The following is a 56232-nucleotide window of genomic DNA, read 5'->3' on the forward strand; positions in this document are numbered from 1 at the left end:
ACGTTGGTTGAGTGGCGGGCGTATGCCGCAGCTAAATCCTTGGAGATCCGCGCCTTCCCGAGTATTGACGCTTATCTGGTCGCAGAGGATGAGCGCCAGCGCTTAACCCAACGTGCAGCGGATGTTGAGGCAAGGCAGGGAACATTGGCTCAAATGCTGAGTGCCTATGTTGACGATATGGAGCGCAGGGGCAAGTCCAGTGCCAAGGCTGTGCGTGGTGCGCTTAAGCTAGATGTTCTCGATCCATTCCCTGAACTGTCGCAATGCAAGGCAAAGGAAGTCGAGCCCAGCGATATTGCGAACATCCTGCGTCGTTGTCTGACTCGCGCAGTCGCCAGCAAAGGGCGTGGCGTTCGCTTGACCAAGGCTTCAGCAACCAATGGTAAGAAACGGCAGGCTGATAAATTGCGCTCCTACCTCCAGGCGGCATTTTCGTTCGGGCTTGCGAGCGACCTAAACCCGCTCCGCGCTGGTGACGCTGTTCAATACGGTCTGAAATCAAACCCTGCGCGTGACGTTCCGACTATAGAAGGTGCTAATCAGGCGAATACCTGGGCGCTGACTAAGGAAGAACTGAAGGCGGTTGTCCTAGCCGTTGAGGATTTGCCTGAGCGCCGCCGTGCAATCGCAAAGGCAATGCTTTATCTAGCTGGGCAACGGGTAGAGATGCTTTGTCGTGTCGCTTGGGCCGACATCTATGACGATGGCGAGCATGGGGAGGTGATGCGGTTGATCGACCTCAAGGGCGGCAAAGGGAGTCCGCCGCGTGAGCATCTGTTGCCGATTACTCAGCGATTGCGTGAGATCCTATCGCCACTGTTAGCGCTTAGGGATGCAGGCAAGGCACCTGGGCCGTTCTCTCTGCGTGGAAAAGTCAGCATTACACCCGGCACCGCGCTAGATATTTTCTCAGCGCTTGGTGATCAGCTTTCGACAAAAGGGGAAACCCGCCGTTTCACTTGGCGTACGTTGCGCGCAACCATTGAAACGCACCTAGCCGCGCTGGGGGTGAATCAGGAACGCCGGGCGTGGTTACTGTCGCATGGTCGTTCGGGGGTGCAAGCAAAGCACTATGATCGATGGAACTATCTACCGGAAAAGCGCGGGGATTTGGATAAGTGGGCGCGTTATCTAGATGAGCTCGCGGGGAACCCGCAACGTGCGGAGGTTCTGGCGTTCACCAACAGGAGGTAAATCGCTAGGTGGCTCTAGAGCTCTGCCTTTTCTGACTTGTCTAAAAGCGACATGGAAAATGTCGCAAGCGGAACACTTCCAAGGAGTGGCGTTTAGGTTTTTCTATATGAATCAATGCTTTACACAGATTCAGTGACCGTCAAGTCATTGAGTGACTGACTAGTCAGAAAAAGCCTAATTTGGTGGTGTTACAATGAGCATGTTCCAGAAACACGAAAACCTGCGATTCAAGGCGCAGGTTCTTGTATGCAATATCTGGATAAACCCTTTAACCAAATACCGCCGAAACGTAAAAGCTATTAGCAAGACGAAGGTTAGGTAGGAACCGCACCCAAGTCAAACGCTTTTTACGAGCAGGCGACCAATGTCAGGTCGTAACCATGCAGGAAAATATTAACACTGTCGCTCCGGTTTATTGCGCCTCCCGTGCCGTGTGCATGCATTTTGATATCAGCCGCACCACCCTTTGGCGACTAGCTCAACTTGAGGGCTTTCCCGAGCCTCTGAAGCTGGGGCGCGCCGTTAGGTATCGTCTCGACGAAGTCGAGGCATTCCTGCGCGATCAGGAGGCTTAATGATGGGTAACTTCCAACTCCGCAAGATCGCGGGGCCGAGCTCTGCTGCCCCTGAAAAAGCTACCGCTTTGGTTGATGTTAGCGCCGAAGCTCAGCGCCAGCGTGTACTGACCCTGCTTATGGATCATTCGCGCTCCACGTTTGAGCTACGCGACGCCTACAACGTGTTAATGCCAGCCGCTCGTGTCAAGGAGCTGAAAGAATTGGGTCATGAAATCCATCGGACTCTTTCGACTTTGCCCGATAGTGAAGGGCGTTTGCATCCGCGTATAGCGACCTACGCATTGATTAAATTGGCCGAAGACGAGGGCGCGGTATGAATGCCCAACAAGTCACGCAAGTGAAAGCCCTCGCAGGTCTATATCAAATGATCGGAAACGCCTCTTTGATCAGCGCCAACGATAACGACGATGCGCTCGCGATTAGCGTATTCGTACACGCCTTTGATTCTCTTAAATCCGCGCCGCTTGATGTGGTTGAAGTCAATCGCCGCTACCTGGCGGCATTCAATTCAGGCAAAGCGCTTGCGGGTCTGATTGAGGCGGAACGTGTCCAAATCATCGCCAGCTACCGTGGGGGTGTGCAATGACCGTCCCTACTCAGAAGCCTTTGCCAGATGTTGATGAGGCTTTGCGATTCCTGGCGTTATTAGACCCTGATTCGCAGCCACAAGACTGGCACTATCGAGCAATCCATCCGATGCAAGGGGCACACAAGGCAAACTCTTTGTATGACTTGCAGGCGAAAAATATTGCTGGGTGGGGCGCATACGCTGTTGTGAATGCGGGAGGGCATGACGCCGCTAGCATTATCCGCGTCCGAGCCTTGTATGTGGACTTCGACATCATCGACAACCACCTCGATAGGTTGGCGGCTGTCCCATTTGCCCCGTCGATCATTGTTGAGTCGTCACCCGGTAAGCATCACGCCTATTGGTGCGTTGATGGCGTGCCACTGAATGAGTTTGAAGCTGCCCAGCGAAAGCTGATTGCGTTGGTAGACAGTGACAAGAGCATTCACGATTTGCCGCGTGTGATGCGTCTGCCTGGGTTCAACCACACAAAGGCGGAGCCTGTAAGGTCGTGCATTGTTCACGAAGGCGGTCAGCGTTACACATGGGCCGAGTTCTCGGAATGGCTGGGCACGCTTAAGGAGCCACACCGAAGCGCCGCTAACGATCCTGTGGAGCGTGGCAGCAGTGATCACACGGAACTGTTGGCGGAGTTGTTGCAGGGTGAGAGTGTTCACGAAAACGCTTTGCGTATTGTTGGCCGATTGGTTGCAAAGGGTGCCGACGATCAGTTGATCCATTTGGTTTTTTCCGCCGTAGCTCCTGAAGTGGCAAAGCAACGAGGTGCAGAGCGTGCCTCGGCGCTAATGGGTGTGGAACTGGCTGGAATGATTGAGGGGGCTCGACGCAAAGGGTATGCACCTGTTCCGGCGCGGCCATACTCAGAAATCAGTGCGGATGTGAAATTACTGAGTGATGAGAGCGAATCGTCCGATATTGAAAGCCTAGTAGCGGAGGCTTTGTCCCGGAGCCCTATCGAGCGTGACCGGCTGCTCAAAGCGATCAAGCAACAAACAGGTATCGGCTTGGGTACTTTGCGCGAGATGGCCCCGGCTGCGAATGATGATGATCATGAGGATCATCTTGAGCTTGCTCAGCGCGTTTTGGCTTGTATCGGTGCTGACAATATCCTGGCGTCCGGGCCACTGGTTTACGAGTGGTTGAGTCGCGGTGTCTGGAGAGTTGCTGAGGATCGAGCGGTTAAGCAGTTGGTTCAAACAGCGCTTGCGCCACACACGGCCATTACAGCGAACGTGGTCAATAACGTTGCAGATGTTTTCAAAACCGCGATTTACAGCAGGGATCATGACTTCAATTTGGGCGATCCTGAGTCTGTGAACTGCTTATCCGGGGCTCTGGTGCGGCATGATCTGACTGGTGAATGGGAGCTTGAGCCTCATGACAAGCTGGAGTTCCGAACCACTCAAGTTCCTATTGAGTACCAGTCTGAAGCCTCTGCACCTCGCTTCTCTCAGTTTCTAGGTGAGATTTTCGAGCCTGATAGCGATGGCAAGGAGAAGGCGCGGGCGCTGTTGGAAATGCTCGGATATACGCTGATGACGCATTGCAGGCATGAGCGATTCATTATGCTCATCGGTGGTGGCAGCAACGGTAAATCTGTTCTGCTGTCGGTGCTGGAGGCGCTGCTAGGGTCTGAGAATGTGTCCGGTGTGCAGCCTTCGCAATTCGACCGTGCTTTTTCTCGTGCGCATCTGCATATGAAGCTAGCCAACATCGTTACCGAAATCCGGGAGGGTGAGGTAATCGCTGATGCGGCATTGAAGGGCATTGTGTCGGGCGAGCCTGCGACGGTTGAGCATAAGTTCCAAGACCCGTTTGTGATGCGCCCATACGCCACTTGCTGGTTTGGGACGAACCACATGCCGCACACGCGGGACTTTTCTGATGCCTTGTTTCGGCGTGCGCTGGTCATTCGCTTTAACAGGAAGTTTGACGCCAGCTTGGGCCAGACGGACCCGATGCTTAAAGAGAAGCTGCTTGCTGAGCTCCCCGGCATTCTCAATCTGTCGTTGGCTGCGTATAGCAATGCGCTAGAGCATGGCTTTACTGATCCTGAGAGCAGTCGCCAAGCTAAAGAGGAATGGCGCTTAGAAGCTGATCAGGTGGCTCAGTTCGTTGATGATGTGTGTGAGCGAAGCGCATTAGGTAAAGTCGGTTCTCAAAAGCTGTATGACACGTTCACGAGTTGGGCGTCTGATCAGGGTATTGGTCAGAAGGTTAAGCAGAAATCTTTTGTAGATAGGCTGGAGCGGCTAGGCTTCGGGCGTACGCGTGATCGACATGGGAAGTATGTAAGTGGCTTGGAGATTCGTCCAGGTTGGAGCATGCAACAGCAATAACAAGAAGGGGCCATCGCGGCCCCTTTCTTTTGTGCAATGTGTGCCGCTTGTGCCGTGTTATCTGAGATACCCCAACCTCTCTAAAAATATAAATAGTGAAATCTCAATACATTATTTTTTCAGAAAGATAATGAATGTCGAAAAACCCGGCACACCCGGCACACATGACCAAGGTCTAATCGATTTACTCATACCCATGCTGGTGGCGATTTGCTATCGTGCTGCGTTCACATAGGAGAAACCATGAACACTCTAATCCTGATGGCGAAAGACGTTATTGCTCTTATGATTCCGGTTTTTGCTGCGTTCTTCGCATACTTTGGCTACATCTTCGGCGGGAACATTGGCGCTGGATTAGCAGGCGCATCTGGCTTTTTTATTGGTCTGGTGGGCTATGCGGTTTTTCAGGCAGCGGCTGCCAAGCAATAACGCTATTCCAGATAGCCTGCCGTCCCTGGCGGGCTTCTCTATGAATTAGCGGTCAAAGGCATTACGCCTGATAGAACCGCTCCCGGATTATTGTTATGGCTTTACTCGCACGCTCCTTGACCTGGAGCGGCGCGTTATAGCCGTGCATCCCGTGATCCAAAGCCAAAAAGAACAGTTGCGCAGCCTCCCGCTCGACCTGATCTTTTTTCAGGCTGTCAGCGTAATCCTCAAGATCCTGAGCAGATTTACGGCCTCCTGCAAAAGCCAGAACCCATCTATCGAAATTTGCTTCGTCGAAATTCTCAACCATTGAAAACACTCCCTTTGTTAATGGCTGAACGGTCATATCACCAAAACGGCTGCCATGACAAGGAAACGCGTCACAACGTACGGAAACGTCTGATAAACCGCTACAAAGCATCTGGGAAGCCTAAATTTCTTTAGTTGGTGATTGCGTCGATATAACGTTAAGCCTGAAGGCTAAGCAATAAATCCTAACCAATACTTCGCCTGATACTTAGCTTGCTATCTATTTGACAGTTTCTGAAACTTTGTGCCGCCTTAGGCTATATCGTATATCGCGTATAATTAACTGGTAAACCCAATTAACTTAAATGGAGTGCCGATATGAATGACGAACTTTTGAAGCTGATGATAGATGCTATTCAGAAATTCACCGATGAACTAAAAGCAGTGCAGACGACTAACAAACAGATTCAAAACTCATTGGCGACGATCCTCACGAACACTCTCAAAGTGAACGCGAAGCCAAAAGACGACGAGTTCACAGGCTATAGCTTGAACACTGCCGACCAGGACATCACTCATGGCTAAGCAAGTTTTCGAGGTTGGCACTGCGCAACCAATCCGCGACGGCAAGGGCCGTTTTCAACATGGACATCCGGCGCTCAATGGCTCAGGGCGTCCTTTGGGTGCCAAGACCCAGCCAAGCGCCTTGCGCGACCTTCTGAACCTATTGCGGAGCATCTGATATGACGACCACCATAGAACTGATTGCCAGCCATAAACAGCAACTGACCGAAGCCGAAGCACTGTCTGACTCGCTCGGTATCGAGTGGGAAAAGGGCGCTCGTAGTGGCGCGGACGTTTCCGAAATTGAGGATCGCATCGACGTAACCGCCAGACTTGTTAAGCGCTTGTCGCTGCGTCTGGAAACCCTGAACGATCAGCTCGTCAACGAAGCCGAGCAAGATCGCATTAGCCGTGCTGCTGCGCTGCGTGACCAAGTGATTGGCAAGTATCAAGCGCTTGCGGCGGACTACAGCAAGATCAAAGCAGCCGCAGACAAGCTCACCGGCCAGCTTGAACGTTTCAACCAGCAAGGTATCGAGGTCGCAGAAGTCGATGTTCGCCGCCTAAAAGAATTAGGTGGCTTGTCATTGCCGCATGAGGTCGCCAGCATTTTTGTCGGCCATACGTTTGACTCGCTCGCATTCGATGACGCCTGGAGAACTACGCACCACATGGCATCTCACGGACTTGAAAGCGCGGCATACATCGTTGGCTGATTACGACCGCCCGAGCCTAATCCGCTCGGGCAATACCAGGAGTGCGCACAATATGGTTCCTGATTTTGAAGAAGACGATCAACCCAGCGACGAACAGCTTCTGTTATGGGCAATTGAAGCTGCTGAATCAATGCCTCCGCGTAGGTGGCTTGCCAAACACGGAGGCTGGCTTACGTCACATATGGAGCATTGCAAGGGCAACTCTAAGAGTCGCTACAACGCATTGGTGAAAGGGATTGCGCAGGCAACTAAGCCGGTGCCAAACAAAGATGCTTCGCCATATCCTGGTGTGATGTGGGCTTAAACCATTCAATATGTCAGGTGGGCTAGCTCTGAAAGATCTAGCTAAGTAATTTAGATTTTTCTCTTTGGAACTCGTCTTCAGTTAATGCGCCCTTTTCCCTTAGTTCGGCTAATTTATACAGATCATGAGTTCTGCCGGATTGTAAAGCGGATAGCGCCGGGGTATTGGTAAGAGCCCAAATGAATGCGACGAGCCATCCTATAAATGTCCAACCAGCAAGAAAATTCAAGGCGGATATTGCTAGGGCTGAAGGGTGTTTTCTAAAGCAGGCTATGAATAGCGGCAGAAAATAAACTGCTATGCCTAGAGCAAGAAGAAAAAGGGTAGCGAAAAAATCCATAATGAATTTCCTTGATGACAATCGGTGCTTATTCGTTTGTGTTGCTTTGAGGGGAGGTGGCGCAAGCGCCAGGCTCGTCGCCAGTACTGCCAGTGCCGTTCTCATATCGATCCCTGGTGGCGTGATTTTTCACAGCATACGCTCGGATGAAATCAAAAGGCCACTGCTTAACGCACGTCAAATTGGTGGCGTGGAAGCACAGGCTGCATTCGTTGAGCAATTCGTTAGGAATTTTCGTCAAAAAACAAAAAAGGCCTACGCCGTTAAGCGTAAGCCTTTGATTTGTATGGTGGGCCCACACGGACTTGAACCGTGGACCAAAGGATTATGAGTCCCCTGCTCTAACCAACTGAGCTATAGGCCCTCAGTAGGTCGCGGATTATAGCGATGGTTTGTTCACTGTGCCATCCGAAAAATCCTTGTGCCATGTACGAAGGAAGCTGGCGGCAAAAAGCTCCGGCGGGAGGGGCAGGCTGACGATGTAGCCTTGCATCTGTTCACACCCCTCGCTTGCGAGGAATGCTTGTTGCGCCGGAGTCTCCACGCCTTCGGCGATGATGGTGAATTGCATGCTGTGGCCGAGGGCGATGATGGCGCGCACGATGGCTGCATCGTGAGGGTCGTCGGGCAAGCCGCGGACGAAGGATTGGTCGATCTTGAGGAAGTCCAGAGGCAGGCGTTTGAGGTAGCTGAGGGATGAATAACCGGTGCCGAAATCATCGATCGCCAATTGGACGCCCAGGCGCTTGAGTTGGTGCAACACCGCCAGTGCTTCTTCGGCTTGGCTCATGATGAAGTTTTCGGTGATTTCCAGTTGCAGGCAGCCGGGTTCGAGGCGGTAATCGCGCAGCAGTTGTTCGATACGTGACAGCAGGTTGGGGTGACGCAGTTGCGCGCCTGCGAGGTTGACCGACAGGGGGCCGAAGTCCTCGAAAGCCGTTTGCCAGGCGTGCAGCTGTCGGCAGGCCTGTTCCAGTACCCAGTCGCCGATTTGCAGGATCGTGCCGTTCTCTTCGGCCAGGGCAATAAAGTGCTCGGGCGGGACCTCGCCCAGAGTCGGGTGATGCCAGCGGATCAAGGCCTCTGCGCCGATCAGTTGTTGGGTGACCAGGCTGCGTTTGGGTTGGTAATACAGGCTCAACTCTTCACGTTCGATGGCGCGGCGCAGTTCGTGCTCCAGCGCTACGCGTTCATTGGCTTGGGCGGTCAGGTCGCGGGTGTAGCGCTCGACCCGGTTGCGCCCCTTGGCTTTGGAGCGATACATCGCGGCGTCGGCATTTTTGACCAGGGTGGCCACGTCGGTGCCGTCCTGTGGATACAGGCTGGTGCCGATACTGGCGCTGATAAAGAACTCATGCTCGCCGGCCTGGAAGGGCGGGGTAAAGCAGTCGAGCAGTTTGTTCGCCAAGTGCTGGGCGTCGCTGGCCTGTTGCAAGCCGGGCAGCAGGATAATGAATTCGTCGCCGCCCAGGCGAGCAACGGTGTCCACGTCCCGCAACTGCTCCTTGAGGCGTACCGCGATGTCTTTGAGCAGCAGGTCGCCGACCGGGTGGCCGAGGCTGTCGTTGATGTGTTTGAAGCGGTCGAGGTCGAGAAACAGCACCGCGCCCTGTTTGCCACTTTCCTGCTGGCCGTTGAGGGCAGCCTGCAGCCGGTTTTCAAACAGGGTGCGGTTGGGCAGGCCGGTCAATGGGTCGTGGTGGGCCTGATAGTCCAGGCGTGCCTGGGCCAGTTTGAGGCTGGAGATGTCGGCGAACACGGCAACGAAATGCGTGACCAATTGCTCGCGGTTACGCACAGCACTGATGGTCAACCAACTCGGATACACCTCGCCGTTCTTGCGGCGGTTGGAGATCTCGCCTTGCCAGTGGCCGTGGGTCGTCAACTGGTGCCACATCGCCGCATAGAACGCGCTGTCATGCAGGCCGGAGGCAAGCAGACGCGGGGTATGGCCAAGGGCTTCAACCTCGCTGTAGCCGGTGATCTCAGTGAAGGCGCGGTTGACGGCGCTGATGTTCTGCCGTGTGTCGGTGATCAAGACGCCTTCGGCGGTACTTTCGAACACCGTGGCGGCCTGCTGCAATTTTTCCTGCATCAACTGGCGTTCGGTGATGTCCCGGGCGATGGTCAGCATGCAATCTTCGTCGCCAATCGGCAGTGGGCGGCTGGACACTTCGCAGAGGCGAATCTGGCCGTCGGCACGACGGATATGACAAATGAAATCGCGGACAAAGCCGTCGCGCTGCATCAACTCCAGCATGTGTTTGCGTTCGTTGAGGTCGACCCAGATGCCCAGGTCCAGGGCTGATTGGTCGAGTGAAGAGGCGCTGGTGAAGCCGGTCAGGTGGCTGAAACCTTCGTTCACTTCAATCAGCAGGCCATCCCTTTGGCGACTCAGTAGTAAACCGTCAGGGGAAGCATGGAATGCCTTGGCGAATTTCTCTTCGGAGGTTTGCAGCTGCTGTTGGGTTTCCTTGAGCTCGGTGATATCGCGCACCACCACCACCAGGGCTTCAGTGGTATCGAGTTGGAACGGCTCAGCTGAGATCAGCCCGGTAAATGCCTGACCATTGCTGCGCAGAAAGGACATTTCCAGGTTACGGATACTGGTGGTCTGTACCCGCTGCAGCAAATCCGGACCGACGCCCTGAATGCCCCATATATTCAGATCTGAGGCGGTTTTGCCTACCACCTCGTCGGCGCGCAGCCCAATCTGGTCCTCGAATGCCTTGTTGACCTCCAGCAGGCAGCCATCAGACATCCGGGCAATCACCAGGATGTCCGGGCACTGCTGAAACACCGAGGCAAATTTCTGCTCGGACAATTGCAGGGCTTCTTCGGTGCGCTTGGCTTCGCTGATGTCGATCATCAGGCCGCGCAGCACTGGCTCGTGGCCGTGTTCGATCAGGCTGACAATGTCACGTACCCACAGGCAGCGGCCATCAGCGGTGATGACCCGGTAATCAATACTGTGATCACGGTTGGCACGAGTTTCCCGATAGCAATAGGCCTCGGCACGGGTCAGGTCGGCGGGGTGGATGATGTTGCGCCAGAAACCTGGAATCAGCCAATGGGCGCGGGGATAACCGAGCAGGTCTTCGGCATGGGGCGACACATAGCTGTAGGTGAAATCGCTGATGCTTGCTTCCCAGGCGATGGCGGACAAGCTCTCCACCAAGCCGCGATAGTGGTACTCGCTGCTTCGCAGTTCTTGCTCAAGGGCGACCCGGCGGGAAATTTCCGAGCTGAGCCGGCGATTGATCCGAATCACGATTGCCAGCACCGTACTCAATAGCAGCACCGCTGGCAGGCCGTACGTGAGCAGGTCAGCCCAGAAGGTGCGGTGATCGGTGAAACTACCGACCCAGTGTTGCTGGATCGCATCCGTTTCGGCTGAGCTGAGGTCGGCGAGGACTTTGTCCAGGATGCCCACCAGGATTTTCTCATCCCGCGGTACGCCCATCGCCAGTTGGTAGCGATAGGGTGTTTCGCCGCTGACGTACAGGCCGTCGAGCTTGAGTTGGCGCAGGCTCCAGACGCTGGAGGCGAGGTCGCCGACCACGGCATCCACTTCATCGGTGGCCAGGGCTTGCAGCGTCGAACTGACGTTGGGCAGGGCGACCAGATTCAGGTCCGGATGGTGGGTGCGGAGCAATTCATGGGGGGCGTAGTTCTCCACCACGGCAATTTTCAGCCCGTACAAATCCTTGAGGCTGCGTGGTTTCGCGCCGCCTTCATGGGCCAGGATGACGATGGGAAAGTCGAGATAGGGGCGTGTGAAGGCCAGGAAGTTTTGGCGTTCGGGGGTGGACATGATGCCAGGCAGCAGGTCGAGCTGATTATTGCGGGCTTGTTCAAGCACCGCGGTCCAGTTAACGGGTTCGATCAGTTTGATTCGAACGCCCAGACGGTCCTGGAGTAGGCGTACGTAATCGGCAGCCAGGCCCTGATATCGGCCATTTTCATCGCGATATTCAAACGGTGGCCAGGACGCGTCCACGCCGAGGCGCAGCTCCTGATGGTCCGCCAACCAGCTACGCTCATCATCCGTAAGAGTCAACGCGCCAGCCGTTGCGGTCCAGGTCAGCAGCGACAGCAGTATCACGGTCGGCAATCTGGGCATAACGGTCTCGTTATGGCACGGGGAATGTCTCGAGTGTAGACGGGCATTGCGAGGGCGGGGTGGTGCGGGGCAGTTAATCTGTGCAAAGCAATCGGTAGAAAGCAAAACCCCCGGCCTGGGCCGGGGGTTCTGGTATCACTCGTCGAGGAAGGAGCGCAGATGCTCGCTTCGCGTCGGGTGGCGCAACTTGCGCAGCGCCTTGGCTTCGATCTGACGGATCCGCTCACGGGTCACGTCAAACTGCTTACCGACTTCCTCAAGGGTGTGGTCGGTATTCATGTCGATGCCGAAACGCATGCGCAGTACCTTGGCTTCACGGGCAGTGAGGCCGGACAGTACGTCGCGAGTCGCTTCTTTCAAGCTCTCAACAGTGGCGACATCGATTGGCGACTGCATGGTCGAGTCTTCGATGAAGTCACCCAGATGGGAGTCTTCGTCATCACCAATCGGCGTTTCCATGGAGATCGGCTCTTTAGCGATCTTCAATACCTTGCGGATTTTATCCTCAGGCATTTCCATGCGTTCGCCCAGCTCTTCCGGGGTCGGTTCGCGACCCATTTCCTGCAACATCTGCCGGGAAATACGGTTGAGCTTGTTGATGGTCTCGATCATGTGCACCGGAATACGGATGGTGCGGGCCTGGTCGGCGATCGAGCGAGTGATCGCCTGACGGATCCACCAGGTGGCATAAGTCGAGAACTTGTAGCCGCGACGGTATTCGAACTTGTCCACCGCCTTCATCAAGCCGATGTTGCCTTCCTGGATCAGATCAAGGAATTGCAGGCCACGGTTGGTGTACTTCTTGGCGATGGAGATCACCAGACGCAAGTTCGCTTCAACCATCTCTTTCTTCGCGCGGCGGGCCTTGGCCTCGCCGATCGACATGCGACGGTTGATGTCTTTGATTTCTGCAATCGTCAGGCCGGTTTCGGTTTCAAGCGCGGTCAGCTTCTGCTGGCAACGGATGATATCGGGCTGCAGGCGGCCGATGGCTTCGGCGTATTTCGCCTTGCCCTTGGCCAGTGCGTCGCTCCAGCTTTCGTCAACTTCGTTGCCGGGGAACTGGCGCAGGAAATCGGTACGCGGCATGCGCGCATCACGCACACAGAGCTGCATGATCGCACGCTCTTGTGCACGCAGACGCTCAAGGGCGCTGCGAACACGCTCAACCAGGCCTTCGAACTGCTTGGGCACCAGCTTGATTGGCATGAACAGCTCAGCCAGGGCCACCAGCTCGGCAATCGCCTGCTTGTTGCCACGACCGTGCTTTTTCAGGGCCTTGCGGGTGATTTCCATTTGATCGGAAACCGCACCGAAGCGCTGGGCAGCGATAACCGGGTCTGGACCGCTTTCGGCTTCTTCTTCGTCGTCGCTGCTTTCAGCTTCGTCGTCGTCGGTGTCGTCGTCCGCTTTTGCGGCTTTCGCATCAACAGGCGGCGGTACTTCGGCGGCAGGCGGCGCAATGCCGTCGTCCGGGTCGATATAACCGCTCAGGACGTCGGACAGGCGGCCACCTTCGGTGGTGACGCGGGTGTACTCGGAGAGAATGTGGTCAACCGTGCCAGGGAAGTGCGCAATAGCGCCCATCACTTCGCGGATGCCCTCTTCGATACGCTTGGCGATTTCGATTTCGCCTTCGCGTGTCAGCAGCTCGACGGTACCCATTTCGCGCATATACATGCGCACCGGGTCTGTCGTGCGGCCGATATCGGTCTCTACTGCAGCCAGCGCGGCAGCAGCTTCCTCAGCGGCGGCCTCGTCGGTATCAGCGTCGGCCAGCATAAGGGAATCCTTATCTGGCGCGACTTCGAATACGTTGATCCCCATGTCGTTAATCATGCGGATGATGTCTTCCACCTGCTCAGGATCTGAAATATCCTCAGGCAGGTGGTCGTTGACCTCCGCGTAAGTCAGGTAACCCTGCTCACGACCAAGAAGTATCAACTCTTTGATACGAGACTGCTGTTGCGCTTTTCCGGACATAACACCCTATCCACTGAAGGTCTTGGCGGGCAAAAAACAAGCCGAGGATTATACCCGAGCTATGACCTCACACGCCAGCTGAGGTCGGGTTTGATGCGTAAACATTCTGTTTTAAGAGGTCGCGCATCTGTTTTGCTATCTGAATTTGCTCTTCAGCCGATAATCCCGGCTGCCTCGCTCTCTTGATAAGTTCGTCGAGGGTCTGAGTGTGTTGACCCGCGGATAACCTATTAATGGTGTCTAAAAACTGTTGTTCAAGGTTGTCGCCGTCAATTAGCCACTCCTTTTCCGCCAGTGCCCGCAATAAACGGCCCTGTTCCGTGCCATGCCAGCGAGCCATCAACTGAATTGAGTTTAGCTTAGGGTTTTTCTGCACGGCTTCGATCAGTGCGATAAGCACCTGAGCGTAGGTGTTGCTCTCGTTGGCAAAGTGGTCGGCACTTTCAACCTTGCCGGCCAATTGCGGGTGATGAATCAGCGTGCGCAGTGCAATCAGTGTGGGGGCTTCCACCGCTACGGGTGTGCGTGGCGCGTAGGCTTCATCGCGATCACCGCGTTTGCCGTTTTTGCTCCAGGGCTTTTTGTCCCACTTCTTGCCGCCGGCGCCGGGCTTCTTCGGCGTCCATTCCTGCTGGGGCGCGAAGGCCTCCTGAGGTTGGTGAAAGTCAGCGTAGTCCGGCATGGCGTCGTAATCCATGCCGGGGTCGTAGGCGGGCGGTGCATCCTGCGGGGCGCTGTGCACCAGCTGGCTTACGGCTTCGCCGCTCAAACCGGTGATCTCCAGTAGGCGCTGGCGCATCAAGGTGCGCAAGTTGGCGCCCGGGACTTTGTCGATCAGCGGCGCCGCGAGGGTGGCCATATGGGCTTTGCCTTCGAGGGAGCGCGGGTCGGCCTCTTCGGTCAGTTGCTGAAAAAAATAATCCGCCAGCGGCTGCGCATGTTGATTGATGCGTGCGCGGAACGCGTCGGTACCTTCCGAACGCACCAGGGTGTCCGGGTCTTCGCCTTCGGGCAGGAACAGGAAGCGAGCGCGGCGCCCATCCTGCAGGCTCGACAGCGTGGCTTCGAGCGCGCGCCAGGCGGCGTTGCGGCCAGCTTGGTCGCCATCGAAGCAAAACAGCACGCTGGGCACGACACGGAACAGGCGTTTGAGATGTTCTTCGCTGGTGGCGGTGCCGAGGGTGGCGACCGCGTTGCGCAGGCCTTGTTGGGCGAGGGCGATCACGTCCATATAGCCTTCAACCACGATGATCTCGTCGAGGTTGCGGTTGTTCTTGCGCGCTTCGAACAGGCCGTAGAGTTCCTGGCCCTTGTGGAACACCGGGGTCTCCGGAGAGTTCAGGTACTTGGGCTTGTCGTCCCCGAGTACGCGGCCGCCAAAGGCGATGATACGGCCACGGCTGTCGCGGATCGGGAACATCACGCGGTCGCGGAAGCGGTCATAGCGCTTGCCGGTCTCGGCGTTTTCCACCAGCAGGCCGGCATCGATCATGGCCTTTTGCTGGAGGGTGTCGCTGCTCAGGTGCTTATACAGGTTGTCCCAGCCCGGCGGGGCGAAGCCGAGACCGAAGTCCCGAGCGATTTCGCCGGTGAGGCCGCGCCCTTTGAGATAGTCGACAGCGGCCTTGCGCTGCGGATGGCTCTTGAGTGCCTGGCGGTAAAAGTCGGCAGCGGCGGTCAGTAGCGGATACAGCGGCGAATCGGTGGGTTGCCGGGGTTTGTGCGGGCGACCACTTTCTTCGCGGGGCACTTCCATGCCGGCGGCTTTCGCCAGGTCCTCGACAGCTTGGGGGAAATCCAGGTTGTCGTGGTCCATCAGGAAGCCCAGGGCATTCCCGCCCGCGCCGCAACCGAAGCAGTAATAAAACTGTTTGTCGGGGCTGACGCTGAACGATGGGGTTTTTTCTTTATGGAACGGGCAGCAGGCGGTGTAGTTTTTGCCGGCTTTTTTCAGCTGTACGCGTGAGCTGACAACATCGACGATGTCGGTGCGGTTCAGAAGGTCGTCAATAAAGCTCTGGGGAATCAGCCCGGCCATGGCGTTCTCGTCATCACTGCGTGTAAATGAGGGCCCGTGACGTGTTCAAGCGCACGTATGGAGTGCTCGATCATCATCGTCTGCATGGGTCATCAGGAAGTGTATCTGCCGAATATTCACTGAGGGTAGTTTCTGATCAGTCTTCGGCATGGAAATGTTGCCCGGGCGTCCGGTCTTGGCCAATGGCGGCCTCGGAAACGCATCGATGGGCACAGCCGACACGGTTGATCGTCTGTTTGAAGAATAGGTGTGCTCGTCAGTAGCCTTGTTAGGCTCGTCAGAAGAGACGTGCACCGCTGGCAAAAGAGCCAGCCCTGACGTGTGAAGCAGTGTCTCGGTCGCATGTGCGGCGTCGACGGTGAAGCATCAAGCGATATCCGCAAATGCCAGCAGCCCGGCTGAGGGCCGGGCTTGGCAGAAGCTTGCTACGAACGTCTGTGTATTAGTACAGACGAACGGCGCGGCGCTGTTCGCGCTGAACTTTCTTAGCGTGACGCTTAACAGCGGCTGCTGCTTTGCGCTTACGCTCAGAAGTTGGCTTCTCATAAAATTCGCGGCTACGAACTTCAGCCAGAACACCGGCTTTTTCGCAGGAGCGCTTGAAACGACGCAGAGCTACGTCGAAGGGTTCGTTCTCTTTTACTTTGACGGCTGGCATCCAGAGCTACCTTCTTTCATTACCGGGAATCAACGTTCTCGTCGCAAAAAATTCGCGGCTGAGGTCGTCGGTTTTTAAGGGTTGCGGATGTTAACCCCTCATTGCCCGGAATGCAAAGCCTCTGATCGAAAACCGCTAGTCGGGAGGGGGAGTGGCGACTATTATGCGCGCCTTCGAATTCAGCCTCTACAAGGCGCAAACCCATGCTAGTACTGGGACTTGAAACCTCCTGCGACGAAACCGGAGTCGCACTATACGACAGTGAACGCGGGCTTTTGGCCGATGCACTGTTCAGTCAGATCGACCTGCATCGCGCCTATGGCGGCGTGGTGCCGGAGCTTGCCAGCCGCGATCACGTCAAGCGCATGCTGCCGCTGATCCGCCAGGTGCTGGATGAGGCCGGCTGTGTGGCAACCGAGATCGATGCCATCGCCTACACGGCAGGGCCCGGATTGGTCGGAGCCCTGCTGGTTGGGGCCTCTTGCGCCCAGGCGCTGGCCTTTGCCTGGGGTATTCCTGCCCTTGGCGTGCACCATATGGAAGGCCATTTATTGGCACCCATGCTGGAAAAAACACCGCCAGAGTTCCCGTTCGTCGCTTTGTTGGTTTCGGGGGGGCATACGCAGCTGGTTCAGGTGGATGGGATCGGCCAATACACGCTGTTGGGCGAGTCGCTGGACGATGCTGCCGGCGAAGCGTTCGACAAAACCGCGAAGATGATGGGGCTTAATTATCCTGGCGGTCCGGAAATCGCCCGCCTGGCTGAGAACGGCGTTGCCGGTCGCTATACCTTCCCGCGGCCGATGTGTGATCGTCCTGGCTTGATGTTCAGTTTCAGCGGCTTGAAAACCTCTGCCTTGAACACCTGGCAGCACAGCGTCAGCGCCGGGGACGACGGCCAACAAGCCCGCTGCGACATCGCGCTGGCGTTCCAGCAGGCTGTGGTGGAGACTTTGACCATCAAGTGCAAGCGCGCCCTGAAACAGGCGGGCATGAAGCGGCTGGTGATCGCAGGCGGCGTCAGCGCCAACAAGGCGTTGCGCAGTTCTCTGGAAAAAATGCTCGGCGACATGAATGGCAATGTGTTCTACGCACGCCCTGAGTTCTGCACTGACAACGGCGCGATGATCGCCTACGCCGGTTGCCAGCGCCTGCAGGCCGGACAGCACGAAAGCCTGGCGATCAGCGTGCAGGCGCGCTGGCCGATGGAGCAATTGCCGCCGTTGTAAGGTTCAAGGGCGCGGGGTCCAGGCGGGGTATTTAAAAATGCCGTTCGCGCCCGGCAAACAGGTCGCGTAGATTGCCGCGGTGGCGCCAGACGATCAGCAGTGTCAGCACGCTCATCGGTAGCAGCGCTTCTGGTTCCTGCCAGGCCAGCAGCGGCAGGGTCAGCGGCGTGGCAATCAGCGCGGCCAGCGAGCTGGTGCGGGTGAGGTAGAACGTCAGCAGCCAGGCGAGCATGGCCAGTAACGCCGCAGGGGGGTAAATGCCCAGCAGCATGCCGGCAGCCGTGGCGACGCCCTTGCCGCCGCGAAAGCGGAAGTACAACGGGAACAGGTGACCCAGGACGGCACACAGGCCCACCCAGGCTTGCTGTTGCAAGCTAAGGCCGACGAGGCTGGCGATCAGCACGGGCAGCAGGCCCTTGCAGACGTCGCCCAGCAAGGTCAGGACGGCAAGTTTCTTGCCGGCCAGGCGCAACATATTGGTGGCCCCGGCATTGCCTGAGCCACTCATTCGCGGATCGGGATTTCCCGTCAAGCGGCTGAGCAAAATGGCGAAGGACAGCGAGCCGAGCAGGTAGGCGAGAATCGCCAGTGACCAAAACATGCTAACTATTCCGGGCGAGGACGCCCTGATTCTAACGGGGCATCGCGCCCTTGTCGTGCTGCGGAGAAAAGTGCTTGGACAGAGTGTTTATCGAAGGCCTGGAAGTCGACACCGTAATCGGGGCTTACGACTGGGAGCGCGGCATCCGGCAATGCCTGCGCCTGGACCTGAGCTTCGCCTGGGATAATCGCCCAGCCGCGGCCGGTGACGACCTGACCCTGGCACTGGATTACGCCAGGGTGTCTGCGCGTATCCAGGCTTTTGCCGAGCAGTCCCAGTACCAATTGGTGGAAACCTTCGCCGAACGTCTGGCCGAAATGCTGATGAGTGAATTCCAGATTCCCTGGTTGCACCTCAAGTTGACCAAGCCCGGCGCGGTACCGGCTGCCAAGGGCGTGGGCGTGGAGATCGAGCGCGGATGTCGTTGACTCAGGTTTACCTCGGGCTTGGCAGCAATATCGACCGCGAGGCTCGTCTATGTGCCGGCTTGGATGCGTTGGCGGGTTTCTTGACGGATATGCGCTGTTCGGCGGTGTTCGAAAGCCAGCCGGTGGGGATCAAAAGTGGGCCGTTTTTCAATCTGGTGGTTTCGGCTTATACCGACCTGCCGTTGATGGAGTTGGATCGTCGTTTGAAATCCATCGAGGCTGACAATGGCCGCTACGCGCCAGACCGCAAAGGCCTGCCGCTGGATATCGATGTGTTGTTGTATGGCGATCTGGTGGGCGATTTTGATGGCTTGGTCCTACCGCGAGCCGAAATTCTGAAAAACGCCTTTGTGTTGTGGCCGCTGTCGATGATGGCGCCGCAGCGTATGCACCCTGAGGCCGGCAAGACGATGGCCCAGTTGTGGCGAGACGCGCAGATTGATCAGGTACTGGCACCTGTGGCGTTCGAGTGGCAGGGGCGGCCACTCACGCCACAAGCTCTTTTGTAGGCGCCGAGCTTGCTCGCGAAGAACCTGAGGGCGCTGCGTCATCGTTGAGGTTCTTCGCGAGCAAGCTCGCTCCTACAGGGGCTTTTGCTGTTCCTTGTAGGCTTTAAGCGCTTTGAGTCGTTCGCGCTTGAGCGCCTCGCCCAGTTCGGGGCCCTTGAAACCTTTTTCCAGCAGTGGCGCGACCGGCACTTCGCGTGCAGCCTTTGCCGCTGCGCGCAAGTAATCGGCCTGTGGATAACTGCGTTGCTCAAAACCCTTGCGGCCCCGAGCGTCCATTTCGCAGGCCACCACGAACTCTTCAAAGCGTTGCGGCCGACGGTACACGTCGAATCTTTGCAGCAACTCCAGCAATGTCGAGGGCTTGAGCTCCCGCGCACGATGCCCATGGGTATGATATTGCCCCACGAGTAAGGCCAATTCCTGGCAATCCCTCGGTACCTTGAAACGCTCATTCACCGCTTTGATCAGCTTCAGGCCGCGTTGCTCGTGGGCAATATGCTGCGGCAACTTATCCACAGGCGTCAGGCCTTTGCCCAAATCATGCAGCAGGCAGGCCCAGCGCACGCTCAGCGGTTGCTTGTGCTGGGCGGCCTGCTCCAGCACGCTCAAGGTGTGCACGCCGGTGTCTATTTCCGGGTGGTGAGCTGCGGGCTGCGGCACGCCGAACAGCGCATTCACTTCCGGCATCAAGGTTTTCAGCGCGTCGCAGTCACGCAGCACTTGGATGAATACTTGGGGTTGAGCTTCCATCAGCGCCCGTGAGATTTCCTTCCAGCTGCGCTCGGGGGTAAGGGCCTCCAGCTCGCCGGACTCACTGAGTTGGCGCATTAACGCCAGCGTCTCGGGGGCGACTGTGAAGCCAAGAGGCGCATAGCGCGCGGCGAAGCGTGCAACACGCAGCACTCGGAGTGGATCTTCGGCGAACGCAGGAGAAACATGCCGCAAAATACGCGCTTCAAGGTCGCGTTGGCCATGGTAAGGGTCAGTCAGATTACCTTCGTCGTCCTCTGCCATGGCATTGATGGTCAGGTCACGCCGTATAAGGTCTTCTTCCAGTGTAACGTCGGGGCTCGCATGGAATATGAAGCCACCGTAACCCCGGCCATTCTTGCGTTCGGTGCGAGCGAGGGCGTATTCGTCACCGTTCTTCGGGTCGAGAAATACCGGGAAATCGGCGCCCACCGGTTTATAACCCTTGGCGAGCATCTCTTCGGCCGTCGCGCCAACGACGACACGGTCTATATCAGTGACCTCGATGCCCAGAAGGCGATCACGCACGGCGCCGCCGACTTTGTAGATTTTCATGAAAAAGCCTCCATTAGCGGCACAGGATAACGCCTGAGCCTGGCCAATGGAGGCTTTGCTGTTTCAGAGATGAACGACGGCCATGTCCAGGCGGCCGTAGTCGTTGTCGTTATGATCGCTGCGCGGTGGCACATGGTGGGTTTTCATCACCTGGTCGCCCTGCAGGGTTTCCAGATGAATATCAAAACCCCAGAGCCGATGCAGGTGCTTGAGCACTTCCTCAGTGGATTCGCCCAAGGGTTTGCGGTCGTGCTGCTGGTGACGCAAGGTCAGCGAACGGTCTCCACGCACGTCGATGCTGTAGATCTGCACGTTAGGCTCGCGGTTACCCAGGTTGTATTGCGCGGCCAGGGTTTCGCGAATGATGCGGTAGCCGGGTTCGTCGTGGATGGCAGGCACCACCAGGTCATCCTTGAGGTCGTCGTCCAGGATGCTGAACAGCTTGAGGTCGCGAATCACCTGGGGCGACAGGTACTGCAGGATAAAACTCTCATCCTTGAAGCTGCTCATGGCGAACTTGATGGTCGATAGCCAGTCGCTGCCGGCGATTTCCGGGAACCAGCGGCGGTCTTCCTCTGTGGGGTGCTCGCACATACGGCGAATATCGCGGTACATGGCAAAACCCAGCGCATAGGGGTTGATGCCGTTGTAATACGGGCTGTCGAAGCCTGGTTGGAAGACCACGCTGGTGTGGGACGTGAGGAACTCCATCATAAAGCCGTCCGTGACCAGGCCTTCGTCGTACAGGTCGTTCATCAGGGTGTAATGCCAGAAGGTAGCCCAGCCTTCGTTCATCACCTGGGTTTGGCGCTGTGGATAAAAGTATTGCGCGATCTTGCGTACGATGCGCACGATTTCGCGCTGCCAGGGTTCCAGCAGCGGGGCATGCTTTTCCAGGAAATACAGGATGTTTTCCTGCGGTTCGGCGGGGAAGCGTGCATTGTCTTTGTCGCTGTTCTTGTCGGCGCGCTTGGGGATGGTGCGCCACAGGTCGTTGATCTGTTTCTGCAAGTGCTCCTCGCGTTCCTTCTGGCGCAGGCGCTCCTCTTCGGCGGAAATAGGATAGGGGCGCTTATAGCGATCGACCCCGTAATTCATCAGCGCATGGCAGGAGTCCAACAGGTCTTCCACCGCATCGATACCGTGGCGCTCCTCGCACTGCATGATGTATTGCTTGGCGAACACCAGGTAATCAATGATCGAACTGGCATCGGTCCAGGTGCGAAACAAGTAGTTGCCCTTGAAGAAACTGTTATGCCCATAGCAGGCATGGGCCACTACCAGCGCCTGCATGCAGATGGTGTTTTCTTCCATCAGGTACGCGATGCACGGGTCGGAGTTGATCACGATCTCGTAGGCCAGGCCCATCTGGCCGCGTGTGTAGGACTTCTCGGTACTGAGGAAGTGTTTCCCGTAGGACCAATGGTGATAGCCCAGCGGCATGCCCACCGAGGCATAGGCATCCATCATCTGTTCAGCGGTGATGACTTCTATCTGGTTGGGGTAGGTGTCCAGGGCATAACCCGCCGCGATGCGGCTGATTTCCCGGTCATAGGCCTGGATCAGTTCGAAGGTCCACTCGGAGCCAGTGGAAATGGGTTGGCGCTTGTTCTCTTTTTTGGCGGTCATGTCACTAACCTGCGCTGGAAGAGTTCACGGAAGACCGGGTAGATATCGCCGGCCGAGACCAGTTGCTGCTGGGCGAACGTGTCGGCAAAGGCTTCGCCGATGCGCTCGTATTCGAACCACAGGGCCTGGTGCTCACGGGGGGTGATTTCGACGTAAGTGTAGTACTGCACGAACGGCATGATCTGGTTGATCAAAATGTCCCGGCAGATCGGCGAGTCGTCGTTCCAGTTATCGCCGTCGGAAGCTTGGGCGGCGTAGATGTTCCACTCGTTGGCGGGGTAGCGCTCAGCCATGATCTCCTGCATCAGCTTCAGTGCACTGGAAACGATGGTGCCGCCGGTTTCCCGCGAGTAGAAAAACTCCTCTTCGTCCACTTCTCGGGCGCTGGTGTGATGGCGGATGAATACTACGTCGATCTTGTCGTAGTTCCGTTTCAGGAACAGGTACAGCAGGATAAAGAAACGCTTGGCGATGTCCTTGGTGGCCTGGGTCATGGAGCCGGAAACGTCCATCAGGCAGAACATCACCGCCTTGGAGCTGGGGTTGGGTTGCTTGACCAGCAGGTTGTACTTCAAGTCAAAGGTATCGAGGAACGGCACGCGGTGAATGCGCGCGCTGAGTTTTTCGATTTCTGCCTCGATTTCCTGGATATCGCCGAAGTTGTCCGGTTCTTCACGCTTCAAACGTGCCAACTCTTCCTTGGCCTGCTTGAGTTTGGCGCGGCTGCTGCCCGACAGGGCGATGCGCCGTGCATGGGCTGAGCGCAGGGTACGGATGATGTTGATGCGCGAAGGGTTGCCCTCGTTGCTGATCCCTGCGCGTACGGTCTTGAAGGTGTCGGTGCCGGTGAGGTTGCGCTTGACCAGGTTGGGCAGTTCCAGGTCTTCGAACATGAATTCGAGGAATTCTTCCTGGGTGATCTGGAAGACGAATTCGTCCATGCCTTCGCCAGAGTTGCCGGCTTTGCCCGGGCCTTTGCCACCGCCACCGCCTTGTGGGCGCTGGATATGTTCGCCGGTGGTAAATTCCTTGTTTCCGGGGTGCACGACGGTCTGTTTGCCGCCGCGACCATGGTGAAGCACCGGTTCGTCGATGTCCCGGCCGGGAATACTGATTTGTTCGCCATGCTCCATGTCGGTGATGGAACGGCGGCTGACGGCCTCTTCTACCGCCTTTTTGATGTGGTCACGGTAACGCCGCAGGAAACGCTGGCGGTTTACCGTGCTTTTGTTCTTGCCATTGAGGCGTCGGTCGATCACATAGCTCATGGGGAGCCCTCCGGGCAGCTTCACGTTACAAGCTTCAAGCCGCGAGCTGGAAGCTTAGAGACAAGCGGTCAACTGCCAGGCCGGATGCCTGGCAGTGTGCGCTTGCCGCTGCCTTACTGTGATTTGCGAACCCGCAGGTACCACTCGGAGAGCAGCCGTACCTGTTTGTCGGTGTAGCCTCGCTCGACCATGCGTGTGACGAAGTCGTTGTGTTTTTGTTGATCCTCCTTGCTGGCCTTGGCGTTGAAGCTGATGACGGGCAGCAGGTCCTCGGTGTTGGAGAACATTTTCTTCTCGATGACCACCCGCAGCTTCTCGTAGCTGAGCCAGGTGGGGTTCTTGCCGTTGTTGTTGGCACGGGCCCGCAGTACGAAGTTGACAATTTCGTTGCGGAAATCCTTCGGATTGCTGATGCCAGCGGGTTTCTCGATCTTTTCCAATTCTTCGTTGAGGGCAACTCGGTTGAGGATTTCGCCGGTTTCCGGGTCGCGGTATTCCTGGTCCTGAATCCAGAAATCGGCGTACAGCACGTAGCGGTCGAAGATGTTCTGGCCGTACTCGCTGTAAGACTCCAGGTAAGCGGTCTGGATTTCCTTGCCGATAAACTCGATGTAGCGCGGCGCCAGGTATTCCTTGAGGAAGCGCAGGTAGCGCTCACGGGTTTCGGCCTGGAACTGCTCCTGTTCAATCTGCTGCTCCAGCACATAGAGCAAGTGCACCGGGTTGGCGGCAATTTCGTGGGGGTCGAAGTTGAAGACCTTGGACAGGATCTTGAACGCAAAGCGGGTCGACAGGCCGTTCATGCCCTCGTCCACACCGGCTGTGTCACGGTACTCCTGGATCGACTTGGCCTTGGGGTCGGTGTCCTTGAGGTTTTCGCCGTCGTAGACGCGCATCTTCGAATAGATGTTCGAGTTTTCCGGCTCCTTGAGGCGCGACAGCACGGTGAACTGGGCAAGCATCTTCAGGGTGTCGGGCGCGCAATGGGCCTTGGCCAGGGAGCTGTTGAACAGCAGTTTGTCGTAAATCTTGATTTCGTCGCTGACCCGCAAGCAGTACGGCACCTTGACGATATAGATACGGTCGATGAAGGCTTCGTTGTTCTTGTTGTTACGGAAGGTATGCCATTCCGATTCGTTGGAGTGGGCCAGCAGGATCCCGGTAAACGGAATCGCTCCCAGGCCTTCGGTACTGTTGTAGTTGCCTTCCTGGGTGGCGGTAAGCAGTGGGTGCAGCACCTTGATCGGCGCCTTGAACATCTCCACGAACTCCATCAAGCCCTGGTTGGCCCGGCACAGTGCGCCCGAGTAACTGTAGGCATCGGCATCGTTTTGTGGGAATTCTTCCAGTTTGCGGATATCGACCTTGCCCACCAGCGCTGAAATGTCCTGGTTGTTTTCATCGCCCGGTTCGGTCTTGGCCACGCCGATCTGGTTGAGGATCGACGGGTAGAGTTTCACCACGCGGAACTGGCTGATATCACCACCGAACTCGGCCAGGCGCTTGGTGGCCCAGGGCGACATGATGGTGTTGAGGTAGCGCCGCGGTATGCCAAAGTCTTCCTCCAGGATCGCGCCATCTTCCGTGGCGTTGAACAGGCCCAGGGGCGACTCGAAGACGGGCGAGCCCTTGATCGCATAGAAGGGCACCTTTTCGATCAATTGCTTGAGTTTTTCCGCCAGGGACGACTTGCCGCCGCCGACCGGGCCCAGCAGATAGAGGATCTGCTTCTTCTCTTCCAGGCCTTGGGCGGCATGGCGGAAGTAGGACACGATCTGGTCGATGCATTCTTCCATCCCATGGAAGTCTTCAAAGGCCGGATAGCGGCGGATCACCTTGTTGGAAAATATCCGCGACAGGCGCGAATTATTGGCGGTTTCCACCAGTTCTGGCTCGCCAATCGCCAGTAGCAGGCGTTCGGCGGCAGAAGCGTAGGTGCTGCGGTCCTGTTTGCACAGCTCGAGATACTCCTGAAGCGTGAGTTCTTCCTGCTGTGTGGACGCGAAGCGTTGTTGGAAGTGGCTAAAAATACTCATGACGTCGTCACCTCGCTCGATACGTGGAGCCGACGCCGGATCAATCAGTCGATGCTGGCAGCCATTGACGCACGCCAATGGCTGTTTTCCCCCCAGAACACCCTGAAACGCTACCGATGACCCGTACGCCGGTGTACCGGCTCTCCCCTGATTCGGATGGCCTGCGCTTAAGGATAGTTCGGAATCCGGGAGGTCAAGGCGCGATGCGTAATTAGTTTGGCTGCGCCGTTCGTCAGAAACGGCGCAAGCCCAAGCGTCACGCGGGGTAGCGGGGTGTGAAAAAAATTATTGCGAATCGCCTGAAGAAATTTCCGCGGGATAGGTCGTACGCCACAGCTCAAACCCGCCGTCCAGGCTGTAGACGTCGCAGAAACCCTGGCTGACCAGATACGCGGCTGCGCTCTGGCTGGAATTACCGTGGTAGCAGGCCACGATCAGCGGGGCATCGAGGTCGGCTGCGCGGATGAAGTCGGCGATGTTGACGTTGTCCAAGTGCTGGGCGCCGGTGATGTGAGCGGCGGCATAAGTAGGCTGGTCGCGGATGTCGACGACTACAGCACCTTGCTCGCGCAGGGCCTGGGCTTGTTCGGGGGGGATACGTTTGAATTCGGTCATGGCGGGCTCCTATGGCTTGGTGGCGGCCGGCTGGGTAATGGAAAGGGGGGATTGGCACTGGCAGTCGAGGCGCTCGCCCGTGTCGATGTTCATCAGGGTCATGGCGCCACCCCACACGCAACCGGTGTCGAGGGCGAACACGCCGGGTTCATCGCACTTGCCTTCCAGCGCGGCCCAGTGGCCAAAGATGATCTTTGTGTCACGGGTCTTGCGTTCCTTGTGGGCGAACCAGGGCTTGTAGCCGGGGAGGGCGGTGTCGGCGCCTTCCTTGCTCTTGAGGTCCAGTTTGCCTTCGGCCGTACAGAAGCGCATCCGCGTGAAGTAGTTGGTGATGACTCGCAGGCGGGCCACGCCCGTGAGGTCGTTGTCCCACTTCACCGGATCGTTGCCGTACATGCCGTCGAGGTAAGCGGTGTACAGGTTGTCATCGGCCAACGCACTTTCAACTTCGGCGGCGCACTTGAGGGCTTTTTTCAGCGTCCACTGCGGCGGGATACCGGCATGCACCAAGGCCATGTTGCGGTCCTCGTCATAGTGCATGAGTTTTTGCCGGCGCAGCCAGTCGAGCAGTTGAGCGCGGTCCGGGGCGTCGAGGATTTCCCGCAGGGTGTCGCCTTTTTTGAGGCGCTCGATGTTGTTGCCGGCCGCAAGCAAGTGCAGGTCATGGTTGCCCAGCACGCATACCAAAGAATCACGCAGGCTATAGAGGTAGCGCAGGGTTTCCAGGGACTGTGGGCCGCGGTTGACCAGGTCGCCCACCAACCACAAGCGATCATTTGCCGGGTCGAAGGCTGCGCGCTCCAGCAGGCGCTTGAGAGGGTCCAGGCAGCCTTGCAGATCGCCGACCGCGTACGTCGCCATCAGTGCAGGGCTCCGGGTACGGCCAGGCGGAAGGGCTTGATGATTGCATCGAACAGTTGGCCGTCGGTGGCCTTCATCTGATACGAGCCTTGCATGGTGCCGACCTTGGAGGTCATCACCGTGCCGCTGCTATAAGTGTGGCTGGCGCCGCTGTCGATCAACGGCTGCTGGCCGACAACGCCTGCCCCGCGCACTTCCTCGACCTGGCCGTCGCCATCGGTGATGACCCAGTGGCGCGACAGCAGCTTGGCCGGCACCAGCCCGTTGTTCTTCACTGTAATGGTGTAGGCAAAGGCGAAGCGGTTATGTTCGGGTTGCGATTGGTCCGCCAGGAAGCGGGTGACGACGCTGACGTCGATCTGATAACGAGGATCGGACATGCAAGAGGCCTTAAAAGCGAAGGACAGCAGATGCGGGTCAGTCTAGGCCAAGAGGAGGGCACTAGGCCAGACATGCTGTCTGGGCTCTTGAAACGCGGTTAAACCTGTGGGATCGGGCTTGCTCGCGAATGCGGTGTATCAGTTGACGAAAATGTTGACTGACACACCGCATTCGCGAGCAAGCCCGCTCCCACATTGGAGGGTGTTGAACCTTATTCCGCTGTTGGCGCTGGCTGGATGGCAAGCTGGTCAGCCAGGCGCACGAACGCGGCCAGGTCCAGTTGCTCGGGGCGCAGGCCGCCGTCGACGCCGGCGGCTTCGATCTCGGCATTGCTCAGCAGGGCCTTGAGGGTGTTACGCAAGGTCTTGCGGCGCTGGTTGAAGGCTTCACGCACAACGCGCTCCAGCAGTTTGTGATCCTTGGCGGGGTGCGGCAGCACGGCATGCGGCACCAGGCGCACGATGGCCGAATCAACCTTCGGCGGCGGGTTGAACGCGCCCGGGCCGACGTTGAACAGGTGCTCTACGCGGCAGTGATACTGGACCATGATCGACAAGCGGCCCCAGTCACCACCGCCAGGGCCCGCGGCCAGGCGCTCCACCACTTCCTTTTGCAGCATGAAGTGCATGTCGCGAATGATCCCTGCGTTATTCAGCAGATGGAAAATCAGCGGCGTGGAAATGTTGTAGGGCAGGTTGCCGACTACCCGCAGGCTGTTAGGCGCGGCGTTAAGGCTATTGAAGTCGAACTTCAGCGCGTCGCCCTGGTGCAGGTTGAAGTTGGCTTTGCCAGCGAACTGCTGGTTGAGGATCGGGATCAAGTCCTTGTCCAGTTCCACCACGTCCAGTTGCCCACCGCTGGCCAGCAAGCCTTGGGTCAGCGCGCCCTGGCCCGGACCGATTTCCAGCAGGCGGTCTTCAGGCTTGGCATGAATGGAGCGCAGGATGCGATCGATCACGCCAGCGTCGTGCAGGAAGTTTTGCCCGAAGCGCTTGCGCGCCCGGTGTTGGTAATGCTCAGTCATATACGGGTCTCGGCCATCTGATAGGCGGTTTCCAGGGCCACGTGCAGGCTGCCGGTATCGATCTTGCCGCTGCCTGCGAGGTCCAGGGCGGTGCCATGGTCGACGGAGGTGCGGATGATCGGCAGGCCCAGTGTCACGTTGACTGCGGCGCCGAAGCCTTTGTATTTCAGCACGGGCAGCCCCTGGTCGTGGTACATCGCCAGCACTGCGTCGCAGTGCTCCAGATATTTGGGGGTAAACAGAGTGTCTGCAGGCAATGGGCCACGTAGGTCCATGCCTTCTTGGCGCAGGCGCTCTAATGTCGGTTCAATGATGTCGATTTCTTCATGGCCCAAGTGGCCGCCTTCACCGGCGTGGGGGTTGAGCCCACAGACCAGGATACGCGGTTGGGCAATGCCGAATTTGTGTTGCAGGTCGCTGTGCAGGATGCGCGTGACACGCTCCACACGTTCGGCAGTGATGGCGTCGGCAATTTCACGCAGCGGCAAGTGGGTGGTCACCAGGGCCACGCGCAGGCCACGGGTGGCGAGCATCATCACCACTTGAGCGGTATGGGTCAGTTCGGCGAGGAATTCGGTATGGCCGGAAAAGGCGATGCCGGATTCGTTGATCACGCCCTTGTGCACCGGTGCGGTGATCATGCCGGCAAAGTCGCCGTCGATGCAGCCTTGGCCCGCACGGGTCAGCGTCTCCAGCACAAATGCCGCGTTGGCCGTGTTCAACTGCCCGGCCACTACCTTGGCCTGCAGCGGGGTGTCCCATACATACAGGCTACCGGCGGGGGCCGGCAGGTCGGGCCAGTTGCCCGGCGCCACGTCCAGCAGGTTGACGGCCACACCCAGCTGCGCGGCCCGCTCAAGGAGCAGGTCGCGGCTGGTAATCGCAATCAGGGGGTGTGGCTGGGGTTGCGAGGCCAGCAGCAGGCACAGGTCTGGACCAATGCCGGCTGGCTCGCCGGGTGTCACCGCGAAACGCTGGGGTTTCACTGGGGTGCCTGGTCGGTGCCTGTTTGCTCGGCGCCTGGCAGCTTGTTCTCTACATACGCTTCGTCACGGATCTGACGCAGCCAGGTTTGCAGCTCTTCGTCGTATTTGCGGTTACGCAACACGGTCAGGGCTTGTTGCTCGCGGGCCTGGGTGGTGTTGTCCGTGGCGCGACGGCCAAGCACTTCCAGCACATGCCAGCCGTACTGAGTCTTGAAGGGCTTGGACAATACGCCTTGTGGCGTCTCGGCCATAACCTGCTGGAACTCAGGCACCAGGGCTTTCGGGTCGATCCAGTTCAGGTCGCCGCCGTTAAGGGCAGAACCTGGGTCTTCCGAGAAGCTTTTGGCCAGGGTGGCGAAGTCTTCACCGCTTTCAATGCGGTCATAAATCTTCTGTGCCAGTTCCTTGGTTTGGGCCTCGGTGCGGATTTCGCTCGGTTTGACCAGGATGTGACGAACATGGACTTCGTCTTTCAACGAGGTTTCGCCGCCGCGGCGTTCCAGCAACTTCAGGATGATGAAACCACCCGGAGTGCGTGCTGGCTGGGTAATGCCGCCGACTTCCATGGCGCTCAATTCGCGATCAAACGGAGGTGGCAATTGAGCGGCTTTACGCCAGCCCATGTCACCGCCTTCAAGGGCGTTGTCGCTGCCGGACTGAGCAATAGCCATCTGGGCAAAGTCTGCACCCGCTTTCAGACGCTCGTAGATCGCCTGGGTTTTAGCGGCGGCGGCATTGAGCTGCTCAGAGTTTGCTCCGTCCGGGGTTGGGATCAGGATATTGGCCAAGTGCAACTCTTCGGAGAGCTGCATCTTGCCCAAGTCCGAAGCCAGGAAGTTCTTCACTTCCTGCTCGGACACCTGAACCCGTTCGGCCACACGGCGCTGGCGCACACGGCTGATGATCATTTCACGCTTGATCTGGTCACGGGCGTCCTCATAGGACAAACCATCGCGAGCCAGGGCGGCGCGGAACTGATCAATGCTCATGTTGTTACGCTGAGCAATGGTGCCAACGGCCTGGTTCAGTTCTTCGTCCGAAATACGGATACCGGAACGGTCGCCAATCTGCAATTGCAGGTTTTCGACGATCAGACGCTCCAGTACCTGGGGTTCCAGAACGCTGCTCGGTGGTACACCACCGCCACGCTTGGCGATGGTTTGCTGAACTTCCTTGACCCGTTGGTCCAGCTGGCTCTGCATGATTACGTCGTTGTCGACGATGGCCGCTACTTTATCCAGCTGTTGAACTGCGGCGTGTGCCGACACAGTACCCAGGAACAGCGCGCCCAGCACTAGCGGGCGCAAACACTCAGAAAGCTTTGTCTTCACGTTCACGATAACCTTCAATGCCTTTGTCGAGGAAGCTCTCTACCTTGGCGCCGGTCAGGCCGCCGAGTCCTTTAAGGACGATCTGGAAGAAGAGCCCGTGGTCACCCTTTTCGTTCTGAGGGGCGAGCTGCGTGTATTCGTCGTTGGAAACCCAGTAACGGTTGATGACGCGCAGTTTCCAGCAGCAGTTGTCGTACTCGAAACCACCGAAGGCTTCCAGGGTACGGTTGCGGGCATAGTCGTACTGCCAGCGGGTGATCAGGTTCCACTGGGGAACAATCGGCCACATCATCGAGAAATCGTGTTGTTGGATTTTGTAGTAATCCTTCACGAAATCCTTGTCACCTTCCTGGCCAAAGTCACCGCCGAACTGCCATTTGCCGGTCAGTTGGTTGTAGACAACCTGGTCGTTGCGATAGCGGTAGCCCAGGTTGACGACCTTGTTCGGGTTGTCTTCCGGCTGGTAGTGGAACATTGCGCTGCCGGAGCGAGGACTATGGGTCTCGGTATCCCAGTTGTAGTCGGCTGTGGCGCGCCAGTCGCGGTTGAAGCGGAATTCGTACTCCAGTGCAACAGGAGATACGTTCGAGTGCGCATCATCACGTGTCTTGGCATCTACACCTGGCAATTGAACTTCGCGATCCTTGAAGTACATCGCTTGACCAATCGATGCACGCTGACGTTCGAAGCCGTTTTCTTCGATCCAACGGCTGGTAAGCCCAAAGGACAGCTTGTTCTCGTCACCGATACGGTCAGAACCACTGAAGCGGTTATCCCGGAACAGCGAGGAGTAGCTGAAAGAGTTTTCGCTAGTGTCGAAGACCGGGATGTCACTTTGGTCTTTGTTCGGCACGTAGAGGTAGAACGCACGAGGTTCGAGGGTCTGGTTGTAGTCTTTGCCGAACCAATTGGTTTTACGGTCGAAGTACAGGCCGCTATCGATGCTGGCGATAGGCACGGAGCGATCTTGCGAGCTGTTAAACGTCTGGCCGGCCAAGGCCATTTGATCCTTGCCTTTACCATCGAGATCCAAGTCGTATTTGGTATAGACGTACTTCAACTTCGGCGTGATAAAGCCGTAACTCCAGTTCATCGGGTACGAGACTGCGGGCGCAACGTTCAGACGGGTACCGTTTGCACGGGTCAGGCCTGTTACGTTTTCATCCAGGCGACGCTCTCCGATGGTGCCATCAGCATTAAACGGGCCACCGTCCTGGTTGCGAACTCTACCGCTGCGCAGGTCACGATCAAACCTTACTGCTTCTGTCTCATAGGAGAAGTTCAGCCCTGCCGGTTGAAACGGGAGGGTACCGTTAAATGTAATTTGCGGTAGTCGATCATACGGAGTGATCTGGGAAATCGTTGCCAGTTGGTATGACTGCAAGTTCACGGCAGCCTGGTAGCTGTCGCCACGGTAGCTCACGGTACCCTGCTGGTTCAGGAAGTCCTGGCTCTGAACGCCTTCCTGATAGGACTTCAAGTCCTGGAAGTAGAACGGATCACTGATCTTGGTGTAATCGACCAAGGTCGTCAGGCGCGAATCCAACCCGCCCTTATGCTGCCAGTTGAGCATATAACGGGTTTTTTCGGAGTCGGTCTGCTTGCTTCGCTCGTCATTGTCATCGTTGAGATACGCCCCACCAAACTGCCCTTCACTCGACTTAGTCAGATAGCGGAACTCGCCCTCCATCAACATGCCGCGCTTGGTCATGTACTGCGGGTACAACGTGGCATCGTAGTTCGGTGCCAGGTTGAAGTAGTACGGCGTTACCAGCGTAAAGCCAGTTTCCCCACCGGTGCTGAAGCTCGGCGGCAGGAAGCCGGATTGGCGACGGTCGTCGATCGGGAAGTAGATATACGGGGTGTACAGGATCGGGATGTTCTTGACCCGCAACGTCGCGTTGGTCGCCGTACCGAAACCAGTGGCCGGGTTCAACGTGATGTTGTTGCCCTTGAGCTGCCAGGCGTTGCTGTCCGGCTCGCAGGTGGTGTACGTACCGTCCTTGAGACGGATGATCGCGTTCTCTGCACGCTTGGCGTACAGCGCGTTACCGCGGATGCGTGACTTGTGCATCACGTATTCGGCGTTGTCGATCTGGGCGGCGCCGGTGTCGAGCTGGACCTGGGCATGGTCGCCCACGATCAGGGCGCCGTTGTCGCGCAGGCGCACCTTGCCATTTAGTTCGCCACGGTTCTCAGCCTGGTACAGGCTGGCTTCGTCTGCTTCCAGTTGCATGCTGCCCTGGCGCATGACCACGTCACCGGCCAGGGTAGCGACCTGCTGCTCCTGCTCGTAACGCGAGGCCTTGGCGCCGATGAAGGTCGGTGCATCGCTCTTGTTCGTCTTGTCGTTCATGCCAGGACGAGTCGGCTCGATGTAGGCGCCGCCGCAGTAAGGGCCGGTTTCGGCCAACTGTGCTGCGGTCAGCTTGTCGCGAGGTACCCAGTCCAGGTGGCTGTAGTCGGCACTGCGCGAACGCAGGCCACGGCCCTTGGACTCGGTGACCAGCATGGTCTTGGGCTCGGCGTCGACGCTGCCGCCAGCTTTGCCTTGCGGCGTGCTGTTGGCCGAGCTGACGGCAGCGCCGTCATGCACCGGGCGCGGTGGCAATGGGGCGGCGGCCGTCTTCGGCGCGCAATCCCAGGCACCCGAAGCAGAGACTGAGCAGTCATACTGTTCCGCGGCGACCACGAATGAGGTGGCGAAAGGTTGCAAGGCCAGCAGACTGCCGGTTACCAGCAACGGAAATTTTCTACGAAACGCGGGGGATTTCAATGCCATCTTATTAGTCCGGGCTTCCTGCGTGCCATCTGCCCGCGGTTTGGGCCGCACGCCTCTCGATGGTCTGAAAAAGATGCGTGATAATAAAGCATGCCCCGCTTGACGGCTAGCGCCGTCGGAGACCCTTGTAATGCCCGAGCACGATCTACGTTTACAACAGCTGGAAGTCTGGCTGGATGAGCAGTTGCCGATCCTCTTCAACGCTCAGGACTGGGGCCCCGTGCCCCCGGCCACATTGACCGCGGCCAGCAGCGACGCGAGTTTCAGGCGTTACTTCCGATGGGAGGGCGGTGCCCATACGTTCGTCGTCATGGACGCGCCACCCCCCCAGGAAAACTGCAAACCTTTCGTCGATATCGCGCATTTGTTCGCGAAATCGGGAATAAATGTGCCAAAAATTTATGCAGAAGATTTGCCCCGAGGCTTTCTTTTGCTCAATGACCTGGGCACAAAAACCTATCTGGACGTGATTGACGGTGAAAACGCCGACCAATTATTTGCCGATGCCATCGACGCGTTGTTGGCTTTTCAGCAATTGCCGATGGATGCCCCATTGCCCAGCTACGACGTGGCGTTATTGCGTCGCGAGCTGGAATTGTTCCCGGAATGGTACGTGCGCCGTCACCTGGGCATCGACCTCGATGCTGAGCAACAGGCCCTCTGGCAACGCGCCAGCCAGCAGTTGATCGACAGCGCCCTGGCCCAGCCCAAGGTGCTGGTGCACCGCGACTACATGCCGCGCAACCTGATGATCAGTGAGCCGAGCCCTGGCGTGCTGGATTTCCAGGACGCGGTCTACGGCCCGGTGACCTACGACATTACCTGCCTGTTCAAGGACGCCTTCCTCAGCTGGCCCCAGGCCCGCGTGCGCGAATGGCAGCGTGGCTATTGGCAGCGTGCCGGGCAGTTGGGGATTCCCGTGCAGGACGACTTTGAAGAGTTCCTGCGTGCCAGCGACCTGATGGGCGTGCAGCGTCACCTCAAAGTCATCGGCATCTTTTCGCGTATCTGCCACCGCGACGGCAAGCCACGCTACCTGGCCGACGTGCCGCGTTTCTTTGCTTATATAGAAGCGGTGCTGGCCGACCGACCTGAGTTGAGTGACCTGGGCGAGTTACTCGCCAGTCTGCGCGAACCTGCCGAGGCCAGCGTATGAAGGCGATGATCCTGGCGGCGGGGAAGGGCGAACGCATGCGTCCGCTCACCCTGCATACGCCCAAGCCGCTGGTGCAAGCCGGCGGCAAGCGGCTGATCGAGTATCACCTTGAAGCCTTGGCTAAGGCCGGCTTTACCGAGATCGTGATCAACCATGCATGGCTAGGCCAGCAGATTGAAAACTACTTGGGCGACGGCGCCCAGTTTGGTCTGCGCATCCGCTACTCCCCAGAGGGTGAACCGCTGGAAACGGGGGGCGGGATATTCCAGGCGTTGCCGCTGCTGGGTGACGAACCGTTTCTGGTGGTCAATGGCGATATCTGGACGGACTACGATTTCACCCAGCTCAAGCAGCCGATCCGGGGCCTGGCGCACTTGGTGATGGTCGACAACCCTGCGCACCACCCGTCGGGCGGGGATTTCTACCTGGATCACGGTGTGCTTCATGATGCCGCGCCCGGTGCCGATAACCTGACCTTCAGTGGCATTTCAGTGCTCGACCCTAAATTGTTCGCGGGTTGCAGCGCCGGTGCCTTCAAGTTGGCCCCGCTGTTGCGCGCGGCCATGGCCAAAGGTTTGGTAACGGGGGAGCACATGGCAGGACGCTGGGTGGATGTGGGGACGCTGGAGCGACTGGCGCAGGTCGAAACCTTGCTGACAGCGGGGCAGTAGGATGTTGTGGCCAGGGACGCTGATCGGCGCCGGGGTTGGCTTTGCCATTGCCAGTATTCCGGGGGCTTTGTTGGGGGCATTGCTGGGGCAGGCGCTGGATCGGCGCCTGCAACTGCACAGTTGGGCGCAGTTGCGTGAGCGCCTGGGTGGGCGCCCGGCCTTGCGCAACGATGAACTGTTGTTTGTGCTGCTGGGGCGCTTGGCCAAGAGTAACGGCCGGGTAGTCGATGGGCATATCCAGCAAGCGCGCCAGGAAATGCGTGCACTGGACATGACTGAGCCGGCCCAGCGCCGGGCGATCAGCGCCTTCAACCGTGGCAAGTCCGGCAGCGACCGGGTACGCAGTTACCTGCGGGTGCTCAAGGCGCAGCCCCATGCGGCGGAAGGCGTGCTGCGCGCCTGTTGGCGCATGGCGTGGGCGGACGGTCGAGCGGATGCTGCCGAGCGCGACCTGATCGACCAGTGGGGCAAGTGGTTGGGCTGGACGCCGCAACAGCTACAGGCATTGGCGAGCGATTACGCGCCGGAGCGCAAGCCGGTGGCCAATCGTGGCGGTGCCTATCAGGAGGCGTTGCGTATCCTGGGGGTGACGGCAACCACTGAACCTTCGGTGATCAAGCGCGCCTACCGTCGACTGCTCAGCCGCCACCATCCGGACAAGATCGCCGGCACGGGTGCCAGCCCCGCGCAAGTGCGGGAGGCGACCGAACGAACCCGTGAATTGCATAACGCCTATGCGTTGATTCGCGAGCGGCGGGATTTTCGCTGAGGCCATCGCCATTCAACTCCCTGTGGAAGGTGCAAGCCCTAATACCCTGTAGGAGCGAGCTTGCTCGCGAAAAACTCCCAGACACCGCGTTTATTCAGGACGCACGCATTATCGTTGACGTTTTTCGCGAGCGAGCTCGCTCCTACAGAAAGCGATGTTGCCCTGTCAGTCTGCGCCGCCCTGCGGGCTCAACCACCCGCGAACCCTGCGGTACAACTGCTCTTGCTGCGCGGCGCTATTACCGGGCAACGCTGTGAGCGACACCTGCTTATAGCCGTCATTCTTCGAGCGCTTGGCCGTCTGAAGTCGTTCCTGAGCGTTTTTGCGATCCTGAGCGCCCTCTTGATAGAACACATCCGCTGTGGGCACCTTCAAGGCCGGCGCCAGTTGTTGCAGGTCCGGTTGGCGAGCCGCAGGCGTCTTGCCGGCTACCATCACCAACCTCTGCACTTGAGAAGGTTGTTTCTCGCTCAGGTAGCGGGCTGCCCACCAGGCGCCGGTGCCATGGCCGAGCAACACCACGCTGCGGGCGCTTTGGGTCTGGGCGAAGGCGACGGCGGCGTCGATACGGTCGAAGATGCGCTTGGCGTCGGTCTTGTCCTGCTCATCCGCCCCCGGCACCACCGCCGGGTCAGTGCCTTCGGCCTCGGCGCTGGCGGCCTGTTCGACCGGCTTGGCAGCGGTGCTGCCTTCCTTGCTGCTGGTATCGACCGCCGCTGTCGGCGGTTCGATGACCCGTGGCGGCAGGGTGTCTACATTGACGTCAGGCAATGACAGGCTGAGGGTGCCCCAGGCGGCGTCAGGCAACTTGCGCCGCAGAGGCGCGATGGCCTGCGGCCAGTCCGCGTTCTCCCCAGCACCTGGTATGAGGATCACCACACCCTCGGCTTCGGCGCTGTTGGCAGGTTTCCACAGCGCCAGGAACGAATCGCTACCCGCCTGCAATTGCTGTTGCTCCTGCTGCGGCACCTGCCGTTCGAGCGCACTGGCTTCTTGCTGGCTACGCTCGGGCAAGGGCTGGCGTTCAGCCGGTTTTTCGACGGCAGGCGAGGGTGCATCCTCGGCCTGAACAGGCAAGACGCTGGTAAACAGGAGTGACAGGCACAGTGCTGGCAGTGCCGAACGGTGAATAAAAAGCATCGTTGATTCCCGGCCAGAAGTGATTCCAGCAGCCTAATGGGTTGGTCGGTATTTGTCAGGGGGATGAGGGGCGGTTCTCGTTACCAACAGGCTATCGGCGGTTTGTTAGCTGCCTTGATGGGCGCGGCGCGACCATTCAACCAATGAATGGCAGACAACACGCCAGGGGCAGCTATTCTTGTGCCAGCCCACCCTTCATAAGAGGCCGCGCACATGAGTACATCCTCATTTAAGATCGCCCACAAACTGCTGACCGGCGCAGGTGCCATCGAACAACTGGCTGCCGAGCTCACGCGCCTGGATGTGGATAACCCGCTGATCGTCACCGACGCCGCGCTGGTCCAGTCCGGCACCGTAGCGCTGGCCTTGGAGCATCTGGGTGATCGAGCCTACGAAATTTTCGACCGCGTGCTGCCCGATCCGGAAATTGCCATCGTCGAAGACTGCATGCGTGCGTACCGCGAAGGCGGGCATGACGGCCTGATCGGTGTGGGCGGCGGCAGTGCTATCGACATCGCCAAGAGCGTGGCGGCCTATGCCGGTTATCACGGCGCGCTGGCGGACCTGTTCGGCGTTGATCAGGTGCCGCGCAAAGGCCCGCCGTTGATCGCCATCCCCACCACGGCGGGCACCGGCTCGGAGGTGACCAATGTGGCGATACTGTCCGACAAGGCGGCACAGCTGAAAAAAGGCATTGTCAGCGATTACCTGCTGCCGGATGTCGCGCTGATCAGCCCGCAAATGACCTTGACCTGCCCACGCGGTGTCACGGCCGCCAGTGGCGTGGACGCCTTGGTGCACGCCATCGAATCCTACCTGTCGCTGAATGCTTCGCCGATTACCGACGCCTTGGCTATCGGTGCGATCAAATTGATTGCCAGCGCGTTGCCCAAGGCCTACGCCAACCCGGCCAACCTGCAAGCCCGTGACGACATGGCCACCGCCAGCTTGATGGCCGGCATGGCCTTTGGCAACGCGGGCGTCGGTGCCGTGCATGCGCTGGCGTACCCGTTGGGTGGGCGCTTCAATATTGCCCATGGCGTCAGTAATGCGCTGTTGCTGCCGTATGTCATGCATTGGAACAAATTGGCCTGCGTGGAGCGCATGCAGGACATTGCCCAGGCCATGGGCGTCAATATCGCCGGTCTGAGTGTGAATGACGCTGCCGACCAGGCTGTAGCGGCGATGACGCGGCTGTGTGCGGCGGTGGAGATCCCGTCCGGCCTGCGCAGTTTCGGCGTGCCCGAGGACGCCATCCCGGCTATGGCCAGTGAAGCCGCAGGTATTGAGCGCTTGATGCGCAACAACCCGCGCAAGCTCAGTGCCGCCGATATCGAAAAAATCTACCGGGCAGCTTACTAACCGTTGAGATAGGTCACGGTGCGCGCAGCAAAGCATGAGGTATACAATGCGCGCCATCGTGATTTAGCTCAAAAAAGGTGCGTCATGCAGCCCTTCGTCATTGCTCCATCGATTCTCTCTGCCGACTTCGCCCGCCTGGGTGAGGAAGTGGACAAGGTGTTGGCCGCTGGTGCCGACTTCGTGCACTTCGATGTCATGGACAACCACTACGTACCCAACCTGACCATCGGCCCGATGGTGTGCGCCGCATTGCGCAAGTACGGCATCACCGCGCCGATTGATGCGCACCTGATGGTCAGCCCCGTGGACCGTATCGTCGGTGACTTCATCGAGGCGGGTGCGACTTACATCACCTTCCACCCGGAAGCCACGTTGCACGTTGACCGCACCTTGCAACTGATCCGCGAAGGCGGCTGCAAGGCAGGCCTGGTATTCAACCCGGCCACGCCGCTTAGCGTGCTTGAGTACGTGATGGACAAGGTCGACATGGTCTTGCTGATGAGCGTCAACCCAGGTTTCGGCGGGCAGAAGTTCATCCCTGGCACCTTGAACAAGCTGCGTGAGGCACGTGCGCTGATCGACGCGTCGGGGCGTGACATCCGCCTGGAGATCGACGGCGGGGTCAACGTCAACAATATCCGTGAGATCGCCGCAGCGGGTGCCGATACTTTCGTGGCCGGCTCGGCGATCTTCAACGCCCCGGACTACCAGGCCGTCATCGACAAGATGCGTGCCGAACTGGCGCTGGCGCGTCCATGAGCGGTTTTGAGCAGTTGTTCCCCGGCAAATTGCCACGGCTGGTGATGTTCGATCTGGACGGTACCTTGATCGACTCGGTGCCCGACCTGGCAGCCGCGGTGGACCAGATGCTGCTCAAGCTGGGGCGCAAGCCGGCGGGGATCGAGTCGGTGCGCGAATGGGTTGGCAATGGCGCCCCGATGTTGGTGCGCCGGGCCTTGGCCAACAACATCGATGCCACGGGTGTGGATGAGGTCGAGGCAGAACATGCCTTGGAACTGTTCAATGCCGCTTATGAAAGCAGCCACGAGCTGACCGTGGTTTACCCCGGCGTGCGCGACACCCTCAAGTGGTTGAGCAAGCAGGGCGTGGAAATGGCCCTGATCACCAACAAGCCGGAGCGCTTCGTTGCGCCGTTGTTGGACCAGATGAAAATCGGTCGCTACTTCCGCTGGATCATCGGCGGCGATACCTTGCCGCAGAAAAAGCCCGACCCGGCGGCCCTGTTTTTCGTGATGAAAATGGCCAATATCCCGGCGTCTCAATCGCTGTTTGTCGGCGATTCGCGCAGTGATGTGCTGGCGGCGAAAGCGGCGGGCGTGCAGTGCGTGGCCTTGAGTTATGGTTACAACCATGGCCGGCCGATTGCGGAGGAGTCCCCTGCGCTGGTGATTGATGACCTGCGACTGCTAATCCCCGGTTGCTTGGGCGCTGGCGCTGAGATAACGTTGCCCGATATTGATTCGTCCCCTTCTGGAAATTCCATCGTGGTGGTCACTCGCAAACTCTGGATGAAAGTCATCAAGGCCCTGGCCCGCTGGCGTTGGCGCGCCTGACTGATCCTGGCCGCGTGTGCGGCACGTTTGCCTACCTGACTGTTTGACCCTCACACCACGAGGCACCTCATGACCCGCGAAGAATTCCTGCGTTTAGCCGCTGCCGGCTATAACCGTATCCCCATGGCTTGCGAAACCCTGGCCGACTTCGATACGCCGCTGTCGATCTACCTGAAGCTGGCCGACGAGCCCAACTCTTACCTGCTCGAGTCGGTACAGGGCGGGGAGAAGTGGGGCCGTTACTCGATCATTGGCCTGCCATGCCGCACGGTGCTGCGGGTACACGACCATCATGTGAGCATCACTCATGACGGCGTAGAGATCGAAAGCCATGACGTAGAAGACCCGCTGGCGTTTGTCGAAGCCTTCAAGGCGCGCTACAACGTGCCGACCATTGCTGGCCTGCCGCGTTTCAATGGCGGGCTGGTGGGATACTTCGGCTATGACTGCGTGCGCTATGTAGAGAAGCGCCTGGGCAAATGCCCGAACCCGGACCCGCTGGGCGTGCCGGATATTTTGCTGATGGTGTCCGACGCGGTAGTGGTGTTCGACAACCTCGCCGGCAAGATGCATGCGATTGTCCTCGCCGATCCTGCCCAGGCTGATGCCTTCGAACAAGGCCAGGCCAACCTGGAAGCGCTGCTGGAAAAACTCCGCCAGCCGATCACCCCGCGTCGCGGCCTGGACCTCAGCCGCCCCCCGGCGGCCGACCCGGTGTTCCGCTCAAGCTTTACCCAGGATGACTACGAGCGCGGCGTCGATACCATCAAGGAATACATCCTCGCCGGTGACTGCATGCAAGTGGTGCCGTCGCAACGCATGTCCATCGACTTCAAGGCGGCGCCGATTGACCTGTACCGCGCACTGCGTTGCTTCAACCCGACGCCGTATATGTACTTCTTCAATTTTGGCGACTTCCACGTCGTGGGCAGTTCGCCGGAAGTGCTGGTGCGGGTTGAAGACAACCTGATCACCGTGCGCCCGATTGCCGGCACGCGCCCCCGTGGCGCGACTGAAGAGGCCGACGTGGCGCTGGAAGAAGACCTGCTCAGCGACGAAAAGGAAATCGCCGAACACCTGATGTTGATCGACCTGGGGCGCAACGACACCGGGCGTGTCTCGGAAATCGGCTCGGTGAAACTGACTGAGAAGATGGTCATCGAGCGGTATTCCAATGTGATGCATATCGTGTCCAACGTCACCGGCGAACTGAAAGCCGGGCTGACGGCGATGGACGCCCTGCGGGCGATTTTGCCGGCGGGCACCTTGTCGGGGGCGCCGAAGATCCGTGCGATGGAAATCATCGACGAGCTGGAGCCGGTCAAGCGTGGTGTCTATGGTGGCGCCGTCGGGTATTTCGCCTGGAACGGCAATATGGACACCGCCATTGCGATCCGCACGGCGGTGATCAAGGATGGCGAACTGCATGTGCAGGCCGGTGGCGGGATTGTGGCGGACTCGGTGCCGGCCCTTGAATGGGAAGAAACCCTGAACAAGCGCCGGGCGATGTTCCGTGCCGTGGCGTTGGCAGAGCAAACCCCACAAGACTAAAGCTGGAATAAAAAATGTGGGAGCGGGCTTGCCCGCGATGGCGGTGTGTCACTTGAGCTATTCAGTGACTGATCCACCGCTATCGCAGGCAAGCCAGCTCCCACATTTATTTTGCGCAGTATTTAGAAATCCAGACTGACTCCGACATTGATGCCTTGCTGGGTCAAGTTGTCATCCCTCCTCACGTTATACGCCGCCCGCAACGCCAGGTCCTGAGTCAGCTTGTGGCTGACACCCAGGCTCAAGCGGTCAGAGTTACTGCGAGGCGTATACCCGTCCAGTTTGAAGTCGATCCCCTGCACGCTGTTGAGCGAAATGTTCACCTTCTGGGTGTCATTTTCAAACTCATGCTCGTGGGCCACTTCGCCAAAGACCTGGGTTTGCGGCGTGATGCGGTAACTGCCTTGCAGGCCGACGCCCAGGCGCTTGGAGTCGCGTTGTTGATCATCAAAGGTCAGGGCGGTGGAGCGGCTGCTTTTTTCCGAGTAGCCATTGACTTCAACCCGCGCGTAATCGGCGCTGATGAATGGCGACAGGTGCCAGTCGCTGCCTGGCGCAGCGATGTCATACCCCACGCGGCCGCTCAGGGCCCAGAGCCAGCCATCGGTGTCACCTTTCTCCGAGCCTTCGCTGATGCCCAGGGCGAACTTGCGCTTGAGGCTGTCGAAGTCCAGCTTGCCGCCGGTCAATGCGGCATCGGCCCACCAGTGGTTCTGCTGATACTGAGCGAATGCCGTGCCCATATAGCTGTTGAGCTTGTAGTCCGAATCATTGGTGCCGGCTTCGAGTGTCTGCCGATACAGGCCGGCGGCAACACCCACGCGCCAGTTCTCATCGAGCCGGTAGCTGCCACCGATATTCAGGTTGTAGCCGCTGCCGTCGCCACTGGCCGAGCTGCTCTGATCATCGAAATCCAGGCGTTGGCCGCCGCCGGCCACTATGGCGCGCCATTGGCCGACGGCTTGCCAACTGCCGTTGTCTGCTTGCCATTGGTTGCGCAACTCGTCCTGGTGGGCGCGCAATGTGCCTTGGGCCATTTCCGGCAGCAAGGTCAGTTCCCACGGCGCGGCGAGTAGCGAATAGGCGTAGTCGGCAATCAAGCGTTGCCCGGCCACGGTAGGGTGGACCGAGTCGTTGTAAATCAGCTTGGTCGGGTCCGGGTTGGTACCACCGATGCCGTAGGTTGGGTTGGCGGTGCAACTGTTACCGCTGAAGCAGGTGCCGGTCAGGTTCTGCCCGGTGGCGAGGCCGAAGCGGGCCGGATCGGCGAAAGCCTCGTTCAACAACAGCGGGATGTTCAGCGGGATAACCTGCGCATCCACTTGTGACAGGCGCTGTACCAGGGACTGGTTGAAAATAGTGCTCAGGGCCGAGGTCGCTGCTTGCTGTGGGGTGCCGTTGATGGCCGGCGTCAGCCCCAGGTCGGGTAGCATCCATACCATGATGTAACGAGCGCCGGCTTGTTGCAGAGCCTGGGCGCTGTCCGCCAGCCTGCCACCGGCGGCGACCGCTTGAGCGGGGCTGAGGACCCGGCCTTGCAGGAAGTCGTTGCCACCACCGGAAAGGAAGTAGAGCGCGTTCGGGTCGGCTCTCCCACCATTGGCCGGCAGATAGCCCTGCCGGCTGCGCAACACAGTGCCGGCCCCGGGGTTGCCTGGGGGAATCGCAGCATCAGAGACTGAGGTAATAGAGTCGAGGATGTTGTCGGTACGGTAGCCACCCACTGCCCAGTTGTTTCCGTCTGGCAAACCCTGGGCTGCGCGGACCGGTGAGGTGGAGGCATTCAGGTCGTTGGGAGCGACGCCCAGTTTCGCGCCCAGCAGGGTCGATGAGACCAGGCCGTACTCACCCTGGAAGGTCGGCCCGGTGCGGTTGGTAAAGCGCAATGTGGCGCCGGCCGAACCGTCGGGGAACTGGCCTGCATCCGCCAGGCTGTCGCCGAAAACCACCATGGTTGAATAAGGTGACGGGGCTGCGAACGCCTGGGCGCAGGCCAATGACAGGAGGCAGCCGGCAAGGGGCGCGAAAAACGCTGGTCTGAGCATGCAAGATTCCATTGGGTTGTTTTTATGTCGGAAGTGAAACACTAGCAAAATTTCTGGCATTTTCTGTAGGGAAATCCGGAATCTGCCTACGTTGCATCCCCGTATTTGCGGCTCCATATTGCACCGCTGGCGAGCCTACGTTACTGTGCCTGAACGTATGAATGAGACCCTCCCCGTGTTGATCATCAGCAAACTCTTGATGCGAGTAGTCAAGGCACACGCCCGTTGGCGTTGGCGCGCCTGACATTTTTCTCTGCCGGCCTGGCCGGACCTGTACCGATTTGCCTTCTTCACCCGTTGTCTGACGCCCCTTGCCAACTCACCCTGGCAACCGGAACGTGCGTCTGGCAGCGGGTCACACGCTTGGAAGGCGGTCATTTGAAATCAGTGAATTCAAGAGGTTTGAACCCACATGTTGCTGATGATTGATAACTACGACTCCTTTACCTACAACGTTGTGCAGTACCTGGGCGAGCTGGGTGCCGAGGTCAAGGTGGTGCGCAACGATGAACTCAGCGTTGCCGAAATCGCCGCGTTGAACCCCGAGCGCATCGTCGTCTCACCTGGCCCGTGCACGCCCACCGAGGCGGGCATCTCTCTGGAAGCTATCCAGTACTTCGCCGGCAAACTGCCGATCCTGGGCGTCTGCCTGGGGCACCAGTCGATCGGCCAGGCGTTTGGCGGTGATGTGGTGCGCGCGCGCGAGGTGATGCACGGCAAGACCAGCCCGGTGTTCCATCGCGACCTGGGTGTGTTCCATGGCCTGAACCTGCCGGTGACCGTGACCCGTTACCACTCGCTGGTGGTCAAGCGTGAAACCTTGCCCGAATGCCTGGAGCTGACCGCCTGGACCCAATTGGAAGACGGCTCGGTCGACGAGATCATGGGCCTGCGCCACAAGACACTGAACATCGAAGGGGTGCAATTTCACCCTGAGTCAATCCTGACCGAGCAGGGCTACGAGCTGTTCGCCAACTTTCTCAAGCAGAGCGGCGGCACGCGCTAAGGACTTTTCATGGATATCAAGACTGCCCTGAGCCGTATCGTCGGCCATCTGGACCTGAGCACCGCGGAAATGAGCGATGTGATGCGCGAGATCATGACCGGTCAATGCACCGATGCTCAGATCGGCGCTTTTATGATGGCGATGCGCATGAAGAGCGAAAGCATCGACGAAATCGTCGGTGCGGTGTCGGTGATGCGTGAGCTGGCGGACAAGGTCGAACTCAAGACCCTCGACGGCGTGGTCGATGTGGTGGGTACTGGCGGTGACGGTGCGAATATTTTCAACGTGTCGACCGCCTCATCCTTCGTGGTGGCCGCCGCTGGTTGCACCGTCGCCAAGCACGGTAACCGGGCAGTGTCTGGCAAGAGCGGTAGTGCCGACTTGCTGGAAGCGGCCGGTATTTACCTGAACCTCACGCCGGTGCAAGTAGCGCGCTGCATTGACAGCGTTGGCATTGGCTTCATGTTTGCCCAGTCCCATCACGGCGCGATGAAGCACGCTGCCGGCCCGCGCAAGGACCTTGGCCTGCGTACCCTGTTCAACATGCTCGGCCCGCTTACGAATCCGGCCGGTGTGAAGCACCAAGTGGTGGGTGTGTTCAGCCAGGCGCTGTGCCGGCCGTTGGCCGAAGTCTTGCAGCGCTTGGGCAGCAAGCATGTGCTGGTGGTGCATTCCAAGGATGGCCTCGACGAATTCAGCCTGGCGGCGCCGACCTTTGTGGCGGAGCTCAAGAACGACGAGGTCACCGAATATTGGGTCGAGCCCGAAGACCTGGGTATGAAAAGCCAGAGCCTGCACGGCCTGGCGGTGGAAAGCCCGGCGGCTTCGTTGGAGCTGATTCGTGATGCCCTGGGGCGTCGCAAGACCGAAAACGGTCAGAAAGCTGCGGAAATGATTGTGCTCAATGCTGGCGCAGCCCTTTACGCCGCCGACCACGCCTATAGTCTCAAGGAAGGTGTCGCCTTGGCCCACGATGCGCTGCACACCGGCCTGGCTCGTGAGAAGCTCGAAGAGCTGGGAGCATTCACCGCCGTATTCAAGATGGAGAATGAAGGATGAGTGTGCCAACCGTTCTGGAAAAGATCCTGGCCCGCAAGGCTGAAGAAGTGGCCGAGCGCCGCGCCCGTGTGAGCCTGGCCGAGTTGGAAGCGCAGGCGAAAAGCGCCGAGGCGCCACGCGGCTTTGCCAATGCCTTGATCGCTCAGGCCAAGCTCAAGCAGCCGGCCGTGATCGCCGAGGTCAAAAAGGCTTCGCCGAGCAAAGGGGTGATTCGCGAACACTTTGTACCTGCTGAAATCGCCGCCAGTTATGAGAAGGGTGGGGCGACCTGCCTGTCTGTGCTGACCGATATTGACTACTTCCAGGGTTCCGACCTGTTCCTGCAACAGGCGCGCGCTGCGTGCAAGTTGCCGGTGATCCGCAAGGATTTCATGGTTGACCCGTACCAGATCGTTGAAGCGCGTGCCCTGGGCGCTGACTGTGTGCTGCTGATCGTTTCCGCGCTGGATGACGTGAAGATGGCCGAGCTGGCGGCCGTGGCCAAAAGCGTCGGCCTGGATGTGTTGGTTGAAGTGCACGACGGCGACGAGCTGGAGCGCGCATTGAAGACCCTCGATACTCCGCTGGTGGGCGTCAACAACCGTAACCTGCATACCTTCGACGTCAGTCTGGAAACCACCCTCGACCTGCTGCCGCGTATCCCTCGCGATCGTCTGGTGATTACCGAAAGTGGCATCGTCAACCGCGCCGATGTGGAGTTGATGGAAATCAGCGGCGTGTACTCGTTCCTGGTAGGCGAGACCTTTATGCGCGCCGAGAACCCGGGGGCGGAGTTGCAGCGTTTGTTCTTCCCGGAGCGCGGTACGACGATCAGCGGTTCGACGTTGGATTGATTTGAAATACGCTCGAAACTGTGGGAGCTGGCTTGCCTGCGATAGCGGCGGGTCAGCCAATCTCTGTGTAGCTGACACACCGCTATCGCAGGCAAGCCAGCTCCCACATTAGGTTTTGTGTTTATTCAGGTAGGTGTTCGATGCTCCAGCCCGTGATCATGACTGTCGAAGCAGGCCTTGCCGCCGAGCAAGACCTATTGGCAGCCGTTTGCGCGGGGGAGCAAGAGTTCGGATTGCTGTTCTGGCAGCCCAGTGACCAAGCGCTGGTCATGCCGCGCCGTTTGAGCCGGTTGCCGGCATTCGAGGCGGCGAGCCAGGTCTCGGCCGATGCGGGTTGGCCGGTATTGCTGCGTGAAACCGGCGGTGAGCCGGTGCCGCAGTCCGGCGCCACGGTCAATATCGCCCTGGTCTATGCCCCGCCGCGCAGTGAAGGCGACCAGGGGCGTATCGAAACCGGCTATCGGCGCTTGTGCCAACCGATCTGTGTTCTGTTGATCGAGTTGGGCGGCGATGCGTCCGTCGGCGAAATTGACGGTGCCTTTTGCGACGGCCGTTACAACGTCAACCTCAATGGCCGCAAAATGGTGGGCACTGCCCAGCGTTGGCGGCAAAGCGGTGGCCGCCCGGTCGGGTTGGTGCATGGGGCGATGTTGCTGGAAAATGATCGTGAGGAATTGATTGCGGCGGTCAACCGCTTCAATCAAGCCTGCGGCTTGGAGCAGCGGGTTCGCGCCGATAGCCATATCGCACTGCACGAAGCGTTTCCCGCACCGGATGCGATCAGTCGGCTCGACATCTTGTACCGGCAGATGCTGGCTGGCTTCCTGCCGGTTTAACGGGTACCGAACACCACCATCGTCTTGCCTTTGACGTGCACCAGGTTGCGTTCTTCCAAGTCCTTGAGCACGCGGCCGACCATTTCCCGCGAACACCCGACAATACGTCCGATCTCCTGGCGCGTGACTTTGATCTGCATGCCGTCGGGATGGGTCATGGCATCGGGTTGCTTGCATAGCTCCAGCAGGCAGCGAGCGACGCGACCGGTGACATCAAAGAACGCCAGATCGCCGACTTTGCGCGTGGTGTCACGCAGGCGCTGGGCGATCTGTCCGCTCAGGGCATACAAGATATCCGGATCATGCTGGGCCAGTTCGCGAAATTTCGAATAGCTGATCTCGGCCACTTCGCATTCAACTTTGGTCCTTACCCAAGCGCTGCGTTCCTGCTCTTTGCCTGCTTGTTCAAACAGGCCCAGCTCCCCGAAGAAATCCCCGGTGTTGAGGTAGGCAATGATCATCTCACGGCCATCTTCATCCTCGATCAGGATGGTGACCGAGCCCTTGATAATGAAGAACAGGGTTTCTGAACGCTCGCCGGCGCAGATGATGTTGTGCTTGGCCGGATGACGCCGGCGCTGGCAATGCAACAGCAGCTTGTCGAGGTTCTTGATCTTGGGTGTGGGAGTAAGAGCAACCATGGTTGTATCCCGAAAAGACTGCGCGGTGTAGTTGGCGTTGTTTTTATCCAGCGGCATCTCATTGATAGACGCTGTACAAGTCATGGCAATGCGCCATTCATTTGGCGCCAGCTTACCAGACACCTTCTGTCACGATTAGCCAATTTACCGGGCAAACGCTGTCATTTATCGAATTTATGCAGGGCGCTGCTGTTTCAAAGCCCTGTGCTAAGCTGGCGACCCTTTTTTAGCAGTGGAGTCTGGGCGATGAAGGCACGCATCCAATGGGCGGGCGAAGCCATGTTCCTCGGTGAGTCGGGCAGCGGCCACGTGGTGGTCATGGACGGTCCGCCGGAAGCCGGCGGGCGTAACCTGGGTGTACGCCCGATGGAAATGTTGCTGCTGGGTGTGGGCGGTTGCAGCAATTTTGACGTGGTCAGCATCTTGAAGAAGTCGCGCCAGGCCGTGGAAAGCTGTGAAGCCTTCCTGGAAGCCGAACGCGCCACTGAAGACCCCAAGGTTTTTACCAAGATCCATATGCATTTCGTGGTCAAGGGCCGGGCGCTGAAAGAAGCCCAGGTCAAGCGTGCCATCGAGCTGTCGGCCGAGAAGTACTGCTCAGCATCGATCATGCTGGGGGCGGCGGGCGTGGTCATTACCCACGACTACGAAATCATCGAGCTGGGTTGATTGCAGCAGGCAAAAGAAAGGGCGCTTCGGGCGCCCTTTTTTTCGGTTCAGATTCGATAGGTGCTTTTGGTCATGACCTTGGCCAACAGGCTCATGCCGAACCGTACCGGGGCTGGAAAGCGGAAGCCTCCCGCGTCCAGCGCGCTTTCTGCATGGTGTTCTTCGTCGATGCGCATCTGCTCAAGAATGGCCCGTGACTTTTCGTCTTCGGCTGGCAGTTGCTCCAGGTGTTCGTCCAGGTGCTTGCACACCTGATGTTCTGTCGCGGCCACAAACCCCAGGCTGACTTTGTCACTGATCAGCCCGGCAGCCGCGCCGATACCAAACGACAAGCCATAAAACAGTGGGTTGAGCACGCTGGGATGGCTGCCCAACTGGCGGATGCGTTGTTCGCACCAGGCCAGGTGGTCGATCTCTTCCTCGGCCGCATGCTCCATCGCCACGCGCACTTGCGGCAACTTGGCGGTCAGCGCCTGGCCCTGGTACAGCGCCTGGGCACAGACTTCACCGGTATGGTTGATGCGCATCAGGCCTGCGACGTGACGGGTGTCGGTCTCGCTTAGCTGTACATCTGGCTGCACGATGGCGGGCGATGGACGGTAGGGCTGGCCGCTGAACGGCAGCAGGGTGCGCATGGCCATGTCGGCTTGCAGCAACAGACGGTCAATCGGCGAGTAGTGACGTTGGGTAGTCATGCTGACCTCCGGGAAGAATCTCGGCGGCCAGTTTACCGCAAGAGAGCGTCCAGCGTTTGTGCTGAGTCAATTTGCCCCTGTGCACTCAGCCCGGCGGCCAGTTCATCTGGCGCTGACCCAGCACGTGCATATGAATGTGGTAAACGGTTTGCCCGCCGTCTTCATTGCAGTTCATCACCACGCGAAAGCCTTTTTCGCAGCCTTGTTCCACGGCCAGGCGCTGGGCGGTGAACAGGATATGGCCGGCCAGCGCCTTATCGTCTTCGGTCAAGTCGTTGAGGGTACGAATGGGCTTTTTCGGGATAACCAGGAAATGCACTGGCGCCTGCGGGGCGATATCGTGAAAAGCCAGGACTTGGTCATCTTCATAGATGATCTTCGCCGGTATTTCTCTGTTGATGATCTTGGTGAACAGAGTATCCACAGCCGTTTCTCCATCGTGAAAGTTAGGTGAGTGTACCCAGGCCGTCAGCGTGGGCAATAGGCCTTGTTGATGGCGCCGGCAATTTTGCGGGTCAGCCAGCGCGGGCTCAGGCGTGGGCTGAACGTCAGCCAACGGTTGCGGCGCCCGGGAATGATGATGGCTTTGTTCTTTTCCAGTGCGCGTACGGTGTAGAGCGCGACTTCTTCCGGGCTCATCAGTTGCTGGCTGCGGTCGAGTTTCGCCGTATCCATCTGTGCAGTGCCGAAGAATGCGGTGCGCGTAGGGCCGGGGCACAGCACTGACACCTTGATGCCGCAGGTCTTCAATTCTTCGCGCAACCCTTCGGAGAAGTGCAGCACGTAGGCTTTGCTGGCGTAGTAGCTGCTCATCCACGGCCCGGGCTGGAAGGCGGCGACGGAAGCAACGTTGAGGATTTGCCCACCGCCATGCAGGGCCATGGCATTGCCGAGTGCGTGGCACATGCGGGTCAGGGCCAGGATGTTGACTTCGATGAGGTCCTGCTCGGTCATCCAGTCCTGGGCCAGGAACGGCCCGCTGGTGCCGATGCCGGCGCAGTTGACCAGCAGGTCGATCTGCCGCTCACCCTCTTCGAGTTCCAGCAAAAAGCCGGACAAACGCAGCGGTTCGCCCAGGTCACAGGCACGAAACAGCACCTCGACGCCGAAGCGTTGGGTCAATTCCAATGCAATGCTTTCCAACTGATCACGCTGGCGGGCCACCAGAATCAAGCTGCGGCCGCGCCGTGCCAAGGCTTCGGCCAATGCCAGGCCGATGCCGCTGGAGGCGCCGGTGATCAGAGCGTAACGGGTCATGCCTTTCTCCATCGCAACGCCGCCGGCCCATGACAGTGCGTCACAGGCGGCGGGCGCTTCTTCACTGTTCTGGAGAGTCTACAGGTTCGGCTGCATCGTCAGCACTTTGCGCTGCGGCTTCATCAACGATAACGCTTTGATCGGCGTCTGCATCGGAGGTGATGGAGCTGCTTTCGTAGCTGCTGTCCATGTTGGCTTCAAGCTGGTCCAGGTAGCCGTTCATGCCCAGGGTAACAACGATGATGAGCATCAAAGGAATGAACGCCAGCCACAGCGAGGCCAGGATTTTCACCGCAGTGGAGTTGCGCGGTGGTGGCGCGCCGTATTGGTTGGCGCCCGTGTTGCCCGGCAATACCAGCAACAGCAGAGGGAACACACTGTTCACCAGCGGAACCAGGTTGAGCAGGTACAGCCAGCCAGACCAGCCCAGGTCATGCAGGCGCTGCACGCCGATTTGCACGCTCACCACTACCAGTGCCACAAACAGCGCGAAACCCAGCAGTGAGCCAATAATGATGGCGATGGTTGGCGAGGCTGTCGCCACTGCGAAGCCCACCGTACTGATGATGCCCGCTGCCACCAGCATCGCGACGGTCAGCGCCAGCGTCCAGGCCAGGTAGCGCAGGCGCCCGATGCGCCCGTGGATGGTGAACACCTTTAGAGTGGCGAACTCCGGCAGGTCCTCGCCAACGGCAGCGCGTGGCGGTGCATAAGGTGACGCGGCGGCGCGGTCAGCGGTTGACGAGCCTGTTTCGTGGGTTTCTGCCAGGCTGAATGCCACGGGTTGTTCGGCTTCGATGCGTGCGTCCACCCCGGCATTGTGCAGTGCCGTGAGGTAGGTTTCAGCGTCGGAGCGCGACAGGTCGCGCTTGAGCGCGACGGGGCGGCCGGTGAAGAGCTTTTCGATCGCTTCAACATCGCTTTTGAATAACTCGGCGAGGTTCAGCTTAGCGGTGGTGCTTTCGACACCTGGGCGCAAGGCTCCGTCAAACACAATCTTGAAACGGCTGTCGCTCATGCGGGCATCCTTGTCACTTAATCAGGGAGAGTATGCAGGCCTGTCCAATCGGCAGGCCTGCCAGTGGGTCAGCGTGGCCAGCGCAGTTGCGCGGCGTGCTCGCGTGCTTTGCGGTATTCGGCATCCAGGCGCGCTATGAGCTCATCCACAGTGGGTACATCATTGATCTCACCGACGCCTTGGCCAGCAGACCATACAGTTTTCCACGCTTTGGCCTCATCGCTCAATGGCTTGAGCTTGGAACCGAAGTTGACTTCACCTTTGCCTTGAAGCGCAGCAAGGTCAAAACCGGCATTTTCCAGGCTCTGGCGCATGAAGCTTGCAGGTACGCCGGAGACTGCTGGAGTGTGCACGATGTCGGCGGCGCGCGATGTGAGCAGCATCTCTTTATACGCATCCGGTGCCTGGCTTTCGGCGGTGCCGATAAAGCGCGTGCCGAAATAAGCGAGGTCTGCCCCCAGCACCTGGGCGGCGAGGATTTCGTGCCCATGGTTAAGGCAGCCCGCCAGCAGTAGCGTTTTGTCGAAGAACTGGCGAATTTCGGCAATCAGTGAAAAGGGGCTCCAGGTGCCAGCGTGGCCACCTGCGCCAGCGGCTACGGCAATGAGGCCGTCGACGCCCGCTTCAGCGGCTTTCTCGGCATGGCGTCGGGTGGTGACGTCATGAAATACCAGGCCGCCGTAGCTGTGAACGGCATCTACCAATTCCTTTACCGCACCGAGGCTGGTGATGACGATGGGCACCTTGTGTTCGACACAAATCGCCAGGTCGGCCTCCAGCCGTGGATTGCTGTTATGCACGATCAGGTTCACGGCATAGGGCGCAGGGTTGTCCAACTGCGCCAAGCCCGCTTCGATTTCTTCCAACCAGGCCTTGAAGCCACTGCTTTCGCGTTGGTTGAGCGCCGGGAAACTGCCAACTACCCCGTTGCGGCAGCAGGCCAGGACCAGTTGCGGATTGGAGATCAGAAACATCGGCGCGGCCACCACGGGCAGGCGCAGACGTTGTTCCAGCAGAGCGGGCAGCGACATTGGAGGTTCCCCGAGTAATTGAAGTTAGAACGGTTTGACCACGACCAAAATTACGATAGCCAGCAATATCAGAACCGGGACTTCATTGAACCAGCGATAAAAGACATGGCTGCGGGTGTTTTCGCCACGGGCGAAGCGCTTTACCTGTGCGCCGCACATGTGATGGTAGCCAATCAGCAGGACGACCAGGGTCAGCTTGGCGTGGATCCAGGCGCCCGACTGGAAAATGCCGGGGTTGAGGGCCAGCATCCAGATGCCGAAGACCAGTGTGGCAACCATCGCCGGGCCCATGATGCCCCGGTACAACTTGCGCTCCATGATGCTGAAACGTTCCTTGCTGACGGTGTCTTCGCTTTGGGCGTGGTAGACGAACAGGCGCGGCAGGTAGAACAGCCCGGCAAACCAGCAAACGATGCTGACGATGTGGAAGGCTTTGACCCATAGATAGAGCATTTTAGTTATTCCCAGGTTCACGGTAGCGAAGATAGTAGTGGCTCATGCGCCCGTACGTCACGTTGACGGTTGTCGCAGGACGATACGGCCCCTATTATCGACGGCTTTCCAGTGGGTTCGTTGAGGGCAGGTTTATGGTCAAGGTCGGTATCGTCGGCGGCACGGGTTACACCGGTGTCGAATTGCTGCGTCTGTTGGCTCAGCATCCGCAAGCTGAGGTGGTGGTCATCACTTCCCGATCCGAAGCCGGGCTGGCCGTGGCCGATATGTACCCGAACCTGCGAGGCCACTATGACGGTCTGGCGTTCAGTGTGCCGGACACCAAGACTCTGGGTGCCTGCGACGTGGTGTTCTTCGCCACGCCTCACGGTGTCGCCCATGCTCTGGCCGGTGAGTTGCTGGCGGCCGGTACCAAGGTTATCGACTTGTCGGCAGACTTCCGCCTGCAAGATGCCGACGAGTGGGCCAAGTGGTACGGCCAGCCCCATGGTGCGCCGCAGCTGTTGGAAGAGGCGGTTTACGGCCTGCCGGAAGTCAATCGCGAGCAAATCAAGCAAGCACGCCTGATTGCGGTGCCGGGTTGCTATCCGACAGCCACGCAATTGGGTTTCCTGCCATTGCTGGAAGCGGGCTTGGCGGATGTGTCGCGCCTGATCGCCGACTGCAAGTCGGGCGTCAGTGGTGCGGGCCGTGGTGCGGCGGTAGGTTCTCTGTACTCCGAAACGTCGGAAAGCATGAAAGCCTATGCGGTAAAAGGTCATCGGCACTTGCCGGAAATCCGCCAGGGCTTGCGTCGCGCTGCCGGCCAGGATGTGGGGCTGACCTTCGTGCCGCACCTGACGCCGATGATCCGTGGGATCCACTCCACGCTGTATGCGACCGTCACCGATCGCTCGGTAGACCTGCAGGCGCTGTTTGAAAAACGTTATGCCAATGAGCCGTTCGTCGACGTGATGCCGGCCGGCAGCCATCCGGAAACGCGCAGCGTGCGTGGTGCCAATGTGTGCCGTATTGCGGTGCATCGTCCGCAGGATGGCGACCTGGTGGTGGTGTTGTCGGTGATCGACAACTTGGTCAAGGGCGCGTCGGGCCAGGCGGTGCAGAACATGAACATCCTGTTCGGCCTGGACGAGAAGTTGGGCCTGTCCCACGCGGGGATGTTGCCTTAACGCGGGCTTACCGTTGCGCGAAAGGCCCGTTGATCGGGCCTTTTGCATTTTTAATGGTCGCTGGGCAGATTGATATACCGTAACAATAGTTGACCGCTTTTCTAGGAGAAGCGGATAATACCGGCCATTACGCATATGGCGGCGCTACGCCGGGAGATTATCAGCATGAGCGTTGAATCCTTCACCCCCACGGCTTTGCAATTCACCCACGGTGCTGCGCACAAGGTGAAGAGCCTGGTCGATGAAGAGGGTAATGATCGCTTGAAGCTGCGCGTATTCGTTACGGGCGGCGGTTGTTCAGGGTTTCAGTACGGTTTTACCTTCGATGAAGATGTGGCCGATGACGACACTATCGTTGAGCGCGAGGGTGTGAGCCTGGTCGTGGATCCGATGAGCTTCCAATACCTGGCGGGTGCCGAGGTGGATTATCAGGAAGGTCTGGAAGGCTCGCGCTTCGTGATCAAGAACCCTAATGCCACCACGACGTGTGGTTGCGGGTCTTCGTTCTCGATCTGATCGATAGCAGATACAAAAACGCCGCTTGGCTTTTACGGGCCAAGCGGCGTTTTGCTGTCTGGGGTTCAGGCGGGGTAGATCGCGCCAAGCACTCGAAGCCCACGTGCGCCAGTGACGCTGGGGCGATTGGCGGCAATGCCTTCAAGGCAGCAATGGGCCAGCCAGGCGAAGGCCATTGCCTCTACCCAGTCAGGATCTACGCCGTAGGCCGCTGTAGTGCTGACATGGGTGGAAGGCAGCAGCGCGGTCAGCCGGCTCATCAGTGCCCCGTTATGGGCGCCGCCGCCACAGATCAGCAAGGTTGTTGTGTCAGTCTGGGCGCTTTGCAGGGACTCGACGATGGTCAGGGCCGTCAGCTCCAGCAGGGTGGCCTGCACGTCTTGGGGTTCAAAGGCGGGCAAGCGGCCAAGGTGCTGCTGCAGCCAGGCCAGGTTGAACACCTCTCGGCCCGTGCTTTTCGGGCCCTTGGTCAAGAAAAACGGATCGCTGAGCAACGTGGTGAGCAACTGGGGCTGTACCTTTCCGCTGGCCGCCCATTGCCCGTCCCGATCAAAGTGTTCGCCGCGCTGCAGGTGAATCCAGGCATCGAGCAGCACGTTCCCTGGGCCGCAGTCGAAACCGGCGACAGGCTTGCCCGTCTCGATCAGGCTGAGGTTGCTGAACCCGCCGATATTCAATACCGCGCGATTGCCCGTCTGCTCGCCGAACAAGGCTTCATGAAAGGCAGGAACCAAAGGAGCGCCTTGGCCGCCGGCAGCGACATCGCGGCTGCGGAAATCGCTGACGACGGTGATGCCTGTGAGTTCGGTGAGGAGGGCAGGGTTGCCGACTTGAACAGTAAAACCTCGGGCGGGTTCATGGCGAATCGTCTGGCCATGGCTGCCAATCGCCCGAATGTCCTGAGGCTTGAGGTTCTGTTGATCCAGCAAGGCGTGGATGCCTTGAGCCGCAAGCGTTACCCACTGCTGCTGGGCAATTGCCGAGCGGGCGATTTCATCCGGGCCACTGGCGCATAGGCTCAGCAGTTCTGTGCGCAAGGCGTCAGGCATTGGGATATAGCGGGTGGCGATCAGATTGATCGCCGCGCCTTGTTCGATTAGGGCGATATCCAGGCCGTCGAGGCTGGTCCCGGACATCACGCCGATATAGAGCGGCATACCTTAACGCTTCGCCGAAGCCAGCAAGGTGGAGCGCTCTTGATCCATCCGTGCCATCAGCGGCTGGCTCTGTTGCATGAAGCGCGCGCGTTCGGCCTTGGCAATCGGGTCGGCCATCGGCAGCTTCTGGCCCAATGGGTCGACGTGTACGCCGTTGACCTGGAACTCGTAGTGCAAGTGCGGGCCGGTGGAGAGGCCGGTGGTACCGATGTAGCCGATCACTTGGCCCTGTTTCACGTTGCCGCCTGTCTTGACGCCCTTGGCGAACCCTTGCATGTGGCCGTACAGCGTGCGGTAAGTGTTGCCGTGCTGGATGATCACCGTATTGCCGTAACCACCACGGCGCCCCGCCAACAAGACCTTGCCGTCGCCCGCCGCTTTGATTGGCGTGCCACGCGGCGCGGCATAGTCGACGCCCTTGTGTGCGCGAATTTTGTTCAGAATTGGATGCTTGCGGCCCATGGAGAAACGCGAGCTAATACGGGCAAAGTCAACGGGTGTACGGATGAAGGCCTTACGCATGCTGTTGCCATCA

Annotated in this window: 55 protein-coding genes and 1 tRNA gene (1 of these 56 only partly in view); 26 read left to right on the plus strand and 30 right to left on the minus strand. The window is 58.8% G+C overall.

From position 1 onward, the window contains the following. From GIW04_RS03675 to GIW04_RS03700, 6 genes are all read left to right on the plus strand, one after another. Positions 1-1194 (plus strand): tyrosine-type recombinase/integrase (locus GIW04_RS03675; protein WP_236478931.1); only part of this gene is annotated, 1194 nt, incomplete at its 5' end. A 380-nt stretch (positions 1195-1574) separates the two neighbouring features. Further along, positions 1575-1769, plus strand: coding sequence for a helix-turn-helix transcriptional regulator (locus GIW04_RS03680; RefSeq protein WP_087716044.1), 195 nt, complete (start codon positions 1575-1577; stop codon positions 1767-1769). Positions 1770-1771: 2 nt separating this feature from the next. Further along, positions 1772-2089: a helix-turn-helix domain-containing protein gene (locus GIW04_RS03685; protein WP_236269791.1), complete on the plus strand. Its 318-nt coding sequence runs from the start codon at positions 1772-1774 to the stop codon at positions 2087-2089. Then, complete coding sequence (locus GIW04_RS03690; RefSeq protein ID WP_236269792.1) at positions 2086-2358, plus strand: hypothetical protein; 273 nt, start codon at positions 2086-2088, stop codon at positions 2356-2358. Before GIW04_RS03685 ends, GIW04_RS03690 begins: the two co-directional genes overlap by 4 nt. Further along, positions 2355-4700: a phage/plasmid primase, P4 family gene (locus GIW04_RS03695; RefSeq protein WP_236269793.1), complete on the plus strand. Its 2346-nt coding sequence runs from the start codon at positions 2355-2357 to the stop codon at positions 4698-4700. Before GIW04_RS03690 ends, GIW04_RS03695 begins: the two co-directional genes overlap by 4 nt. Positions 4701-4943: 243 nt before the next feature. Continuing rightward, positions 4944-5129, plus strand: a complete 186-nt coding sequence (locus tag GIW04_RS03700; RefSeq protein WP_236269794.1) for a hypothetical protein — start codon at positions 4944-4946, stop codon at positions 5127-5129. A gap of 61 nt (positions 5130-5190) precedes the next feature. Here GIW04_RS03700 and GIW04_RS03705 read toward each other — a convergent pair whose 3' ends face one another. Next, a complete protein-coding gene (locus GIW04_RS03705) occupies positions 5191-5439 on the minus strand; it encodes a hypothetical protein (RefSeq protein WP_236269795.1) in 249 nt (82 codons plus the stop codon). Positions 5440-5756: 317 nt separating this feature from the next. On the opposite strand from GIW04_RS03705, the gene GIW04_RS03710 reads away from it, so the two are divergent. From GIW04_RS03710 to GIW04_RS03720, 3 genes are all read left to right on the plus strand, one after another. Beyond that, positions 5757-5963 carry a hypothetical protein gene (locus GIW04_RS03710; protein ID WP_236269796.1) on the plus strand — a complete coding sequence of 69 codons (207 nt, stop codon included), beginning with the start codon at positions 5757-5759 and terminating at the stop codon, positions 5961-5963. A gap of 158 nt (positions 5964-6121) precedes the next feature. After that, positions 6122-6658 carry a hypothetical protein gene (locus GIW04_RS03715; protein ID WP_236269797.1) on the plus strand — a complete coding sequence of 179 codons (537 nt, stop codon included), beginning with the start codon at positions 6122-6124 and terminating at the stop codon, positions 6656-6658. A gap of 52 nt (positions 6659-6710) precedes the next feature. Further along, positions 6711-6962, plus strand: a complete 252-nt coding sequence (locus GIW04_RS03720) for a hypothetical protein (protein WP_236269798.1) — start codon at positions 6711-6713, stop codon at positions 6960-6962. Between the two features lie 37 nt (positions 6963-6999). Here GIW04_RS03720 and GIW04_RS03725 read toward each other — a convergent pair whose 3' ends face one another. The 6 genes from GIW04_RS03725 to rpsU all read right to left on the minus strand — a co-directional run bounded on the left by GIW04_RS03725 (position 7000) and on the right by rpsU (position 16104). Continuing rightward, positions 7000-7407 carry a superinfection immunity protein gene (locus GIW04_RS03725; RefSeq protein ID WP_236269799.1) on the minus strand — a complete coding sequence of 136 codons (408 nt, stop codon included), beginning with the start codon at positions 7405-7407 and terminating at the stop codon, positions 7000-7002. 182 nt (positions 7408-7589) lie between these two features. After that, positions 7590-7666 (minus strand) — tRNA-Ile (locus GIW04_RS03730). Between the two features lie 15 nt (positions 7667-7681). Further along, positions 7682-11425, minus strand: coding sequence for a bifunctional diguanylate cyclase/phosphodiesterase (locus GIW04_RS03735; protein ID WP_120247555.1), 3744 nt, complete (start codon positions 11423-11425; stop codon positions 7682-7684). 135 nt (positions 11426-11560) lie between these two features. After that, positions 11561-13408, minus strand: coding sequence for an RNA polymerase sigma factor RpoD (gene rpoD, locus GIW04_RS03740; protein WP_003194751.1), 1848 nt, complete (start codon positions 13406-13408; stop codon positions 11561-11563). A gap of 67 nt (positions 13409-13475) precedes the next feature. Then, positions 13476-15446 (minus strand): DNA primase, encoded by a 1971-nt coding sequence (gene dnaG, locus GIW04_RS03745; RefSeq protein ID WP_032895025.1) that lies wholly within the window; start codon positions 15444-15446, stop codon positions 13476-13478. A 442-nt stretch (positions 15447-15888) separates the two neighbouring features. Continuing rightward, complete coding sequence (gene rpsU / locus GIW04_RS03750) at positions 15889-16104, minus strand: 30S ribosomal protein S21 (protein ID WP_002551877.1); 216 nt, start codon at positions 16102-16104, stop codon at positions 15889-15891. A gap of 203 nt (positions 16105-16307) precedes the next feature. Between rpsU and tsaD the strand changes: the two genes are divergently transcribed. Then, positions 16308-17333 carry a tRNA (adenosine(37)-N6)-threonylcarbamoyltransferase complex transferase subunit TsaD gene (gene tsaD / locus GIW04_RS03755; RefSeq protein WP_034133905.1) on the plus strand — a complete coding sequence of 342 codons (1026 nt, stop codon included), beginning with the start codon at positions 16308-16310 and terminating at the stop codon, positions 17331-17333. 31 nt (positions 17334-17364) lie between these two features. Here tsaD and plsY read toward each other — a convergent pair whose 3' ends face one another. Then, entirely contained in the window at positions 17365-17934 is a 570-nt protein-coding gene (gene plsY, locus GIW04_RS03760; RefSeq protein ID WP_003194746.1) for a glycerol-3-phosphate 1-O-acyltransferase PlsY, read from the minus strand. 74 nt (positions 17935-18008) lie between these two features. Between plsY and folB the strand changes: the two genes are divergently transcribed. After that, a complete protein-coding gene (gene folB, locus GIW04_RS03765) occupies positions 18009-18362 on the plus strand; it encodes a dihydroneopterin aldolase (protein WP_034133904.1) in 354 nt (117 codons plus the stop codon). Next, positions 18353-18871, plus strand: a complete 519-nt coding sequence (gene folK, locus GIW04_RS03770) for a 2-amino-4-hydroxy-6-hydroxymethyldihydropteridine diphosphokinase (protein WP_003194741.1) — start codon at positions 18353-18355, stop codon at positions 18869-18871. The genes folB and folK overlap by 10 nt, the downstream gene beginning before the upstream one ends. A gap of 72 nt (positions 18872-18943) precedes the next feature. Here the strand turns inward: folK and GIW04_RS03775 are convergent, their stop codons facing one another. The 11 genes from GIW04_RS03775 to GIW04_RS03830 all read right to left on the minus strand — a co-directional run bounded on the left by GIW04_RS03775 (position 18944) and on the right by GIW04_RS03830 (position 33089). Further along, positions 18944-20176, minus strand: coding sequence for a multifunctional CCA addition/repair protein (locus GIW04_RS03775; protein WP_120247556.1), 1233 nt, complete (start codon positions 20174-20176; stop codon positions 18944-18946). A gap of 63 nt (positions 20177-20239) precedes the next feature. After that, entirely contained in the window at positions 20240-21805 is a 1566-nt protein-coding gene (locus tag GIW04_RS03780; RefSeq protein ID WP_003194736.1) for a SpoVR family protein, read from the minus strand. Next, on the minus strand, positions 21802-23073 hold the full coding sequence (locus GIW04_RS03785; RefSeq protein ID WP_003194735.1) for a YeaH/YhbH family protein: 1272 nt from the start codon (positions 23071-23073) through the stop codon (positions 21802-21804). Before GIW04_RS03785 ends, GIW04_RS03780 begins: the two co-directional genes overlap by 4 nt. Before the next feature lie 113 nt (positions 23074-23186). Then, complete coding sequence (locus GIW04_RS03790; protein WP_003194732.1) at positions 23187-25109, minus strand: PrkA family serine protein kinase; 1923 nt, start codon at positions 25107-25109, stop codon at positions 23187-23189. Between the two features lie 285 nt (positions 25110-25394). Continuing rightward, complete coding sequence (gene glpE / locus GIW04_RS03795; RefSeq protein ID WP_003194730.1) at positions 25395-25724, minus strand: thiosulfate sulfurtransferase GlpE; 330 nt, start codon at positions 25722-25724, stop codon at positions 25395-25397. A 9-nt stretch (positions 25725-25733) separates the two neighbouring features. Beyond that, on the minus strand, positions 25734-26585 hold the full coding sequence (locus GIW04_RS03800; RefSeq protein ID WP_003194727.1) for a symmetrical bis(5'-nucleosyl)-tetraphosphatase: 852 nt from the start codon (positions 26583-26585) through the stop codon (positions 25734-25736). Continuing rightward, complete coding sequence (gene apaG / locus GIW04_RS03805; RefSeq protein ID WP_003194726.1) at positions 26585-26965, minus strand: Co2+/Mg2+ efflux protein ApaG; 381 nt, start codon at positions 26963-26965, stop codon at positions 26585-26587. Before apaG ends, GIW04_RS03800 begins: the two co-directional genes overlap by 1 nt. 212 nt (positions 26966-27177) lie before the next feature. Beyond that, on the minus strand, positions 27178-27990 hold the full coding sequence (rsmA, locus tag GIW04_RS03815) for a 16S rRNA (adenine(1518)-N(6)/adenine(1519)-N(6))-dimethyltransferase RsmA (RefSeq protein WP_003194724.1): 813 nt from the start codon (positions 27988-27990) through the stop codon (positions 27178-27180). After that, a complete protein-coding gene (pdxA, locus tag GIW04_RS03820) occupies positions 27987-28976 on the minus strand; it encodes a 4-hydroxythreonine-4-phosphate dehydrogenase PdxA (protein WP_003194722.1) in 990 nt (329 codons plus the stop codon). The genes rsmA and pdxA overlap by 4 nt, the downstream gene beginning before the upstream one ends. Continuing rightward, on the minus strand, positions 28973-30307 hold the full coding sequence (locus GIW04_RS03825; protein WP_137204231.1) for a peptidylprolyl isomerase: 1335 nt from the start codon (positions 30305-30307) through the stop codon (positions 28973-28975). Before GIW04_RS03825 ends, pdxA begins: the two co-directional genes overlap by 4 nt. Beyond that, entirely contained in the window at positions 30288-33089 is a 2802-nt protein-coding gene (locus GIW04_RS03830; protein WP_120247557.1) for an LPS-assembly protein LptD, read from the minus strand. Before GIW04_RS03830 ends, GIW04_RS03825 begins: the two co-directional genes overlap by 20 nt. Positions 33090-33219: 130 nt before the next feature. On the opposite strand from GIW04_RS03830, the gene GIW04_RS03835 reads away from it, so the two are divergent. The 3 genes from GIW04_RS03835 to GIW04_RS03845 are packed head-to-tail and all read left to right on the plus strand — an operon-like array spanning position 33220 to position 35685. Continuing rightward, positions 33220-34245 (plus strand): aminoglycoside phosphotransferase family protein, encoded by a 1026-nt coding sequence (locus GIW04_RS03835; protein ID WP_120247558.1) that lies wholly within the window; start codon positions 33220-33222, stop codon positions 34243-34245. Beyond that, complete coding sequence (gene murU, locus GIW04_RS03840) at positions 34242-34916, plus strand: N-acetylmuramate alpha-1-phosphate uridylyltransferase MurU (protein WP_003194713.1); 675 nt, start codon at positions 34242-34244, stop codon at positions 34914-34916. The genes GIW04_RS03835 and murU overlap by 4 nt, the downstream gene beginning before the upstream one ends. 1 nt (position 34917) lies before the next feature. Continuing rightward, on the plus strand, positions 34918-35685 hold the full coding sequence (locus GIW04_RS03845; protein ID WP_034133895.1) for a TerB family tellurite resistance protein: 768 nt from the start codon (positions 34918-34920) through the stop codon (positions 35683-35685). Between the two features lie 165 nt (positions 35686-35850). Here the strand turns inward: GIW04_RS03845 and GIW04_RS03850 are convergent, their stop codons facing one another. Continuing rightward, a complete protein-coding gene (locus tag GIW04_RS03850; protein WP_003194707.1) occupies positions 35851-36825 on the minus strand; it encodes an alpha/beta hydrolase family protein in 975 nt (324 codons plus the stop codon). Between the two features lie 213 nt (positions 36826-37038). On the opposite strand from GIW04_RS03850, the gene GIW04_RS03855 reads away from it, so the two are divergent. The 4 genes from GIW04_RS03855 to trpE all read left to right on the plus strand — a co-directional run bounded on the left by GIW04_RS03855 (position 37039) and on the right by trpE (position 41312). Then, complete coding sequence (locus GIW04_RS03855; protein ID WP_003194705.1) at positions 37039-38187, plus strand: iron-containing alcohol dehydrogenase; 1149 nt, start codon at positions 37039-37041, stop codon at positions 38185-38187. Between the two features lie 84 nt (positions 38188-38271). Continuing rightward, the gene (gene rpe / locus GIW04_RS03860) at positions 38272-38946 is read left to right on the plus strand and encodes a ribulose-phosphate 3-epimerase (protein ID WP_003194703.1); all 675 of its coding nucleotides are present in this window, start codon (positions 38272-38274) and stop codon (positions 38944-38946) included. Then, positions 38943-39761, plus strand: a complete 819-nt coding sequence (locus GIW04_RS03865) for a phosphoglycolate phosphatase (protein ID WP_003194702.1) — start codon at positions 38943-38945, stop codon at positions 39759-39761. Before rpe ends, GIW04_RS03865 begins: the two co-directional genes overlap by 4 nt. 69 nt (positions 39762-39830) lie before the next feature. After that, entirely contained in the window at positions 39831-41312 is a 1482-nt protein-coding gene (trpE, locus tag GIW04_RS03870; protein WP_120247559.1) for an anthranilate synthase component I, read from the plus strand. Positions 41313-41434: 122 nt separating this feature from the next. On the opposite strand, the gene estP is transcribed toward trpE, so the two are convergent. Continuing rightward, complete coding sequence (gene estP, locus GIW04_RS03875) at positions 41435-43357, minus strand: esterase EstP (protein WP_120247560.1); 1923 nt, start codon at positions 43355-43357, stop codon at positions 41435-41437. 412 nt (positions 43358-43769) lie between these two features. Here estP and GIW04_RS03880 point away from each other — a divergent pair, with 412 nt between their 5' ends. The 4 genes from GIW04_RS03880 to GIW04_RS03895 all read left to right on the plus strand — a co-directional run bounded on the left by GIW04_RS03880 (position 43770) and on the right by GIW04_RS03895 (position 47091). Beyond that, positions 43770-44363, plus strand: a complete 594-nt coding sequence (locus tag GIW04_RS03880; protein WP_003194696.1) for an aminodeoxychorismate/anthranilate synthase component II — start codon at positions 43770-43772, stop codon at positions 44361-44363. Between the two features lie 9 nt (positions 44364-44372). Next, complete coding sequence (gene trpD / locus GIW04_RS03885) at positions 44373-45422, plus strand: anthranilate phosphoribosyltransferase (RefSeq protein ID WP_003194694.1); 1050 nt, start codon at positions 44373-44375, stop codon at positions 45420-45422. Further along, complete coding sequence (trpC, locus tag GIW04_RS03890) at positions 45419-46255, plus strand: indole-3-glycerol phosphate synthase TrpC (protein WP_094773859.1); 837 nt, start codon at positions 45419-45421, stop codon at positions 46253-46255. Before trpD ends, trpC begins: the two co-directional genes overlap by 4 nt. Positions 46256-46395: 140 nt before the next feature. Next, complete coding sequence (locus tag GIW04_RS03895) at positions 46396-47091, plus strand: lipoate--protein ligase family protein (protein ID WP_120247561.1); 696 nt, start codon at positions 46396-46398, stop codon at positions 47089-47091. Here the strand turns inward: GIW04_RS03895 and crp are convergent. After that, positions 47088-47732, minus strand: coding sequence for a cAMP-activated global transcriptional regulator CRP (gene crp / locus GIW04_RS03900; RefSeq protein ID WP_003194688.1), 645 nt, complete (start codon positions 47730-47732; stop codon positions 47088-47090). The two genes, GIW04_RS03895 and crp, sit on opposite strands and share 4 nt — an antisense overlap. A 246-nt stretch (positions 47733-47978) precedes the next feature. Between crp and GIW04_RS03905 the strand changes: the two genes are divergently transcribed. Continuing rightward, positions 47979-48401 carry an OsmC family protein gene (locus tag GIW04_RS03905; protein ID WP_003194686.1) on the plus strand — a complete coding sequence of 141 codons (423 nt, stop codon included), beginning with the start codon at positions 47979-47981 and terminating at the stop codon, positions 48399-48401. 47 nt (positions 48402-48448) lie between these two features. Here the strand turns inward: GIW04_RS03905 and coq7 are convergent, their stop codons facing one another. From coq7 to hemJ, 6 genes are all read right to left on the minus strand, one after another. Beyond that, on the minus strand, positions 48449-49096 hold the full coding sequence (coq7, locus tag GIW04_RS03910) for a 2-polyprenyl-3-methyl-6-methoxy-1,4-benzoquinone monooxygenase (protein WP_014720165.1): 648 nt from the start codon (positions 49094-49096) through the stop codon (positions 48449-48451). An 85-nt stretch (positions 49097-49181) separates the two neighbouring features. Next, the gene (locus GIW04_RS03915) at positions 49182-49520 is read right to left on the minus strand and encodes a histidine triad nucleotide-binding protein (RefSeq protein ID WP_003194682.1); all 339 of its coding nucleotides are present in this window, start codon (positions 49518-49520) and stop codon (positions 49182-49184) included. 44 nt (positions 49521-49564) lie between these two features. Then, the gene (locus GIW04_RS03920) at positions 49565-50353 is read right to left on the minus strand and encodes an SDR family NAD(P)-dependent oxidoreductase (RefSeq protein WP_003194680.1); all 789 of its coding nucleotides are present in this window, start codon (positions 50351-50353) and stop codon (positions 49565-49567) included. Between the two features lie 61 nt (positions 50354-50414). Continuing rightward, positions 50415-51371, minus strand: coding sequence for a DUF805 domain-containing protein (locus GIW04_RS03925; protein ID WP_003194678.1), 957 nt, complete (start codon positions 51369-51371; stop codon positions 50415-50417). A gap of 68 nt (positions 51372-51439) precedes the next feature. After that, on the minus strand, positions 51440-52402 hold the full coding sequence (locus GIW04_RS03930) for an NAD(P)H-dependent flavin oxidoreductase (RefSeq protein ID WP_120247562.1): 963 nt from the start codon (positions 52400-52402) through the stop codon (positions 51440-51442). Between the two features lie 24 nt (positions 52403-52426). Next, positions 52427-52855 (minus strand): protoporphyrinogen oxidase HemJ, encoded by a 429-nt coding sequence (gene hemJ / locus GIW04_RS03935; protein ID WP_003194674.1) that lies wholly within the window; start codon positions 52853-52855, stop codon positions 52427-52429. 134 nt (positions 52856-52989) lie between these two features. On the opposite strand from hemJ, the gene argC reads away from it, so the two are divergent. Together argC and erpA are read left to right on the plus strand one after the other, a co-directional pair. Then, positions 52990-54024, plus strand: coding sequence for an N-acetyl-gamma-glutamyl-phosphate reductase (argC, locus tag GIW04_RS03940; protein WP_003194672.1), 1035 nt, complete (start codon positions 52990-52992; stop codon positions 54022-54024). A gap of 165 nt (positions 54025-54189) precedes the next feature. Next, positions 54190-54540, plus strand: a complete 351-nt coding sequence (erpA, locus tag GIW04_RS03945; protein WP_003176443.1) for an iron-sulfur cluster insertion protein ErpA — start codon at positions 54190-54192, stop codon at positions 54538-54540. Positions 54541-54605: 65 nt separating this feature from the next. Here erpA and GIW04_RS03950 read toward each other — a convergent pair whose 3' ends face one another. Both GIW04_RS03950 and GIW04_RS03955 read right to left on the minus strand, forming a co-directional pair. Continuing rightward, on the minus strand, positions 54606-55697 hold the full coding sequence (locus GIW04_RS03950) for an anhydro-N-acetylmuramic acid kinase (protein ID WP_003194670.1): 1092 nt from the start codon (positions 55695-55697) through the stop codon (positions 54606-54608). Between the two features lie 3 nt (positions 55698-55700). Continuing rightward, on the minus strand, positions 55701-56232 hold the 3' end of the coding sequence (locus GIW04_RS03955; RefSeq protein WP_034133885.1) for a peptidoglycan DD-metalloendopeptidase family protein. It continues 875 nt past the right edge of the window; the window shows 532 of its 1407 coding nt (coding positions 876-1407); the start codon falls outside the window, past its right edge; the stop codon is at positions 55701-55703.

It is taken from the genome of Pseudomonas sp. PA-4-8C (assembly GCF_021606625.1).
GTDB classification, from domain to species: Bacteria; Pseudomonadota; Gammaproteobacteria; order Pseudomonadales; family Pseudomonadaceae; genus Aquipseudomonas; species Aquipseudomonas lactis.

What these genes read in the sequence shown, in the direction of transcription:
- GIW04_RS03680 (WP_087716044.1), top strand. Translation starts at nt 1,575, where the DNA reads ATGCAGGAAAATATTAACACTGTCGCTCCGGTTTATTGCGCCTCCCGT.
- GIW04_RS03685 (WP_236269791.1), top strand. Translation starts at nt 1,772, where the DNA reads ATGGGTAACTTCCAACTCCGCAAGATCGCGGGGCCGAGCTCTGCTGCC.
- GIW04_RS03690 (WP_236269792.1), top strand. Translation starts at nt 2,086, where the DNA reads ATGAATGCCCAACAAGTCACGCAAGTGAAAGCCCTCGCAGGTCTATAT.
- GIW04_RS03695 (WP_236269793.1), top strand. Translation starts at nt 2,355, where the DNA reads ATGACCGTCCCTACTCAGAAGCCTTTGCCAGATGTTGATGAGGCTTTG.
- GIW04_RS03700 (WP_236269794.1), top strand. Translation starts at nt 4,944, where the DNA reads ATGAACACTCTAATCCTGATGGCGAAAGACGTTATTGCTCTTATGATT.
- GIW04_RS03705 (WP_236269795.1), bottom strand. Translation starts at nt 5,439, where the DNA reads ATGGTTGAGAATTTCGACGAAGCAAATTTCGATAGATGGGTTCTGGCT.
- GIW04_RS03710 (WP_236269796.1), top strand. Translation starts at nt 5,757, where the DNA reads ATGAATGACGAACTTTTGAAGCTGATGATAGATGCTATTCAGAAATTC.
- GIW04_RS03715 (WP_236269797.1), top strand. Translation starts at nt 6,122, where the DNA reads ATGACGACCACCATAGAACTGATTGCCAGCCATAAACAGCAACTGACC.
- GIW04_RS03720 (WP_236269798.1), top strand. Translation starts at nt 6,711, where the DNA reads ATGGTTCCTGATTTTGAAGAAGACGATCAACCCAGCGACGAACAGCTT.
- GIW04_RS03725 (WP_236269799.1), bottom strand. Translation starts at nt 7,407, where the DNA reads ATGAGAACGGCACTGGCAGTACTGGCGACGAGCCTGGCGCTTGCGCCA.
- GIW04_RS03735 (WP_120247555.1), bottom strand. Translation starts at nt 11,425, where the DNA reads ATGCCCAGATTGCCGACCGTGATACTGCTGTCGCTGCTGACCTGGACC.
- rpoD (WP_003194751.1), bottom strand. Translation starts at nt 13,408, where the DNA reads ATGTCCGGAAAAGCGCAACAGCAGTCTCGTATCAAAGAGTTGATACTT.
- dnaG (WP_032895025.1), bottom strand. Translation starts at nt 15,446, where the DNA reads ATGGCCGGGCTGATTCCCCAGAGCTTTATTGACGACCTTCTGAACCGC.
- rpsU (WP_002551877.1), bottom strand. Translation starts at nt 16,104, where the DNA reads ATGCCAGCCGTCAAAGTAAAAGAGAACGAACCCTTCGACGTAGCTCTG.
- tsaD (WP_034133905.1), top strand. Translation starts at nt 16,308, where the DNA reads ATGCTAGTACTGGGACTTGAAACCTCCTGCGACGAAACCGGAGTCGCA.
- plsY (WP_003194746.1), bottom strand. Translation starts at nt 17,934, where the DNA reads ATGTTTTGGTCACTGGCGATTCTCGCCTACCTGCTCGGCTCGCTGTCC.
- folK (WP_003194741.1), top strand. Translation starts at nt 18,353, where the DNA reads ATGTCGTTGACTCAGGTTTACCTCGGGCTTGGCAGCAATATCGACCGC.
- GIW04_RS03775 (WP_120247556.1), bottom strand. Translation starts at nt 20,176, where the DNA reads ATGAAAATCTACAAAGTCGGCGGCGCCGTGCGTGATCGCCTTCTGGGC.
- GIW04_RS03780 (WP_003194736.1), bottom strand. Translation starts at nt 21,805, where the DNA reads ATGACCGCCAAAAAAGAGAACAAGCGCCAACCCATTTCCACTGGCTCC.
- GIW04_RS03785 (WP_003194735.1), bottom strand. Translation starts at nt 23,073, where the DNA reads ATGAGCTATGTGATCGACCGACGCCTCAATGGCAAGAACAAAAGCACG.
- GIW04_RS03790 (WP_003194732.1), bottom strand. Translation starts at nt 25,109, where the DNA reads ATGAGTATTTTTAGCCACTTCCAACAACGCTTCGCGTCCACACAGCAG.
- glpE (WP_003194730.1), bottom strand. Translation starts at nt 25,724, where the DNA reads ATGACCGAATTCAAACGTATCCCCCCCGAACAAGCCCAGGCCCTGCGC.
- GIW04_RS03800 (WP_003194727.1), bottom strand. Translation starts at nt 26,585, where the DNA reads ATGGCGACGTACGCGGTCGGCGATCTGCAAGGCTGCCTGGACCCTCTC.
- apaG (WP_003194726.1), bottom strand. Translation starts at nt 26,965, where the DNA reads ATGTCCGATCCTCGTTATCAGATCGACGTCAGCGTCGTCACCCGCTTC.
- rsmA (WP_003194724.1), bottom strand. Translation starts at nt 27,990, where the DNA reads ATGACTGAGCATTACCAACACCGGGCGCGCAAGCGCTTCGGGCAAAAC.
- GIW04_RS03830 (WP_120247557.1), bottom strand. Translation starts at nt 33,089, where the DNA reads ATGGCATTGAAATCCCCCGCGTTTCGTAGAAAATTTCCGTTGCTGGTA.
- GIW04_RS03835 (WP_120247558.1), top strand. Translation starts at nt 33,220, where the DNA reads ATGCCCGAGCACGATCTACGTTTACAACAGCTGGAAGTCTGGCTGGAT.
- murU (WP_003194713.1), top strand. Translation starts at nt 34,242, where the DNA reads ATGAAGGCGATGATCCTGGCGGCGGGGAAGGGCGAACGCATGCGTCCG.
- GIW04_RS03845 (WP_034133895.1), top strand. Translation starts at nt 34,918, where the DNA reads ATGTTGTGGCCAGGGACGCTGATCGGCGCCGGGGTTGGCTTTGCCATT.
- GIW04_RS03850 (WP_003194707.1), bottom strand. Translation starts at nt 36,825, where the DNA reads ATGCTTTTTATTCACCGTTCGGCACTGCCAGCACTGTGCCTGTCACTC.
- GIW04_RS03855 (WP_003194705.1), top strand. Translation starts at nt 37,039, where the DNA reads ATGAGTACATCCTCATTTAAGATCGCCCACAAACTGCTGACCGGCGCA.
- rpe (WP_003194703.1), top strand. Translation starts at nt 38,272, where the DNA reads ATGCAGCCCTTCGTCATTGCTCCATCGATTCTCTCTGCCGACTTCGCC.
- GIW04_RS03865 (WP_003194702.1), top strand. Translation starts at nt 38,943, where the DNA reads ATGAGCGGTTTTGAGCAGTTGTTCCCCGGCAAATTGCCACGGCTGGTG.
- trpE (WP_120247559.1), top strand. Translation starts at nt 39,831, where the DNA reads ATGACCCGCGAAGAATTCCTGCGTTTAGCCGCTGCCGGCTATAACCGT.
- estP (WP_120247560.1), bottom strand. Translation starts at nt 43,357, where the DNA reads ATGCTCAGACCAGCGTTTTTCGCGCCCCTTGCCGGCTGCCTCCTGTCA.
- GIW04_RS03880 (WP_003194696.1), top strand. Translation starts at nt 43,770, where the DNA reads ATGTTGCTGATGATTGATAACTACGACTCCTTTACCTACAACGTTGTG.
- trpD (WP_003194694.1), top strand. Translation starts at nt 44,373, where the DNA reads ATGGATATCAAGACTGCCCTGAGCCGTATCGTCGGCCATCTGGACCTG.
- trpC (WP_094773859.1), top strand. Translation starts at nt 45,419, where the DNA reads ATGAGTGTGCCAACCGTTCTGGAAAAGATCCTGGCCCGCAAGGCTGAA.
- GIW04_RS03895 (WP_120247561.1), top strand. Translation starts at nt 46,396, where the DNA reads ATGCTCCAGCCCGTGATCATGACTGTCGAAGCAGGCCTTGCCGCCGAG.
- crp (WP_003194688.1), bottom strand. Translation starts at nt 47,732, where the DNA reads ATGGTTGCTCTTACTCCCACACCCAAGATCAAGAACCTCGACAAGCTG.
- GIW04_RS03905 (WP_003194686.1), top strand. Translation starts at nt 47,979, where the DNA reads ATGAAGGCACGCATCCAATGGGCGGGCGAAGCCATGTTCCTCGGTGAG.
- coq7 (WP_014720165.1), bottom strand. Translation starts at nt 49,096, where the DNA reads ATGACTACCCAACGTCACTACTCGCCGATTGACCGTCTGTTGCTGCAA.
- GIW04_RS03920 (WP_003194680.1), bottom strand. Translation starts at nt 50,353, where the DNA reads ATGACCCGTTACGCTCTGATCACCGGCGCCTCCAGCGGCATCGGCCTG.
- GIW04_RS03925 (WP_003194678.1), bottom strand. Translation starts at nt 51,371, where the DNA reads ATGAGCGACAGCCGTTTCAAGATTGTGTTTGACGGAGCCTTGCGCCCA.
- GIW04_RS03930 (WP_120247562.1), bottom strand. Translation starts at nt 52,402, where the DNA reads ATGTCGCTGCCCGCTCTGCTGGAACAACGTCTGCGCCTGCCCGTGGTG.
- hemJ (WP_003194674.1), bottom strand. Translation starts at nt 52,855, where the DNA reads ATGCTCTATCTATGGGTCAAAGCCTTCCACATCGTCAGCATCGTTTGC.
- argC (WP_003194672.1), top strand. Translation starts at nt 52,990, where the DNA reads ATGGTCAAGGTCGGTATCGTCGGCGGCACGGGTTACACCGGTGTCGAA.
- erpA (WP_003176443.1), top strand. Translation starts at nt 54,190, where the DNA reads ATGAGCGTTGAATCCTTCACCCCCACGGCTTTGCAATTCACCCACGGT.
- GIW04_RS03950 (WP_003194670.1), bottom strand. Translation starts at nt 55,697, where the DNA reads ATGCCGCTCTATATCGGCGTGATGTCCGGGACCAGCCTCGACGGCCTG.